The 57,377-nt window shown below is 62.9% G+C and carries 52 protein-coding genes and 1 pseudogene (1 of these 53 running past the window's edge); 21 read left to right on the top strand and 32 right to left on the bottom strand.

The genetic code is table 11. The features are described from left to right. A partial coding sequence (locus AWB83_RS18515; protein WP_244197790.1) for a transposase occupies window positions 1-246 on the top strand: 246 nt, incomplete at its 5' end. Window positions 247-455: 209 nt separating this feature from the next. On the opposite strand, the gene AWB83_RS18520 is transcribed toward AWB83_RS18515, so the two are convergent. After that, window positions 456-1,568, bottom strand: a complete 1,113-nt coding sequence (locus tag AWB83_RS18520) for a glycoside hydrolase family 108 protein (protein ID WP_208636772.1) — start codon at window positions 1,566-1,568, stop codon at window positions 456-458. 149 nt (window positions 1,569-1,717) lie between these two features. Further along, window positions 1,718-2,512: a hypothetical protein gene (locus AWB83_RS36140; protein ID WP_143750076.1), complete on the bottom strand. Its 795-nt coding sequence runs from the start codon at window positions 2,510-2,512 to the stop codon at window positions 1,718-1,720. Window positions 2,513-2,556: 44 nt separating this feature from the next. On the opposite strand from AWB83_RS36140, the pseudogene AWB83_RS18530 reads away from it, so the two are divergent. Together AWB83_RS18530 and tssE are read left to right on the top strand one after the other, a co-directional pair. Beyond that, window positions 2,557-2,886, top strand: a pseudogene (locus AWB83_RS18530) (ClpB D2-like domain containing protein); the annotation flags it as partial. Window positions 2,887-2,898: 12 nt separating this feature from the next. Then, a complete protein-coding gene (gene tssE, locus AWB83_RS18535) occupies window positions 2,899-3,327 on the top strand; it encodes a type VI secretion system baseplate subunit TssE (protein WP_087047081.1) in 429 nt (142 codons plus the stop codon). Window positions 3,328-3,602: 275 nt separating this feature from the next. Here the strand turns inward: tssE and AWB83_RS18540 are convergent, their stop codons facing one another. Then, a complete protein-coding gene (locus AWB83_RS18540) occupies window positions 3,603-4,070 on the bottom strand; it encodes a nuclear transport factor 2 family protein (RefSeq protein WP_087047082.1) in 468 nt (155 codons plus the stop codon). Between the two features lie 101 nt (window positions 4,071-4,171). On the opposite strand from AWB83_RS18540, the gene AWB83_RS18545 reads away from it, so the two are divergent. Then, window positions 4,172-4,759 (top strand): TetR/AcrR family transcriptional regulator, encoded by a 588-nt coding sequence (locus tag AWB83_RS18545; protein WP_087047083.1) that lies wholly within the window; start codon window positions 4,172-4,174, stop codon window positions 4,757-4,759. A 6-nt stretch (window positions 4,760-4,765) separates the two neighbouring features. Here AWB83_RS18545 and AWB83_RS18550 read toward each other — a convergent pair whose 3' ends face one another. The 10 genes from AWB83_RS18550 to pdxR all read right to left on the bottom strand — a co-directional run bounded on the left by AWB83_RS18550 (window position 4,766) and on the right by pdxR (window position 20,182). Further along, on the bottom strand, window positions 4,766-6,088 hold the full coding sequence (locus tag AWB83_RS18550) for a TolC family protein (RefSeq protein ID WP_087047216.1): 1,323 nt from the start codon (window positions 6,086-6,088) through the stop codon (window positions 4,766-4,768). Further along, window positions 6,081-8,198: a peptidase domain-containing ABC transporter gene (locus AWB83_RS18555; protein WP_087047215.1), complete on the bottom strand. Its 2,118-nt coding sequence runs from the start codon at window positions 8,196-8,198 to the stop codon at window positions 6,081-6,083. The genes AWB83_RS18550 and AWB83_RS18555 overlap by 8 nt, the downstream gene beginning before the upstream one ends. 2 nt (window positions 8,199-8,200) lie before the next feature. After that, window positions 8,201-9,430 (bottom strand): HlyD family secretion protein, encoded by a 1,230-nt coding sequence (locus AWB83_RS18560; protein WP_087047084.1) that lies wholly within the window; start codon window positions 9,428-9,430, stop codon window positions 8,201-8,203. Between the two features lie 91 nt (window positions 9,431-9,521). Continuing rightward, entirely contained in the window at window positions 9,522-10,439 is a 918-nt protein-coding gene (locus tag AWB83_RS18565) for a hypothetical protein (protein WP_244197791.1), read from the bottom strand. Between the two features lie 1,866 nt (window positions 10,440-12,305). Further along, window positions 12,306-12,818, bottom strand: a complete 513-nt coding sequence (locus AWB83_RS18570; protein ID WP_087047086.1) for a fimbrial protein — start codon at window positions 12,816-12,818, stop codon at window positions 12,306-12,308. A gap of 79 nt (window positions 12,819-12,897) precedes the next feature. Next, the gene (locus tag AWB83_RS18575) at window positions 12,898-14,049 is read right to left on the bottom strand and encodes a fimbrial protein (RefSeq protein ID WP_087047087.1); all 1,152 of its coding nucleotides are present in this window, start codon (window positions 14,047-14,049) and stop codon (window positions 12,898-12,900) included. After that, the gene (locus tag AWB83_RS18580; protein WP_244197792.1) at window positions 14,046-16,610 is read right to left on the bottom strand and encodes a fimbria/pilus outer membrane usher protein; all 2,565 of its coding nucleotides are present in this window, start codon (window positions 16,608-16,610) and stop codon (window positions 14,046-14,048) included. The genes AWB83_RS18575 and AWB83_RS18580 overlap by 4 nt, the downstream gene beginning before the upstream one ends. 173 nt (window positions 16,611-16,783) lie before the next feature. Next, complete coding sequence (locus AWB83_RS18585) at window positions 16,784-17,527, bottom strand: fimbrial biogenesis chaperone (protein ID WP_087047089.1); 744 nt, start codon at window positions 17,525-17,527, stop codon at window positions 16,784-16,786. A 105-nt stretch (window positions 17,528-17,632) separates the two neighbouring features. Beyond that, window positions 17,633-18,184, bottom strand: coding sequence for a fimbrial protein (locus AWB83_RS18590; protein ID WP_087047090.1), 552 nt, complete (start codon window positions 18,182-18,184; stop codon window positions 17,633-17,635). Between the two features lie 510 nt (window positions 18,185-18,694). Next, a complete protein-coding gene (pdxR, locus tag AWB83_RS18595; RefSeq protein WP_087047091.1) occupies window positions 18,695-20,182 on the bottom strand; it encodes a MocR-like pyridoxine biosynthesis transcription factor PdxR in 1,488 nt (495 codons plus the stop codon). Window positions 20,183-20,375: 193 nt separating this feature from the next. Here pdxR and AWB83_RS18600 point away from each other — a divergent pair, with 193 nt between their 5' ends. The 5 genes from AWB83_RS18600 (at window position 20,376) to AWB83_RS18620 (ending at window position 25,492) form a co-directional block, all read left to right on the top strand. Continuing rightward, window positions 20,376-21,476: an ABC transporter ATP-binding protein gene (locus AWB83_RS18600; protein ID WP_087047092.1), complete on the top strand. Its 1,101-nt coding sequence runs from the start codon at window positions 20,376-20,378 to the stop codon at window positions 21,474-21,476. A 104-nt stretch (window positions 21,477-21,580) separates the two neighbouring features. Further along, window positions 21,581-22,603, top strand: a complete 1,023-nt coding sequence (locus AWB83_RS18605) for an ABC transporter substrate-binding protein (protein WP_244197800.1) — start codon at window positions 21,581-21,583, stop codon at window positions 22,601-22,603. A gap of 62 nt (window positions 22,604-22,665) precedes the next feature. Beyond that, complete coding sequence (locus AWB83_RS18610; RefSeq protein WP_087047094.1) at window positions 22,666-23,937, top strand: ABC transporter permease; 1,272 nt, start codon at window positions 22,666-22,668, stop codon at window positions 23,935-23,937. A gap of 5 nt (window positions 23,938-23,942) precedes the next feature. Continuing rightward, complete coding sequence (locus AWB83_RS18615) at window positions 23,943-24,779, top strand: ABC transporter permease (RefSeq protein WP_087047095.1); 837 nt, start codon at window positions 23,943-23,945, stop codon at window positions 24,777-24,779. A 368-nt stretch (window positions 24,780-25,147) separates the two neighbouring features. Further along, window positions 25,148-25,492, top strand: a complete 345-nt coding sequence (locus tag AWB83_RS18620; RefSeq protein ID WP_244197793.1) for a DUF3331 domain-containing protein — start codon at window positions 25,148-25,150, stop codon at window positions 25,490-25,492. Window positions 25,493-25,559: 67 nt separating this feature from the next. Here the strand turns inward: AWB83_RS18620 and AWB83_RS18625 are convergent, their stop codons facing one another. Beyond that, window positions 25,560-26,174 carry an NAD(P)-dependent oxidoreductase gene (locus AWB83_RS18625; RefSeq protein WP_087047097.1) on the bottom strand — a complete coding sequence of 205 codons (615 nt, stop codon included), beginning with the start codon at window positions 26,172-26,174 and terminating at the stop codon, window positions 25,560-25,562. 442 nt (window positions 26,175-26,616) lie between these two features. Here AWB83_RS18625 and AWB83_RS18630 point away from each other — a divergent pair, with 442 nt between their 5' ends. From AWB83_RS18630 to AWB83_RS18645, 4 genes are all read left to right on the top strand, one after another. Beyond that, window positions 26,617-26,814 (top strand): hypothetical protein, encoded by a 198-nt coding sequence (locus AWB83_RS18630; RefSeq protein ID WP_087047098.1) that lies wholly within the window; start codon window positions 26,617-26,619, stop codon window positions 26,812-26,814. Between the two features lie 179 nt (window positions 26,815-26,993). Beyond that, entirely contained in the window at window positions 26,994-27,947 is a 954-nt protein-coding gene (locus AWB83_RS18635) for a LysR family transcriptional regulator (protein WP_087047099.1), read from the top strand. Window positions 27,948-28,436: 489 nt separating this feature from the next. Further along, the gene (locus tag AWB83_RS18640; RefSeq protein ID WP_087047100.1) at window positions 28,437-30,704 is read left to right on the top strand and encodes a TonB-dependent receptor; all 2,268 of its coding nucleotides are present in this window, start codon (window positions 28,437-28,439) and stop codon (window positions 30,702-30,704) included. 60 nt (window positions 30,705-30,764) lie between these two features. Then, entirely contained in the window at window positions 30,765-31,448 is a 684-nt protein-coding gene (locus AWB83_RS18645; RefSeq protein WP_087047101.1) for a Fe2+-dependent dioxygenase, read from the top strand. Window positions 31,449-31,452: 4 nt separating this feature from the next. Here the strand turns inward: AWB83_RS18645 and AWB83_RS18650 are convergent, their stop codons facing one another. Then, window positions 31,453-32,454 (bottom strand): LysR family transcriptional regulator, encoded by a 1,002-nt coding sequence (locus AWB83_RS18650; protein WP_087047102.1) that lies wholly within the window; start codon window positions 32,452-32,454, stop codon window positions 31,453-31,455. A gap of 160 nt (window positions 32,455-32,614) precedes the next feature. Here AWB83_RS18650 and AWB83_RS18655 point away from each other — a divergent pair, with 160 nt between their 5' ends. From AWB83_RS18655 to AWB83_RS18670, 3 genes are all read left to right on the top strand, one after another. Beyond that, a complete protein-coding gene (locus AWB83_RS18655) occupies window positions 32,615-34,726 on the top strand; it encodes an FUSC family protein (RefSeq protein ID WP_087047103.1) in 2,112 nt (703 codons plus the stop codon). Between the two features lie 335 nt (window positions 34,727-35,061). Further along, window positions 35,062-36,558 carry a succinyl-CoA:acetate CoA-transferase ScpC gene (scpC, locus tag AWB83_RS18665; RefSeq protein WP_087047104.1) on the top strand — a complete coding sequence of 499 codons (1,497 nt, stop codon included), beginning with the start codon at window positions 35,062-35,064 and terminating at the stop codon, window positions 36,556-36,558. A gap of 123 nt (window positions 36,559-36,681) precedes the next feature. Then, entirely contained in the window at window positions 36,682-37,038 is a 357-nt protein-coding gene (locus AWB83_RS18670) for a host attachment protein (protein ID WP_087047105.1), read from the top strand. Window positions 37,039-37,089: 51 nt separating this feature from the next. Here the strand turns inward: AWB83_RS18670 and AWB83_RS18675 are convergent, their stop codons facing one another. Further along, entirely contained in the window at window positions 37,090-38,481 is a 1,392-nt protein-coding gene (locus AWB83_RS18675) for an FAD-binding oxidoreductase (protein WP_087047106.1), read from the bottom strand. Window positions 38,482-38,869: 388 nt separating this feature from the next. After that, window positions 38,870-43,735, bottom strand: coding sequence for an NAD-glutamate dehydrogenase (locus AWB83_RS18680; protein ID WP_087047107.1), 4,866 nt, complete (start codon window positions 43,733-43,735; stop codon window positions 38,870-38,872). A 226-nt stretch (window positions 43,736-43,961) separates the two neighbouring features. Between AWB83_RS18680 and AWB83_RS18685 the strand changes: the two genes are divergently transcribed. Next, window positions 43,962-44,390: a cupin domain-containing protein gene (locus tag AWB83_RS18685; protein WP_087047218.1), complete on the top strand. Its 429-nt coding sequence runs from the start codon at window positions 43,962-43,964 to the stop codon at window positions 44,388-44,390. Here the strand turns inward: AWB83_RS18685 and AWB83_RS18690 are convergent. Then, window positions 44,384-44,878: an LEA/WHy family protein gene (locus AWB83_RS18690; RefSeq protein WP_087047108.1), complete on the bottom strand. Its 495-nt coding sequence runs from the start codon at window positions 44,876-44,878 to the stop codon at window positions 44,384-44,386. The genes AWB83_RS18685 and AWB83_RS18690 overlap by 7 nt on opposite strands. 28 nt (window positions 44,879-44,906) lie before the next feature. Beyond that, window positions 44,907-45,428 (bottom strand): metal-dependent hydrolase, encoded by a 522-nt coding sequence (locus tag AWB83_RS18695; RefSeq protein ID WP_087047219.1) that lies wholly within the window; start codon window positions 45,426-45,428, stop codon window positions 44,907-44,909. Window positions 45,429-45,696: 268 nt separating this feature from the next. Between AWB83_RS18695 and AWB83_RS18700 the strand changes: the two genes are divergently transcribed. Continuing rightward, a complete protein-coding gene (locus AWB83_RS18700; protein WP_087047109.1) occupies window positions 45,697-46,203 on the top strand; it encodes a M48 metallopeptidase family protein in 507 nt (168 codons plus the stop codon). 16 nt (window positions 46,204-46,219) lie between these two features. Here AWB83_RS18700 and AWB83_RS18705 read toward each other — a convergent pair whose 3' ends face one another. From AWB83_RS18705 to nthA, 5 genes are read right to left on the bottom strand one after another with little or no spacing between them, the layout of a single operon-like run. After that, window positions 46,220-46,939, bottom strand: coding sequence for a 4'-phosphopantetheinyl transferase family protein (locus AWB83_RS18705; RefSeq protein ID WP_087047110.1), 720 nt, complete (start codon window positions 46,937-46,939; stop codon window positions 46,220-46,222). Further along, window positions 46,936-47,322, bottom strand: coding sequence for a tautomerase family protein (locus AWB83_RS18710; RefSeq protein ID WP_087047111.1), 387 nt, complete (start codon window positions 47,320-47,322; stop codon window positions 46,936-46,938). The genes AWB83_RS18705 and AWB83_RS18710 overlap by 4 nt, the downstream gene beginning before the upstream one ends. 22 nt (window positions 47,323-47,344) lie before the next feature. Further along, complete coding sequence (locus tag AWB83_RS18715) at window positions 47,345-48,148, bottom strand: nitrile hydratase accessory protein (RefSeq protein WP_087047220.1); 804 nt, start codon at window positions 48,146-48,148, stop codon at window positions 47,345-47,347. Window position 48,149: 1 nt separating this feature from the next. After that, window positions 48,150-48,824: a nitrile hydratase subunit beta gene (gene nthB / locus AWB83_RS18720; RefSeq protein WP_087047112.1), complete on the bottom strand. Its 675-nt coding sequence runs from the start codon at window positions 48,822-48,824 to the stop codon at window positions 48,150-48,152. Next, window positions 48,821-49,471, bottom strand: a complete 651-nt coding sequence (gene nthA / locus AWB83_RS18725; protein WP_087047113.1) for a nitrile hydratase subunit alpha — start codon at window positions 49,469-49,471, stop codon at window positions 48,821-48,823. The genes nthB and nthA overlap by 4 nt, the downstream gene beginning before the upstream one ends. Window positions 49,472-49,595: 124 nt before the next feature. Here nthA and AWB83_RS18730 point away from each other — a divergent pair, with 124 nt between their 5' ends. Next, entirely contained in the window at window positions 49,596-49,790 is a 195-nt protein-coding gene (locus AWB83_RS18730; protein WP_087047114.1) for a DUF1059 domain-containing protein, read from the top strand. A 7-nt stretch (window positions 49,791-49,797) separates the two neighbouring features. On the opposite strand, the gene AWB83_RS18735 is transcribed toward AWB83_RS18730, so the two are convergent. From AWB83_RS18735 to AWB83_RS18755, 5 genes are all read right to left on the bottom strand, one after another. Next, window positions 49,798-50,691 carry a GNAT family N-acetyltransferase gene (locus AWB83_RS18735; RefSeq protein WP_087047115.1) on the bottom strand — a complete coding sequence of 298 codons (894 nt, stop codon included), beginning with the start codon at window positions 50,689-50,691 and terminating at the stop codon, window positions 49,798-49,800. Between the two features lie 129 nt (window positions 50,692-50,820). Next, a complete protein-coding gene (locus AWB83_RS18740; RefSeq protein ID WP_087047116.1) occupies window positions 50,821-51,060 on the bottom strand; it encodes a hypothetical protein in 240 nt (79 codons plus the stop codon). A 287-nt stretch (window positions 51,061-51,347) separates the two neighbouring features. Then, window positions 51,348-51,854: a cupin domain-containing protein gene (locus AWB83_RS18745; protein WP_087047117.1), complete on the bottom strand. Its 507-nt coding sequence runs from the start codon at window positions 51,852-51,854 to the stop codon at window positions 51,348-51,350. 33 nt (window positions 51,855-51,887) lie between these two features. Continuing rightward, window positions 51,888-52,685, bottom strand: coding sequence for an alpha/beta fold hydrolase (locus AWB83_RS18750; RefSeq protein ID WP_374729124.1), 798 nt, complete (start codon window positions 52,683-52,685; stop codon window positions 51,888-51,890). Continuing rightward, window positions 52,682-53,674 (bottom strand): M14 family zinc carboxypeptidase, encoded by a 993-nt coding sequence (locus tag AWB83_RS18755; protein WP_208636773.1) that lies wholly within the window; start codon window positions 53,672-53,674, stop codon window positions 52,682-52,684. Before AWB83_RS18755 ends, AWB83_RS18750 begins: the two co-directional genes overlap by 4 nt. Window positions 53,675-53,985: 311 nt before the next feature. Between AWB83_RS18755 and AWB83_RS18760 the strand changes: the two genes are divergently transcribed. Continuing rightward, window positions 53,986-54,237, top strand: coding sequence for a DUF4148 domain-containing protein (locus AWB83_RS18760; protein WP_087047119.1), 252 nt, complete (start codon window positions 53,986-53,988; stop codon window positions 54,235-54,237). 23 nt (window positions 54,238-54,260) lie between these two features. Here the strand turns inward: AWB83_RS18760 and AWB83_RS18765 are convergent, their stop codons facing one another. Together AWB83_RS18765 and AWB83_RS18770 are read right to left on the bottom strand one after the other, a co-directional pair. Then, window positions 54,261-55,442 (bottom strand): acyl-CoA dehydrogenase family protein, encoded by a 1,182-nt coding sequence (locus tag AWB83_RS18765; protein ID WP_087047120.1) that lies wholly within the window; start codon window positions 55,440-55,442, stop codon window positions 54,261-54,263. An 88-nt stretch (window positions 55,443-55,530) separates the two neighbouring features. Further along, window positions 55,531-55,911: a nucleotide pyrophosphohydrolase gene (locus tag AWB83_RS18770; RefSeq protein ID WP_087047121.1), complete on the bottom strand. Its 381-nt coding sequence runs from the start codon at window positions 55,909-55,911 to the stop codon at window positions 55,531-55,533. Between the two features lie 94 nt (window positions 55,912-56,005). On the opposite strand from AWB83_RS18770, the gene AWB83_RS18775 reads away from it, so the two are divergent. Beyond that, on the top strand, window positions 56,006-56,293 hold the full coding sequence (locus AWB83_RS18775; RefSeq protein ID WP_244197794.1) for an NAD(P)/FAD-dependent oxidoreductase: 288 nt from the start codon (window positions 56,006-56,008) through the stop codon (window positions 56,291-56,293). Between the two features lie 133 nt (window positions 56,294-56,426). Here AWB83_RS18775 and AWB83_RS18780 read toward each other — a convergent pair whose 3' ends face one another. Then, window positions 56,427-57,377, bottom strand: partial view of a 2-dehydropantoate 2-reductase gene (locus AWB83_RS18780; RefSeq protein WP_087047122.1) — the 3' portion only. The gene runs 33 nt beyond the window's last position; 951 of the gene's 984 nt are visible here — the last part of the coding sequence; its start codon lies off the right edge, out of view — the gene reads right to left on this strand; its stop codon occupies window positions 56,427-56,429.

Below are 57,377 nucleotides of genomic sequence, written 5' to 3' on the forward strand. Positions count from 1 at the left end.
GCGATGCGGCCCAGTAAGCGAAGGAAATTGAACTTGAAGGATCCTCTCGATGCGATATACGACAAGATCGAACGACTGAAGGCCGGCATTCGTGCAAAGGTCGAACATCCGTTTCGAATCCTCAAGCGACAGTTTGGTTATTTGAAGACGCGATACCGGGGGCTGGCGAAGAACACGGCTCAGATCACGACATTATTTGCGTTGGGCAATTTATGGATGATGCGCAAGGCGCTACGCAAAGCGTAAAAGACACCGGAGGTTGAACCCGCTCCCGCACTCTCGATGAGGGCACAAAGTGCGAGCCAATCGTCTCTGCCGTTGACGGACCGAGCCGGATAAAAAACTGCTCCAACGCCTACATGGTGCGCAGGCCTCTGAAACCGTGTTCTGCAGAGCGTCCTTAAAATCTACGATTGCCATTTTTGGATTATCCGCCGCGACATGGCCGCTTATATTCATATCTCCTTCTGAGCCGCAGTCAATCCGATTTCCGTATTGAGCAACAAAACAATACGCCCCTTTAATTCACCAGAACTGTCTTCGGTCAAGAATAGATCGGAAACTGAATACGGTTTATCCAATCCTGCGGAACTTTCAATTTTCTCCCATTTACCATTAAAGGGGGACAGCGCAGCAGAACATACCAACGGAATGCAGCAAGCCACAACGATGAACAATCTGCAAACACATGCGTTAGTCACCATCTCGACCCTCACATTGAGACAATCATCAACACGATTAAGCCATCCCTTTAAGAACACTATCTGATACTGATTTTTTACAGTAATGTTTGTATAGTACTGTCGCCGAAGATCTGCGATTTCGTTAAGTAACGTATCTTGGTCATCGATCTTATTTAATGCGTCTACAGTAGACTCACCCATGCCACCATCGACTTTGATGCCAGCGCCATGGTTATCATTGAGAAAATTCTGTATCTGCTTGGCGGCTCCGCCAGACGTAATCGTCCAATCGTAGATCATCAAAGCCACGCGCATATCAGTGAATTTGCAAAATCCTTTGGGCTCCCAATATCGCTTCAGATATATTTTCTCTGCTTGATCGCTTGTCAAGTTCTTTAAGTTCTCTAGCGTTGGCTCGATACCCAGATCCTCTTGCGCGTAGGCTTGCCAGGCATTCCATGCGATGCCATGGTTGGTAGGTCCACCCTTGTCATTCGCGTTATTCACGTACCCACCTTCGTGCTTGAGAATAACGGCTGATATCGACTTAAACTTTTCCGCACAATCACAGCTTCTTGCGAAATTCGCTCGAAGTGCAATCGGATGAATGTGGAAGACATCCGATGCAGGGAAGCCCGGCGCCGCTGCCTTCACCTCATCCCACCACGTGAGCGCCTCGATTCGCTTTTGCTCTTCCTCGTGCTGCTGCTTGGGGCCTGTTTGCTTCTCCAGCTCGACGATCAACTGCTTCCACTTCGACGGGTTCGCCCACTCGCTTTCGTGCTTGACGATCAACCGCGATGCCGCCTGCATCAGCCACGGATACGCGCCGCGCTCGGTCTGCGATAGCGTGCACAACTCGTCCGCCGCCTGTTTTGCCGTCACCCTTCTTGAACAGACGGTCGTATACCTTGAACATCAACGGGCTGATGTTCGCGTTTTATTTGCTATTGAGCATTTTTTCATCTGCTTTGCTGCAGCGCCGGATTGATTGTCCAGTCATATATCATCATTGCAGCGCGCATATGTAAATCCTAATTTGCGTTCTTTGTCTGCGACTCAACATCAAGCGCACTACACATTAGCCACATGTCTATTCGCTTGGCGCCTCCCGAATAATTTACTTCGCACCATCCAGCTGTAACTTTCTCAACTACCGCTCGATCTCCTGCGATCAAGTATTTTTTCGTCTTACTTTTAACGTTGGGCTCTTCGAACAGGTAGGATTTAAATTTCACCCGAACAGGAGTTTTGCTATCGTCAATCATAAGCGAAGCAAAAGGCGAATCTATTGCCTGCTGAACATCGTTCTTGGACATGTAAGGGAATCGGTATATTACCCTCTTTCCATCGGATAGCCAACTGTAATCAGCTCCAAACCAATCAGAGGCACGCTCATCTCGATGCAAGATATTCCCGGATGGGTAAAAAACAGAAACAGAGTAGAACTTGCCAGAAGAGTTTGGCTCCACAAGAGAGTTTCGCACCTCCATTGAATGGATTACGAATACCTGATCACGGTGATCGCGACCAACCTTCCTGGAAAAGGCGTCAACAATTACACCAGGGGTCTCGTCATAAAGCAGCCCTCGCCCTTCTGCCTTTGCCGGCACATTTCCATTGGCAATATAATACAAAGAAATCGAATCCGTACCGAGCGGCGCTCCAGTCTTGGGGTCGAGTGTCGGCTCTTGGACAAAGCAAATAGTTCCGTTCTTCATGATCAGTGGTTTATAACTCTGTTGGCCATGAAGGTCTGCACACGTACTTTTGGCGCATACTGAACTGCTTATAAGAATGATCGCCAGGAAAATTTTATTCTTAATCATCAGTGCACCCGGATGAATAATCTTGATTGAATATGGTGGAAATTTCTCTCTTGAACATCGTGCGCCTGAAGCTCGCGAAGGTCGCGGACCGTCTGCGCCGTCAGCACGACGTCGAGCTGACGTGCGACGAGTCGCTGATCGGTACGATGGCCGAGCTGTGTCTTGCTCGCGAATCCGGCGCGCGCAACGTCGATGCGTTCCTCAACCAGCACATCCTGCCGACGGTGTCGCGCGAGTTGCTGGTGCGCATGGCCAGCGGCGCCGCGCCCGCCAAGATCGCACTGTCGAGTTCGGCGGAGGGCAACCTGACGATCGATTTCGTCGACCGCGGCGAGCCGGTGGACGCCGCGGCGCCCGCGCCGGCCATCGCGTAGCGGAGCGACACCATGCCGGCCGGACCCTCTCTCTACGACATGCTGCTTGGCCAGATCGGTGGTGAGCCGCTTAGCGCGTATGACGACCGGACGCTCGAGTGTATGAGCGTGCAGCTGAACGTGCAGCGCATCCTGAACACGCGCGCGGGTGCGCTGAAGCACCTGCCTGACTACGGCCTGCCGGATCTGACCAACATCTACAAGGCATTGCCGGCGTCTGCCCACCTGCTCAAGGAGCAGATGGAGGCGACGCTGATCAAGTACGAGCCACGCATCCGGTCGATCGACGTCGAGATCCTCCAGAACGACGATCCCGGCGTGCTGGTGAGCTTCGAGATGACGTGCCATCTGAAGAAGGCCGGGTTGGTTCGGTTTGGCACGTACGTCGAACCACCCGGGCGCATGCACGTAAAACGACAACAGGCGAAATCCGGCGGGTAACAAGCGGTTGGGGCGCGTGCAGCCGGCATGGCGGTTTGCCTCGATTGAACAGCCGATCTGTATTGATGTTCAAAGATTCAAAGCGTCCCATCCTCCATCTGCCCCACCGCGCGCCCGTTTCCCGCATCGACCGTCAGGCTGTCCATGCGGTGCGCAAGGCGAACGGCCGCGCGGCACGCAGATGCGCGGCACGGCCGAGAAGATCACGGGCAGGATGCAGGCAAAGCTCGGCGCCGCAGTGGACGCGATGCGCCGTGTCAAGAAGTAGCCGCGCCTCAGAACCCCAGGTCGCTCAGGCCCGGATGGTCGTCGGGCCGGCGGCCGAGCGGCCAGTGATACTTGCGGTCCGATTCCTTGATCGGCAAATCGTTGATGGACGCGTGGCGGTGCGTCATCAGCCCCGCCTCGTTGAATTCCCAGTTCTCGTTGCCGTAGCTGCGATACCAGTTGCTGGCGTCGTCGTGCCATTCGTACGCGAAGCGCACCGCGATACGGTTGCCCTTGTACGCCCATAGCTCCTTGATGAGCCGATAGTCGAGCTCGCGCGCCCACTTGCGGCGCAGGAACGCGACCACTTCCGCGCGGCCGTTCGCAAACTCCGCGCGATTGCGCCAGCGCGTGTCTTCGCTATAGGCAAGCGACACACGCTCGGGCTCGCGCGTGTTCCACGCGTCCTCCGCGAGACGAACCTTCAGCCTGGCCGATTCTTCATCGAACGGCGGGAATGGCGGCTTGCTTTCCATGGCGAATCCTCTTTGACGTGGGTAATGACGGACGAAGTAGACAGACTTGTCTACTCGACGCACTCTAGCGCAGGTAGACGAACCTGTCTACAATCGGCTGCATGAAACCTGCAGCTTCCCCAGTCGAAATCGCGGACCTCTTGCCGGAGGCGCGCATCCTGCACACCGCTCACGATCTCTTCTATCGCGACGGCATTCGCGCGACGGGCATCGATCGCGTGATCGCCGAGTCGGGCGTCGCGAAGAAGACCTTCTATCGCTATTTTCCGAGCAAGGACGATCTGATCGTCGCGTTTCTGGATCATCGCCACCAAGTCTGGATGGCGTGGTTTTGCGACGCCCTGCAGCGCCATGGCGGCACGCTCTCGGCGCTCGTGCCGGCGCTGGCGGAATGGTTCGGCAGCGACGCCTATCGCGGATGCGCGTTCATCAACTCGGTCGTGGAAGTCGGCGGCACGCTGCCGCAGGCGGTGGACATTTCACGACGTCACAAGCGCGACATGACCGCGGCGATCCGCGCGCTCATGCCGGCTTCGCGCACATCGAAGGCCGACGCGCAGGCGCTCGCGCTCGCGGTCGATGGCGCCATCGTCGCGGCGCAATTCGCGCCCTCGCCCGCGGAGGCGCTGAAGGCGCTCGCGCGCGTGGTGCGCGCGTTCCGGAACGGCGCGAGCGCGAGCGCGAAGTGAGCGCCGCTACCTGGGCGCGGTTCCTGGCGCGCAGCAAAGCATCGAGGTCATCGATTCGATGTCGGCCGTGCTCAGGGTGGCGACGTCGGCCTTGAGTTGCAGGAGCGCGACGATTGCGCTGTAGCGCGATCGCAAGAGGTCGCGCTTCGCCGTGTAGAGCGTATCGATGGCGCGCAGGACATCGGCGCTCGCGCGGCTGCCGACCTTGTAGCCGACTTCCGTCGCGTGAAGCGCGTCGCCCGCCGTCGCGACGAGACGCGATAGCGAATCGGTTTTCATGCGCTCGCGCACGTATTGCGCATAGTTGTCGCGTGCCGACGCTTCGGCTTGCACCGACGCCGCCACGAAGCCCTGCTCCGCCTTGTCCTCCAGTGCGAGCGACTGCCTGACTCGCGCCTGAATCTCGCCGCCCGAGAAGAGCGGGATCTGCACCTGCAACATGCCGACGGTCGTCGTCGTGGGACGCGAGTAGCCTCCCGCTGCGCCCGCCGGCGAATAGCTGCCCGTCACGCTGACGACGGGATAACCCGCCGAACGCGCCTTGGCCGAATCGAGTCTGGCAATCTCCCAGCCGAGTTGCTTCGACTGCACGCCGTAACCGCTGGTCCTTGCCTGCTCCGCCCAGACCTCTTCGCCCTCCGCCAGACCTGGCAGCGTCATGCCGGGCGGCAGTGCGGCAAGCGTCGAAAACGCGCGCCCGGTGACTTGCTGCACGGCGCGACGCTTGATGCCCAGATTCTGCTGCGCGTCCATCAACTGCAATTGAGCCTGTTCGCGCGCGGTCGCCATCTCCTGCTCGTCGATCAGCGTCGCCTCGCCCGCCGCCCGCTTGCGGCGGACCTGATCGCGCTGGACATCGATGGCTTTCGAATATTCCTGCGAGCGCTTCACTTCGTCTTCCGCGGCAAGTTCGTCGAAGTACGCGCGCACCGCCCGGAGGATCGACGTCTGCCGGGCGCCCGCAAAATCGACGGCGCCCTGCGCCACGACGAAATCCGCCTGGCGATAGGCCGTCCACTTGCTCCAGTCGAAGAGCGGTTGAGACACGTTGACCATCCAGCCGCTCTGCCAGTAGTCCTGCCTCGGAAAACCATCCATGTCGATGCGGTTGTACGCGCGTCCCCAGCCGCCCGTGATCTGCGGCAGCAATGCCGCGCGCGCTATCGGCACGGACAGCTTCGCCGCCTCGTAGCTGGCGCGCGCCTGCGCGAGTTCCGCGTCGTAGTCGAGCGCTTGCTGGACAATGGCGACGAGATCGTCGGCGCGCGCGACGTGCGCGTATCCCATGGTGCACGCCAGCACCCATGCGGCCAGCGTTCGCTTAAGCATGGAGCGCATCCTGCGTCGACACCGCTTGCGAACTGCCTTCGCGCACGAGCGCTCCGTCTTCGAAGCGATAGTGAATGTCGAACCACGATGCAAGCGACATATCGTGCGTGATGACCACCACGGTTCGATCCAGACCGCGCAACAGCGCTGCGATACGCTGGACGGAAGCCGGGTCGAGGTTCGAGGTCGGCTCGTCGAGCAGCAGCACTTCCCGCTGCTGGTAGAGCGCGCGCGCGAGCAGGAGCCGCTGCCGCTGACCGGCGGAAATGTTCGCGATGGTGTCGCTGATCACGGTGCGCGTGCGCATCGGCAGGCGCATGATGTCCTGGAGCAGGCCGACGTCGTTCAATATCTCGTGGATGCGGTCTTCGTCCGCCTGTCCCGCGAACAGCGTGACGTTATCGGCAATCGAGCCGTGCAGAATGATGTCGCCCTGGCGCATGTGCGCCTGGTGGCGGCGGATTTCATCGACGGCGAGGTTCGGCCATGCGATCCCGTTCAGCGCGATATGTCCTTCCTGCAGCGGTTCGGCCGCGGACAGCAGTTTGAACAGCGTGGATTTGCCGCTTCCCGACGGCCCGGTGATGACGATCTTGTCGCCTTTGCGGATATCGACGCTTGCATGCCTCAGAACGGGCTGATCGGAGATGCCGTAGCTGAACGTGACGTCGCTCACTTCGATGCGTTCGAAATGACGCACTTCCGTGGCGCGCTGCGAGTCGGTCAGCGGCGTATAGCGCTCGTTTTCGCTTTCGACGATGTCGTCGACGCGCGCGGTGGGCACGCTCAACATGAAATACTGGAACATCGCGTTGATGGCGCTGGCCAGCCGCTCGGACATCAGCGACTTGTAGATCAGGAATGAATAGAACACGCCGACGGACACCTTGCCGCCCAGCATGAGGCGCGCGGCCATCCACGTAATGATGATAGTGTCCGCATAATTGACGAGCTTGAGTATCGCGTCGCGCGCGCAGGTCAGACGGCTGCTTTGAAGCAGCGCCGCCGCATAGGCCTTGAACAGCGTCATGTAGATCGCCGTGCGCCGCGTTTCGCCTTGCGCGAGCTTGAGCAGTGACGCGGCGCGAATCGTCTCGATCATCGAGTCGTCGCAGCGTGCGGAAGTTTCCAGCACGAGCGCATGGGTATCGCGCATCGCCGGGAACATGCTCAGCGCGACGATCACATAGAGCGCGAACACCGCCAGCGCGACGGCCGTGAGCTGCCGGCTCTGAATCAGCATCAGCACGAGCGCGAGCGCACCTACGGTCAGATCGATATACAGCGAGATCGAGGTGCGCGTGGAATAGGCGCTGATTTCATCCTGTGCCTTCACGCGTGCGAACACGTCGCCGACATGACGCTTCTCGAACCACGACATCGGATTGCGCAGCAGGTGTGCCACGAGGCCTTCGGTGGAGTTGATCTGCGCCACGCCGTAAAGCAGTTCGGTCAGATACTTCTGGACGTATTCGCTCAACGCGCCCAACAGAAAAATGCTGGCAAACGTAATGACGAGCACGTTCAGGAGGTTGCGATTGTCCGCGGCGACGACGTAATCGAGCACGAGATTGCCGAAGTACGGCATCGCCAGGATTGCGAACTGACTGCCCAGCGCAACGAAAAGTACTTTGCCGATCTGCCCTTTCAGCAGCGGATTGAGCGTCCGAACGCGCCTGAGCGCTGCCGGCACCCGCGACTTCGCGCGTATGCGAGGCATCTGCGGCGTTGGCGCGAATTCCAGCAGAAACCCCGATACGGCGGCGCGGAACGTGTCCATCGACACGCGCCGCCGGCCCGTCGCAGGGTCGATGATGCTGATATAGCCGCGGCTGACCTTCTCGAACACGACGAAGTGCGCTCCGCCGAAATGCAGGATCGAGCCCTTCTTGACCTCAGACAGATGAGACGGGTCAAAACGATAAGCTTGTACCGCCAGGCCGAAATCGACGGCCACGTCGTACAAGTCCATCAATGTCAGGCCATTGGCTGAAATCGGCTTATAGGCCGACAGCTCCCGCACCTCGGTGGCCCGGCCCACGTGCGACAGCACCATCGCCAGACAGGCGTATCCGCACTCGGCGACTTCATTCTGATAGATAACTCGCAACTTCAACCCCTCAGCATTCGGAACAGCGGCGCCAGCACCCACTCGGCGATCGTTCTGCGCTCGACGACGATGCTCGCCGTCGCGCGCATGCCCGGCAGGATCGCGAAGCGTTGCCCCTCGAAATCGAACGTATTGCCGCGCAATGTCGCCCAGGCCAGATAGTCGCCGTCGGCCTCCTTCGGGCCGGCCGTTTCTTCGGACGGGTCGGGCGCGCCGGGCGTGCCGGGCGGACTCGGCGGGCTCGCGGGAAGGACGGTCGTGCCCGAGATCGAGTCGATGCGCGCCTCATAGGTGCCGAATTTGGCATAGGGAAACGCGTCGAATTTGAGCCTGACGATCTGGCCTTCCCGCACAAAACCTCGGCGGCGGGATGGAATGCTCAATGCCGCCCGCAGCGGCCCCTCATTTTTTGTCGCGATGACCAATGCAACGTCGTTCGCAGTCAGCATGCGGCCCGCGACGAGCCCCGAGAACGTGACCACACCGCCCTTTGGCGCGGATACGGTCGTGTCCTGCCGCTCCTGTTCGAACCGTGCGCGAACATCCTGAACATCGCGTGCGTGGCGCGCGTCCAGTTCGCGCAGCTGCGCGTCGAGTTCCGCTTGCGCGCTCTTCGATGTGCCGATTTCTCCGGCCAGTTGCTGACGCCGCGCGACACTCTGCGCCACCGTCACCTTGCTCTGGTGCACGTCGGCGCGCGCCTGCTCGATCTTGTCGGCCGTGACGTATTCCGATACCGAGCTCAGGCGCGACAACCGTTGCTGGAATTCGTCGACCAGCTGACTGCCCTGCGCGATCTGACCATCCAGTGCGGCAAGCTCCGCGCGACGGCTGGCCTCCGTCAAGCGCGCGGATTCGACCCGCGCATTCAACTGAACCCGGCGCTCACTGTATTGCTCGTCGATAGCCCGGATCTGGTCGTCGCGCATCTGCTCGTCGAAGACCTGGCGGCGTAATCCGCTGGTCGTCAGCGAAAAGTCCCGTTGCAGCCGGAACAGCGGCGTGCCCGGCTCGACATGCTCGGATGGTCGAACGTAGATGGACGATACCAGCCCTGATAACCCCTGAATCTTCACTTCCGCCGGCGACACGATCTCGCCCGAGACGTCCTGCTTGAGTTCGATCTGGTGGCCAAGGGCAAAACCCAGCGCGGCGATAGTGATGACCGAGGTCGCATAGGCAATCCAGCGCCAGGGCACATCCTTGAATTGAGGAAGATCGGTCGGTTGCATAAACAGAATGAACTACGCCGGCCGATGGCGAATCGTGCGTTCCACGATTGCCGATGGCCTGGGCGCGTGAATGCTTGATCGGTTGATCGGCTTACCTGGCGGGAGCGAACGCGTACATCGCGGGATGTCCCGCGGGGAGCCACTGTTGATAGTTGTCCGTCAGCGCGATCTGAATGTAGTCGGCAAGCCGTTGAGGCGCGTCGCACGCCGACAAGCGAACGGGCTCGAAAATGCGTGCATTGAAGCGCCCTTGCTCGAAGCGGAGATAGAACGGCAGCATGAGCGCATCGAAGCGCTCGCCCATCCTGAATATGCCGTTATGAACACGCGCGTTCCTCCCGAACATGGAGACACTGACCGTTTCCATCGGATAGCGATGCATCGTGAATGGCGGAACATCCGCGAACAGGACCGCGACACCATCCCGTTTCAGCGAGCGGGCAACGCGCACACCCAGACCGCCACGGTTTTCGTCGCCATAGGTGTAGAGCACCTTGATGCCCGGAATGAGCGCGTGATCGTCGCCGTACTGGTTCTGCGGCACACCCGACACCACTGACATCGACTCGAGACCCAGCAACTGCGAGATCCTCTCGACGATGTAAATGTTCGCGTATTGCGAAACATAGTGGAACGGCGAGATGAAGACGGGTTGGCGAGGCGCCGCGCGCTTCAACGCTGCGACTCTCGACGTCAGCTCTTCGGCGATGGCATCCATGTCAGGCCATGCTTCCTGCTTTCGAATGTCACGGCCGAAGTAGATACGCTGATCGATCAGCTTCTCCAGTTGCCCGCCAATTCGCGATCGATCTGATCTCGACGGTGGAAGCTCGAGTACGTCTCGTCCAATCTCCGCCCTGATATTTCCGCTTGCCCGGAAACCGGCGTCGAATACACTCCGAACATGCCAGGTGATTGCCGCAGCCCGTTCAAGCATCGATCGAGGAATTCGACCCAGCACAGCCCGGCGCACATGGAAATTCGTCCGCGCAACCCACATTCGAACCATTGAATGCACCGCAACCATTTCAAATGACAACCGCCTAACGAATGAGGGCGGATCTTTCGACCCACCCTCCTGTCGGCTATGGCCGACGATCAACCACCGCGCCTCTATTACTTGTTGACATAGATGATGATGGTGGTCGTGCTACTCGACCGGCTCGACTTATTGCAGCCACCAGCGACTTCTGACTTGATCAGCTCATTGCGTGCGATTTTCTGCATGATTCCAGACGTCTGCCAAATGAAGTAAGACTTTCTAAACGCCGAGCAGCGCCCCATATTCCTTGAAACATATGGGGCGCTGCAGGACCGGTTACTGCGACAGCTTGATGGTGATGGTCGTCGTCGAGCTGGACGAACTTCCCTTGGCGCAGCCGCCCGCTACTTGAGCCTGAACCAAAGCGTTACGATCGATCTTTTGCATAATAACCCCTTATTGAAAAGTAAAACTAACGATATTGCATCTGGTCGAGATAAGCGGCCCGATCACTCACACTACATCGTTAGCGAGACGCATTATAATTCTATTTTTTATTTTTAAATAAACAGCACTTCTGAATTTACAAAAGTTGAAGATTTTTCTTCTTTCTATGAGTCGGTTCGATATCCGAACATACATTCTATAAATGCAAATTCCATTACGCCTTGCTTGCACTTCGGATGACGCCCTCGCCGCGGAAACATTTCAGTAATGCAAGGCGATGACGGACACTTCGATAACTCACCACTCGAAGTTAGGCACTGCATTTCGAGCCGTCAAGAGCTGCGATCTACTTCGTAAAACCCTCGACAGAAACTGAAACACAAAACGTTATCGCCGCCGGTTCGCTGCGCCCAGGCTCAACTCTGCTACCAATTGCGTCAGTTCGCGGATCTTATCCGATTTCAGGAAGTCCCCGCCTGCATTTGAATGGCCAGAAAGTGACTGATCGTGGATCACTATGGGGTAGTATGCAGCGGAGCGCGTCGGCTGGTACGCAAGCAGGCAATAGCAGCTATATTGCAACGTCAGGGATCCGTGGATCGCTCAGCGCCATTCATGCGGGAGACGACGCCAGACGCTTGCGTTATGGCTAGTGGTGTATTCATGCGTCGTTCAGACGCGAGTACTCGCAGTAAGCAACAACCGGGTCTACCGGCTGTATGCCGAGTGAACAACTGCAATTGCACTTACGGAAGCCGAACGGCACAAAATACTCACCACGCCGTCAGTGTTACCCGACTGCGCGACCCGATGAGGCTTGGGGCTCGGATTGTGTTGCGAATCAGTTGACTATCGGGACATGCCGGTGCGCCGTCACCGCTGCGGCTGTCTTCCGTTGCGAACCGATCCCGTTAAAGTTGACCAGCACCTTCGTGCGGAGAATGCAGTGTCGGTGCTCAACCGGCACGTGGTCAATACCGCCGTCGTGCACTGAGACCGCCAAGGAAACCGAAGCAGTTCTAAAAATACCTCAAAGGCTGGAAACAGATCCAACCTTTGAGGCAAACTCAATTCGAGTAGCCGCCTTATAACTATAAGGACTTAAGCATACGAAATAGAAAAGACCGCTTTCGGATTACTACTCGAGCTGCTGGCCGTGATCTTTACCGTCGTGGTTGTGGTGCTAGTCGAACTCTTACCGCTACCACCCGACACTTGAGACTGAAAGAGAGCCTGACGATCGATCTTTTGCAACATATCACCTTTTATTCAAGTTTCGAGTAAGTGATCGCGGCGCCCTACCCGCCTCCCCATGTACTCGATACACGATCAACCTGCCCTCGTGTATCGACTTCATAAAGCGATGGATAAGCGCGATCACGACGATATGTTACCCAGCCTCATCAAATATTCAATGCTTAATTTTCCTAAATATCCTGTTATCTGTCAGTTATAGGTGAAGTTGACTGTAGCTGTTGCCGCCACAGCCCCGGCGGTCATCGTACCCAGCTTATAGAACTGCGCAACCATCGGAATGGTCATTTTGTTCGTAGCGTCGACAACACCCAACGCCAGTGCGCTACCAAGGGTAATCGGCGTTCCCGTGGTGTCGCCGACGGAGGCTGCCTTGAGCAACTGAACGCCAACCTTGGCCGCGTCTCCGGTGTTCTTCAACACACTGGCAACGGTATCAGTCGTACCGTTGACGGTCATCGAGACGTTGGTACCAGCGACACAGTTTTCCAGATCGATTTTAAAACTCGTTGGATTCGCGGTGGTTGCTGTAAAGTCAGTAATCTTGATTGATTTAAGATCGATATCCTGCTTGACCGAATCCGAATTCACCGTGCATGTGGGAAGAATGATCGTCCCACTGAAGTTCAACGTAGCGTCTGCGGCAAATGCCGACGCTGGCCCAACCAGCGCAATAGCCGTCAGCAAAAATCTGATCTTCTTCATTTGATTATCCTTGGGTTCTAGAGCATGACGCGTGTCGCGCCATGAAGCTTCATAGGTTAGATGGACTACCCGGAAGGCGTTACTGGTACTGCACAGTCATCAACATGGTGGCGTTCGCAGTGCCTGGACTTATGGCGCCGGTACGGAAATAGCGAGCCCTCATCGGTATGCTGTAACTTCCCGACTTTGTTCCGTCAAATCCGCCGAGGGGCATATAGGTTGCCAAGGGCACAACAGCGCCATTACCGTCATAGAGTTGAATTCCTATGCCTCCGGCCTGCGACACCCCGTCATCCAGTGCGACAACGTTGGTATAGCCTGGTACAAGGCGATCCGGAGAAGTCGGGTCGATTCGATACTGGATGCTATGAATCAGGCCCGCGAGGTTTTCCTTGTCAACCGTGTCGGCGGTTCCAGCCGGACAATTGTTGAAGCTGAGATTGAACGACGTGGACTTGTTGGACGGGCTCCCAACGCCAGGAAAGTCTGCTGGACTCTGCGTACCCATGACCACATCGACGTCGGGAGTCTGGCAAGTCAACACCGTCACAATGACGGGAGTCATATCGAAGTTGATGATGCCGGCGCCCGGGTTGAGGTTGCCAACGGGAGTTGCCTTGGTCGCCGATTCCCACGAAAACGCCTGAGCAAGTTGTCCCGTCACCGTACCAGGCACGACCTTTCCGATCTTGACCAAGGATGCGATGAGCTGACCACCATTATTGACGGCACTGCCATTTTGGTTCCATTGATATCCCAGATGAGGAAAGTCCAGCGGACCGCTGGTTCTACCGTTGTTGTAGATGTACCCTCCAAGCGCCATGCCCACGCCCGGAACGTTTGTTGCGTAGACTGGGAAGGACTTGCCGTTGTATGAGCGAGTAAACGACGTAGGAGTGGACGGAATAATTCCAGCAACCTCGAAGTCCGTCCCCGTGTACCACTGTTGAGTCACGACGCACGTCCAGTAATTGTTGGTCATGGGTGTCGACACCCATCCACTGAGCGGCGAACCGTCAGGAAGGTCGCGCGCTACCGCTATCCTGTCCGGAAACTTGAGCGTAAAGAGCAACGGAGGATTGGAGTGACAAGAGGACGTCGCCCAGGCGCTACCCGGCAAAAGCATCCATGCAGTGACACAGCAGAACAGAAGGCGAATGCACGCGGATGCGATTCGTCTAAAAGTCTTCATATCCAATCCTTCAAGGTAAAACGCGTTCGCTTCGTTCATTCACAGACTCCATCGGCAATCGTCAGTGAAAGTTGCTTGTTCGCCTTTGACTGCTCCGGCAACTGATAGCGCACCGAACAAGTTTGATTCGGCGCGTCGCCCCATTTGACATTCAGCGTGCCCGCATCGATCTTCAGGCCGGTGGCGATGATGCGACTGCCCTGCGCCACCACGCCGACGTTATTGCTCTTTTCATCGAAGACTTCCGCCCCGAACGGCAGCGGCTTGCCATCGGCCTGAGCAACACGCATCACGGCAGCCCTGCCCGTGTCTTCCGTGTCGAATTTCAAACTGACAACGGCGCCTGCGGTCGGCGCGGTACGCTGCACCGTGGACTTGAGGGCGATGTTCATCGGCAGACCCTTCGGGTCGATTTCGACATCGTTGTTCGAGTACGGCTGCATACCCGACACGATCGCGTGTCCCCACGGATCGACGCGAAGACCCGCGCCATTGGCGACTCGCGCGCCTGCAGCATCCTTGGCCTCGACAATGCCGATGGTCTCGGCCATGTTCGGCGTGAATGCGACGCCGCCCTTCCAGGCGACCACGCCGCCGGAAATACCCGCGCCAACCTGGGAATAGTGGCGGCCGGTGCTGCCGTTGGCAGTCAGTTGAGCGAACGGCGCCATGTAGCCGACGTTTGCCCCGACGCTCGTGGCACTCGACCCCGTGTTTCCACCATCGTTGTAGTTGGCATTCACGCCGTACGAGAACGCGCTGTCGGAACCCAACGTTCCGGTGACCGACTCCTGCATGCTGTAGGCGCTGTCAGCCGAGTCGTACTGGAAGTTGGTCGACGAAAGCGGTGCGCGCGCGCCGAGGCCGAGCGGGATCATCAGGTTCACCATGACGCGGTTGTCCCACTTGTTGGTGTTCACCATGTACTGACGCACGAACGACGCGCCATACGTGATTCGCTTCCAGCTATTCGAGTAGCCGATCTGAAGCTGCGTATCACGACCCGGACGGTTCCAGTAGTTCACGATCGAGCCGATGGCATAGGCCGAACCGAATCTACCGTCCGAGCCCAGGGTCTGATTGACCGTGAACTGCATCCGCGATTTCTGCATCGCGGACATCAGGCCGAGCTGGCTGTCCTCATGAAGCTGGCGCATGGTCATGGCGTCCGACAGGCTGAAGAAGCCATTGGTCGAATACCGATACGCCGCAATCGCGATGTTGGTGTTGGTCGGCTCGAGGAGCTGGCTGTAGCTCACTCGAAAGCTCATGCCGTTGTGAGTGCCCAAGCCGGCGAAGCTGGCGGTCGCGTGCGTCGCATCAAAACCGAACGCACCGAACTTCGTGTTGATCGCCGCCCCCACCATGCCGGCGAAATACAAGTCGGCGCCCGTAAAGCCCCCATATAGCGTCAGCAGATTACTGATGCCGCGCTGAATCGTAAACTGGGAGACGAAGGGGTGAATGTCGAGTGAAGGATCGCGATACTGACCGATCATGGCGTTGTATCGCGTGATGCCGGGACGCAGCGCGTTCACGGTGGCGGCATAGGGCACCGTCGAAATGTGCTGCGAGCCGTCGGCTTCCGTGACGATCACATCGAGATTACCGCCGTAACCGGTGGGATACAGGTCGGTGATCTCGAACGCGCCGGGTGCGACAGTTGTCTCGTAAATGACATTGCCGTTTTGCCGAACCTGAACGCGGGCATTACTGTTGGCGATGCCGCGCACGATAGGCGCATAGCCGCGTTGCGACTCGGGATACATCCGGTCGTCGGTACCCAGCGTGACACCGCGCACGCCGTAGCTGTCGAAGAGCGCGCCGTCGGTAAACGTGTCACCGAGCGTCAACTGACTCTTGATGTCGTTGAATCCACGCTGAACGTACGTCTGCACCGTTTGATAGTGCTGACCGCCGACGCTGGAGTTCGTCAGGTTGCCCTGGTAGCGGAAGCGCCACGGACCCGCGTTCAAGCCGCCGATCAGCCCGAGGTATTGCGAATCGTTGGTGTAGCCGCTCGCCGAGCTGTGATAGGCGTTGGCGTTGTACTGAAGGGTGGCCGCGGGAACGCCGTCATCCCAGTACTTTGGATCGACATAGCCACGCGCCTTGCTGAACATTACGATCTGCGGAATGCTGATATCGAGACGCTGTTCACCGCCGTCGAACGACGCAAACGCACTCGGGATCAGGTCCGACAATGCCAGACACGCGTTGTCCGGCGACGCGAGCATCGCGGTCGTCTCGGGCGAAAGCTTCCTCAGATCGACACCGATGCGTTCCAGCAGATCGGCGTTGAAGCAAGGCCGTACTTCGCTCGAACCTGGCGCGGATTCGCGGATCTCTACATCGAACCTGCCCCGCCAGACTTCATTGACAAAGGTTTCCGCCCGATAACTGCCCGGCAGAGTTTGTTGGCCCTTGTTGAAACGTGAAATGTCTACCTTGTCGGTTCCTCCTGAATTCAGGAATTGATCGTTGAACTCGACCTGGGCATATTGTTGTGAAGCGTCCGCCCACGCATGAGCACTGACGCCCATGGCGGCCATCGCTTGCAGCGTGACGATACTGATCGGCCTGAGTGGCAACCCAGACACGTGAGCTCTACGAAAATGCATATTAACTGGGTAGGACGATCTATATGCAGTCAGCGTATCCCGCGCGTGACCTGATCACGCACGCTAATGCATCGCTACGGATTAATTGGGGCGACCACGCGGGCGCTACGCGTTCCGCCAAGAACTTAAAGTGAGGCGACTGGATGAAGCGCTCAGGGCGACAAACTTGATTCACCGTGCTGGGGTCCGCCATAGTCGTTAATGGCGGTCCAGCTAACCTTGGCGCCCGCACTCGGCAGGTCACCCTTCAAAGGAAAATCCTTCGTTTCGCCCGGGCCTACCATGCCGCCATCAATGAACGAGGCGCTTCGCGTTCCATCGGTGTACTTGACTGTGTCGAACGACACGTGGTACTCGGTCGGATTCGACGCCTCAATCATGTTTGTGCCGCCTTCCCGCTTCAGATGCCAGACGACATGTCCGGGAGCATCGACCGACTGTTCCTTGAGCCCTGTCGGACGATAGAAAAACTTGATGCGCGTGCGAAATGCCAGTTGCAACTGATTGGCCGAGGCTGCGTCGCCCGTGGATTTCGGAGGCACTTCCAGCACGTTCAGGTAGAAAATCGACTCTTTGTCGGCCGGCAACGGCTCGCCGGCAAACATGATCCGCAACGTTTGCGACTTTGTCGGATCGATGCGCATCAGCGGCGGAGTGATGGTGAACGGCACGTCGATCGTGTCCGGCTTCGCGTCCGGGTCGCCTTTGTCGATCCATACCTTGACGAGGCCAGGGAGCTTGCCATTGTTCGTCAGCTTGACCGTGACTTCCGAATCGCTCTGGTTATAGACGACGCGTGTACCTGCGATTACCACCGACGCGTTGGCGTGAGCGGATAATCCCATCAGCACGACACACCAGGTCGCGATGTTTGCCAATGTTTTTACCAGTTTCATAGTGACGATGCAGTTCCCTAGCCCGACTTGATTACAAAACAGGCGGGCTTGCGCCCGCCTTTACGCAGACCCTCGCTAAGCGAAGGCTGCTAAGACGACCTCGATTTACTGATAGTCGATGCTGTAGACGACCGACGAGTTCGCGACGCCGGCAGTCGTCTTCCCCGTCGCGTAGTAGCGCGCGATGTAGTACAACGTGGCATCGCCCGAGGAGATATCGACAGGCTTGGAGTTCTGGATATCGCTTGCGTAACCCACCTTGATCTGCGTACCGTCCTGATTCAACAGTTCGATCTTGACGTTTTCCGCACCACCGGGCTGAACAATCAGTCGACCATCGACCGGGTCAACCGTCGCGCCCGCCTGATAGAACACCGACGCCTTACTGTAGCCGGAAACCGGCGTACAGTTCTTCAGTTCGACCTTGTAGCTGGTATCGCCTGCCGTGATCTTGCCGGTGGCTCCCGTCAGGTCCTTGGTCTGGACTTTGGGCAGCGCGACCGTGCCATCGGCGGAGCCCCCGCCGTTGACATTGATGTCGCAGGTTCCAGCGACCAGTTCGCCGTTGAATTGAATCGTGCCTGCATCCGCATATGCACCTCCCGCGGCCAGTCCGAGTACGCCAGCAACAAGCGCCGAGATAGCAAAGCTCTTCATCTTCGAAAACTCCGATTAATTATTGAAGTGCGGTGTTTCCAGTGTGGCCGTTGTTGCTGCAAACCGGGTGGCGAAGCTCCATCACCCACACCTTGACGCCGAAACAGCGGATCCCACTTCCCACCATCACATGCCCGACAAACGGAACTTATTCTCGAATGCGAACGATTGATTTACGGGCATGAAACTCGCGACGAGATGGTGCGCTATTCTCGGAAAAGTTGTTACAAGAGATTTCTTAGTTATCTTTATTTAAGTAAAGAAATTTACATGAGCGGCCAAGTAAAGTAGAAATCAGGCAATTAATTTTCAATTTTTTACACATATTATGTAATGCTTAGTATATGGCGTGGACAATTAAATCTGCCTAAAGTCATCTTTAATTTTTTACTGCTGCTTTAATGCCAACCTTGCCTGCCTAATGATTACCCGAACATGGTCTGGCCCACTGCGGGTCCGGCGATGGGCGCTTCGATCGCCGATTGACGTTACGGCCGATCGGCAGCGTGGTCAGGCAATTTCCAGCGACGTCAGCGCCCGCTCGATGATTGCCGCCAGCCGGGCGAAGTTCGGCGCGATCTCGCCGTTCGGCACGCACGCGTATCCGAGCATCAAGCCTCGCAGCGCTTCGTCCCGGTTCATGTAGTAGTTGACAAGCGGCCGAGTGACCACGCCGGCCGCCAGCGCATCGGCGGCAATCGCGCTGTCGTCGGCGTATTGCGGCAGCTCGAGCACGAAGTGCAGACCGGCCTCGTCGCCGCGCACGGCCAGGGAATCGCCGAAACGTGCCCTGATCGCATTGATCAGCAGTTCGCGGCGCTCGCCATACAGTCCCCGCATGCGTCGTACGTGCGACGTCAGATGCCCGTCCAGAATGAACTCCGTGAGCACGGCCTGCTGCATCAACTGCCCTTCGCGATAAAGCTCCGCCACGCCGGTGCGGAACGAGTCGACGAGATTTTCGGGCACCACCATATAGCCCATCCGCAAGCCGGGATACAGCATCTTGCCCAGACTGCCCACATAGATGACCTGCCCGGCGTCGTCGAGCCCCTGCAGCGACGACAGCGGACGGCTGCCGTAGCGGAACTCGCTGTCGTAGTCGTCCTCGATGATCCACACCTTGTGCTGGCGCGCGAACTCCAGCAGCGCGCGCCGCCGCGCGAGCGTCATCACCATGCCGAGCGGATACTGATGCGAAGGCGTGACCAGCGCCAGGCGCGGCGGCGTCGCCATGTCGCGCTCGGTCGGATTGAGCCCTTCCTCGTCGACGGGAACCGGCACGAGCGTGAGGCCCGAGGACTGCAGCACGCTGCGCGCGCCCCAGTAGCACGGCTCCTCGACCCACGCGCGGTCGCCGAAATCCGTGAGCAGGCGCACGGCGAGGTCGATCGACTGATGAATCCCGGTCGTGATGATGATCTGGTCCGGCTGGCACTTCACCGAGCGCGCGACGCGCAGATAGTCCGACAGCGCCCGGCGCAGCGGCCGGTAGCCGCCGCCGGGCGCGTAAGTGAGCAAATCAGGGCTGGCGCGCTTCCAGAGCCGGGCCTGCAGCCGGCTCCAGGTGCGCGACGGAAACTCCGCGACATCGGGCACGCCGGGCATGAACGCGCCCCACTGCTTCGGCGAGACGCCCGCCTGAGCGATCAGCCGCTCGCCCCTGCGCGAGATCGTGCACGGCTTCTTCGCCTCTTCGGGCCTCGCCTTCGCGACGGCGCCCTCGCGCGGCGCAGTGTCGGCGACATAGGTGCCGCTGCCGGTCGTGGAGGTCACGTAACCTTCGGCGGTCAACTGATCGTAGACGTGCAGCACGGTATTGCGCGCGATTCCGAGATCGATCGCCAGCGTGCGCGAACTGGGCAGCTTGGTGCCGGGCGCGAGCTGGCCCGTCAGGATGGCCTGCTGCATCAGTTCCAGCACCTGGCGATACATCGGCTCGGCGGCCGAGCGGTCGAGCCGCGCGCTCAGCCAGTCGGCGAGGATGATGGTATCCATGATGTGTCTTCCCGCCCCTGGAGCCACCCGGCCGGACGCGGAAAGTGGTTCCATTTTGAATATTGAAATGGCTCCACATTGTAGAACCGTACCGGGCTATAGTTATCCCGGGCAGTAGAAAAATTTTCCGGGTGTCGGGACGACGCGCGGCGGTATCAGGAAGCAAAAAGGCATTCCGAAGGAGACACGGAAGATGAAATCCGATCAGGTGATCGTCAGCTTTCGCGGCGTTCGAAAGACGTATGACGGCGAGACGCTCGTCGTCAAATCGCTCGACCTCGATATCTATCAGGGCGAATTCCTCACGCTGCTCGGGCCGTCCGGTTCCGGCAAAACCACCTGCCTCATGATGCTCGCGGGCTTCGAGTTCCCGACCGGCGGCGAGATCTGGCTCGACGGCAAGCTGCTCAACAAGGTGCCCCCGCACAAGCGCGACATCGGCATGGTGTTTCAGAACTACGCGCTCTTTCCGCATCTGTCGGTGCAGCAGAACGTCGAATATCCCCTGACGGTGCGCAGGATGTCCGCCGAAGAGCGCGCGCAGCGCGTCGACAACGCGCTCAAGATGGTGCGCATGGAGAGCTTCGCGAAGCGCTATCCGGCGCAGCTTTCCGGCGGCCAGCAGCAGCGCATCGCGCTCGCCCGCGCGCTCGTGTTCGAGCCCAAGCTGGTGCTGATGGACGAGCCGCTCGGCGCGCTGGACAAGCAGTTGCGCGAGCACATGCAATACGAGCTCAAGTCGCTGCACGAGAAGCTCGGCGTCACCTTCGTCTACGTCACGCACGATCAGGGCGAGGCGCTCACGATGTCCGACCGCGTCGCGGTGTTCGACAAGGGCATCGTGCAGCAGCTCGACACCGTCGATCACCTGTATGAAGCGCCCTGCAACGAGTTCGTCGCGAACTTCATCGGCGACAGCAACCGGCTGCGCGGCACCATCGAGCAGACGCAAGGCGACTACTGCGAGATCCGTCTCGCCGACGGCACGCGCCTCTCGGGTCTCAACGTCGCGAACGCGAAGCCGGGTGCGCCGGCCATCGCCTGCATCCGGCCCGAGCGCATGAAGCTCGCGCACGGCATCGGACGCGCGAACGGCAACGGCATCAACGCGCTGTCCGGCGAGGCCAGAAGCCTCATCTATTTCGGCGATCACGTGCGCATGCGCTGCGGCGTGCGCGAGCAGGACGAATGTTTCGTCAAGGTGCCGCTCGGCACCGCGGCGCTCGACGGCTTCACGCCCGGCGCGCCCGTCGCGCTCGAATTCGCGCCCGAGCATCTGCGCGTGTTCGCCTGAGTCTGGCCGCTTCGCCGAGAAGCGCTTTGTCTTCCACCCGCAAGTCCATCGATAAAACCAAGCAGACAGAGGAAACCATCATGAAGAAGTTCGCACTGTGCTCCATGGCGGCGGCGGCCGCGCTCGTGTATGCATCGACCGCGTCCGTCGTGAGCGCGGCGGAGATCACCGTCGTCAACTTCGGCGGCGCGAACGGCGACGCGCAGAAGGTCGCGTTCAATCAGCCGTTCGAGCAGTCGACCAAGAACAAGGTCACCGCCGTCGAGTACAACGGCGAACAAGCCAAGGTCAAGGCGATGGTCGAAGCCAAGCACGTCAACTGGGACGTGGTCGAAGTCGAATCGGGCGATCTCGGCCGCGGCTGCGACGAAGGTCTCTACGAAAAGCTCGACTGGTCGAAGATCGCGAAGAAAGCGGATCTCGTGCCCGAGTCGCCGGCGACGTGCGGCGTGGGCTTCTTCGTGTGGTCGACCGCGCTCGCCTACAACGCGGACAAGCTCAAGACCGCGCCGGCCAGCTGGGCGGACTTCTGGGACACCAAGAAATTCCCGGGCAAGCGCGGCATGCGCAAGGGCGCGCGCTACAACCTCGAATTCGCGCTGATGGCCGACGGCGTCGCGCCGAAGGACGTCTACAAGGTGCTCGGCACCAAGGCCGGCGCGGACCGCGCCTTCAAGAAGCTCGACGAGCTGAAGCCGAACATCCAGTGGTGGGAAGCGGGCGCGCAGCCGCCGCAGTTCCTCGTCGCGGGCGATGTCGTGATGTCCACCGCGTACAACGGCCGCATCGACGCGGCGCGCAAGGAAGGCAAGAACCTGAAGGTCGTGTGGAACGGCAGCATCTACGACCTCGACTACTGGGCGATTCCGAAGGGCTCGCCGAACAAGGATGTGGCGACGCAGTTCATCTCCTACTCGGTGTCGCAGAAGCCGCAGGAAGTCTATGCGAAGAACATCGCCTACGGTCCGGTGAACAAGGCCGCGATCTCCGCGCTGGACGCGAAGACGAAGGCCGATATGCCGAACTCGCCGGAGAACGCGAAGAACGCGGTGCTGCAGGACATGGCGTTCTGGACCGACCATGGCGACGAACTCGAGCAGCGCTTCACCGCGTGGGCGTCGAAGTAAGCGCATTTCAGGCGGTATGAGGTCGCGCTTCGGTGAAGCGCGGCCGAACAGGAGACTCAAGCGTGAACACCATGACGATCCCGGCTGACGAGTCGCGCGAATCGAGCGCGCGCCTGAAGCGCGAACTGAAGATCGCCGACGCGAAGAAGCGCGCGATGGCGCTGTTGCTCATCGCGCCGCTCGCCATCTTTCTGTTCCTGATTTTCGTGGTGCCGATCGGCGCGCTGCTCACGCGCGCCATCGAAAATCCCGAAGTGGCGAATGCGCTGCCGCACACCGGCGCCGCGCTCGCGAAATGGGACCGCAAGACGCCGCCATCGGATGAAGCCTACGCCGCGCTCGCGCAAGACCTGACGGCAATCTCGGACGGCGAATCGATGGGCGCGCTCGCGCGCCGCCTCAACACCGAAATCCCCGGCTATCGCTCGCTGGTCGCGAAGACCGCGCGCGCGATGCCGCTCACCGGCGACGACGGCAAGCCGCTCGCCGCGCCGCAGATCCGCGCGAAGATCGTGGAGATCGACGAACGCTGGAACGATCCCGCCTATTGGCAGGCGATCGCGAAGAACGCCGGCCGCTATTCGCCTTTCTACCTGCTCGCATCGCTGGATCACAAGCAGGACGGCTTCGGCAATATCGTGCATGCCGATCCCGATCAGTCCATCTATCTCAACGTCTTCGGACGCACCTTCGTCATCGGCGTGGGCGTGACGCTGTTCGCGCTGCTGCTCGGCTATCCCCTCGCCTACTGGATCTCGACGCTGCCCGCGCGCCGCGCGAACCTCGTGATGGTGCTCGTGCTGATTCCGTTCTGGACGTCGGTGCTGGTGCGCGTCGCCGCGTGGATCGTGCTGCTGCAAAGCGAGGGCCTCGTGAACACGGCGCTGATCGGCAGCGGCCTGATCGGCTCGCCGCTCGCGCTGCTCTTCAACCGCGTGGGCGTCTATATCTCGATGACGCACATCCTGCTGCCCTTCATGATCCTGCCGCTCTACAGCGTGATGAAATCCGTGCCGCCCACCTATCAGCGCGCGGCGGTGTCGCTCGGCAGCCATCCGTTCGCCGCGTTCTGGCGCGTGTATGTGCCGCAGACCTATCCGGGCATCGGCGCGGGCGTGCTGCTCGTGTTCATACTCGCAATCGGCTACTACATCACGCCGGCGCTGCTCGGCGGGCCGAACGACCAGATGGTCAGCTACTACATCGCCTACTTCACCAACGTCACGATCAACTGGGGCATGGCGTGCGCGCTCGGCGCGCTCCTGCTCGCCGCCACGCTGCTGCTCTATGTGGTCTACGGGCGCTTCACGCGCTCGAACGTGAGTCTGGGGTAACAGACATGAAACTCGCCAAACCGATGTTCGCGCCGCATACGTCCGCCATCGAGCGCATCTGGTACTTCGCCTTGCGGATCATCTGCGTGCTGACCCTGCTGTATCTGATCCTGCCCGTGCTGGCGATCGTGCCGCTGTCGTTCTCCTCGAGCACGTTCCTGGTCTATCCGATTCCGGGCTGGTCGATGCGCTGGTATCACAACCTCGTCATGTCCGACGAATGGCGCATGGCGGCGAAAAACAGCTTCATCGTCGCGCCATCGGCGACGCTCGTCGCGACGATTCTCGGCACGCTCGCCGCGGTCGGGCTGACCAAGGCGAATTTCCTCGGCAAGAGCATGCTGATGGCTGTCCTGATCTCGCCCATGATCGTGCCGGTGATCGTCGTCGGCGTGGGCATGTATCTGTTCTTCGCGCCGCTCGGCATCGCCAATACGTATTTCGGGCTGATCCTCGCGCACGCGGCCCTCGGCGTTCCCTTCGTCGTGACGACCGTCGGCGCGACGCTGCAGAACTTCAACACCAATCTCGTGCGCGCAAGCCAGTCGCTCGGCGCGAACCCGCTCACGACGTTCTTCCGCGTGACGCTGCCCGTCATCGCGCCGGGCGTGATCTCGGGCGCGCTGTTCGCGTTCGCGACCTCCTTCGATGAAGTCGTGGTCACGCTCTTTCTCGCCGGCGCTGACCAGACGACCCTGCCGCGCCAGATGTTTACCGGCATCCGCGAAAACATCAGTCCGACGATCGCCGCGCTCGCGACGATCCTGATCGTGTTCTCGACCAGTCTGTTGCTTGCGCTGGAATGGCTGCGCGGCCGGGCGGCGGCGCGCGCGATCGCTTAGTATCGATGCAATCAGGGTTTTCCGGTTCCCGCAGACGCCATTTGGCTTACGAGCGGCTTCAAGCGTGCGTGCCTCGAGCGGTCCCGCAGCGGCCTGCTTCGCCCGCAAGGTCCACCGGATAAGGGTTTCACCGGAGCTCGTTCGATTATTCGTAACAACGGGATAGTGTATTCACTGATGCAGTATTTATCGGAATATGCTGAATGACGTACGTTCTAGGTCGAGTCAAAGCCTGGAACAATGCCATGACAGCTTTTTCGAAAAGAGCGGACCCGTGGTCACAGACGGTTCACCAGCTCGAGGCGATGCCCAAGGACATCGCTCGCACCGCCCCCTCCCAGAAATCCGCACGTGCTGAAAACGCATTTGTGGAGCGTCTGACGCGCGACTGGAATCGCGCGCATCCGCAACACGCCGACGACGGCCTGCCGTTTCCCCAGGCCATCGTGCGGGTGATCGAGCGTCCGAGCACTGCGACGGCGCTCGTCTACTGGTCCGATCCCGGCACGTGCCATTACGGCTATCAGGGCTGGCGCGCGACCACGGCGACGAACGAGGGCGTGTGCTCGCTTTCGGGGATGCCGATCCATCGCGGCGATCAGGTCTATCGCCCGTCGCAGCGCGATCCGAAGCCGCAGAACGCTTCCGCGATGATTCTCGCCGCAGCCATGCCCAGGAACAGCGAAGAGATGGAAGTGGACCTGCACGAATGACGGTCATGGGCCGCAGCGCGGGTAGAAGGACGGACGGCGCGAGCAGGCGGCTCGCGCTGCCGCGTTTTCAGTATCCGACGGTGATGCGCTGCCTGATATGGGCGCCGCTCTCGAACTCGTCGAGAAAGGCGATGGCGTAGTCATCGAACGAGATCCAGCTGCGGCCGTTGCTGTCGACGAGCAGTTCATCCACGCCGAGGCGGAATTTCTTCGTGCGCGGACCGGGCACGAATTCGGCAGACGGCGAGATGAAAGTCCAGTCCACGTCACGCTCGCGGCGCAGCGCGTCGAGAAACGCCGCGCCCGCCGTGGCTTCCGGCTTGTAGGCGGCGGGGAAATCCGGCAAGTCGAGCACGCGCTGGCCCGGCGCCGCATACAGGCTGCCCGCGCCGCCCACCACTAGCAGGCGCCGCACGCCAGCGCGCTTCATCGGCTCGACGACCGCGCTTTCAGGAACCGAGACGAAGCGCATCGCGCTGAACACCGCGTCGTGCTCCGCGATGGCGGCCGCGAGCGCCGCGGCGTCGAGCGCATCGACGCTTTGCACGCTCAGCCCCTGCCGCGGCTGCAGATCCGACGTGTCGCGCGCTATCGCCGTAACCGTGTGTCCGCGCCGCAACGCTTCCTCGACTAGACGGCTGCCCACATTGCCTGTCGCCCCGATGATCGCGATCTTGCTCATTCCACATTCTCCTTTGTATTTGCGGCATTCGCACCGGAACCGTGCGAGCGGTCACTTCATGATAAAAGGAAATAAAATACGAACTAATTCCCCGAATCGGTAGAGTTTGTTTCCCGCCAAGACGGAATCGGAGCATCGATTCACCCCTGATCATTATTAAGGACATACCAAACAATAATATAGTCACGCAATTTCCGGGCCGATTTCAACACTCCGGCGCAATATCGACACACCCTTGACATAATCGGTGAGCACGTTCACAGACGCGCGACGCCATTAAACTGGAGGGCCCTGCGCTCTTTCCGAGACGCGGCGCAGCGGCGATACCGGCGCGCCGCACGCAGCAGTTTCGGGGCGCGTTTTCATATCGAAGTCGCCAATTTGTCATCGCTTTGGTTTATATTGCAGTTCCTCGCCGCTCCATTACCGGAAGGAGTTAATCGTGAAGAATCCGCAATTGCAGGGTGCCATCGAAGGACGCGAAAATCCGGCAGGCGAAACCGCCTACGAGCCGATTCCGGTTCGCGCCGTCCCAAAGGAGTCCGCCGAAGAACCCGGCTACTCCGATTCGCTGGACATCCCGCTCAATTACGGCATCGTGATGGACGCCGTCAGGGACGCGGTTCGCGCGAACCCGTAAGCGTTCAAGACTTCATGCGAAGCGCCCCACTCGGGGCGCTTTTTTTATCTGGCCGCTTCACGCGCCGTATCCGTCGCTGTCGAATCGATGTCCTTGCGCGCGCGCTTCGCTTGCGGCTAGGCTAGCGTCCACTGCCGCAGCCAGGCACACAGGCAGCACAAGCAAGCACGATCAGGCGAATGAAAACGCAAAGCGCGCTCGTCGCGAACAATGACCAATTCCTGCGCGATCTGCAGTTGTTCTGCATCGTCGCGCGCCGCTCGAGCTTCATCGCCGCCGCCACCGAGACGGGCATCTCGCCCGCGCACGTCAGCAAGCGCATCGCCATGCTGGAGACGAGCCTCGGCGTGAAGCTGTTCATGCGCACGACGCGCCGCGTGTCGATCACGAGCGACGGCGAAGCGGCGTTCCAGTGGGCGCAAAAGATCCTCGACGATGTACAAGGCATGGCCGATGCCTTCGCCGGTCTCGACGACCCGCGCGGTCTCCTGCGCATCGGCACGAGCCTGCGCCTCGGGCGCGAGCATGTCTCGCCCGCGCTCGTACTGCTCAAGCGCCGCCATCCGGGCCTGGAGGTGTGGCTCGAGCTGCTCGACCGCCGCGTGGATCTGGTCGGCGAGAACTTCGATATCGACATACGCGTCGGCGAGGTGCAGGAGCCGCATCTGATCGCGCACAAGATCGTCGAGAGCTACCGCGTACTGGCTGCCGCTCCGGCCTATCTCGAACGGCGAGGCGCGCCGAAGACGCTCGCCGATCTCGCGCAGCACGACTGCCTGCTCTTTCGCGGACGCGATCAGCGCTTCGGCGTCTGGCGGCTCGCCGGTCCCAACGGCGAGGAGAGCGTAAAGGTGACCGGGCCGATCGCGTCGAATCACAGCGACATCGTGCGGCAATGGGCCGAGCAAGGCTTCGGCATCGTGATGGGCTCGGTGTGGGACGTCGCGTCCAGCCTGCAGAACGGCACGCTGGTTCCGGTGCTGCCCGCGTATCGTCAGCGCGCCGACGTATGGGCCGTAACGTCGGCGCGTTCGTCGCATTCGGCGAAGATCCGCGTGTGCATCGAGTTTCTCAAGGAACAGCTGACGAGCGGCCCCTACGCGCTCGTGACCTCGGGCGTCGCCGGGCTCTGACGCCGCCACGCTTCTTACAACTCATTACGGCGTCACAGGGTGGTAAAAAAGTCATCCGCCACTTTTTGTCCGTAATCCCCGGCGACTGGATCCGCTCCAGTGCCGCGTCACGCGGCGGTTTCGGTCCGAATCCCTCATCCGCCGGGCCTCACTGCCCAACGGGCAGTTGCGCAAACCCGCACCTTTTACACTTTTTTTCGTTGCGTGGACGTCACGGAAACCGGAAAAAAGACCTGCTTTTGACAATGACCATTTCCAAATGTTTCTGAGACATGTAATGATACTGATTCGCATTTAGGCTATTTGCGGCGATAGGCTGTCTCAATGACCCCCGTGGCCGCAAGCGCCGGGCGCTTTCAGGGCGCCGCCGCCGGTCCTTTCTCGACGACGCCGCCCGCTCCGCTTTGATCTCGGTTCGATCAACTTCTGGCAGATGAAAACCCGTTTCGCTGCCATTCGGATTTCACTAACAAGCATCGGGGAAACGACATGTTGAGGAAAACGCCGCTCGCAGCGGCACTGGTAACTATTGCCGCGGTTCCCATGGCTGCGCCGCTGTACGCCCAAACCGCTCCGCAAGCCGCACAAGCCGCATCGCAGAACTCGCCCGCCGCATCATCGCAAGTCGCGCAGCAAAGCGCCGCTCCCGCCCAAGGCGCCTCCGCCGTCACCCCACCCGAAACCGCCTCCCTGCCCGCCGTCAAGGTGACGGGCCAGGCCGACGCGCAGGATTTCCAGCCGGACATGTCGAGCGTCGGCGCCAAGGTGCCGACCGCGCTGCGCGATATCCCGCAGGCGGTCGTCGTGGTGCCGAAGGCGGTGATTCAGTCGCAAGGCGTGAGCTCGTTCGCCGACGCATTGCGCAACGTGCCCGGCGTCACGCTCGGTGCGGCCGAAGGCGGCCAGATCGGCAACAACATCAACCTGCGCGGCTTCACGGCGCGCACGGACATCTATCTCGATGGCTTCCGCGACCGCGGCCAGTATTATCGCGACACCTTCAACCTCGAGTCGATCGACGTGCTGTACGGTCCGTCGTCGCTGTACTTCGGGCGCGGCTCGACGGGTGGCGTCATCAATCAGGTCAGCAAGCAGCCGGACCTCAAGCCGCGCGCCGACGTCTCGCTGCAGGCGGGCACGCATGACCGCTTCCGCTCGACGGTCGATATCAACCAGCCGCTGACGGACACCTCCGCATTCCGCATCAACGCGTTCGGCCAGTCGCTCGGCTCGACGCGCGACGAGATGATCAACAAGGACTACGGCATCGCGCCCGAAGTGAAGTTCGGCATCGGCACGCCGACGCAGGTGACCTTGTCCGCGCTGATCCAGCACAACCGCGATCAGCCCGACTACGGCATCCCGCCGCTGAACGGTCATCCCGCGCCGGTCGACACGAAGACTTTCTACGGATTCACCGACGACCGTACGATCCAGGACGTGCAGACACTGAACGCGCGAGTCGAGCATCGCTTCAACGACATGTTCACGCTGCGCAACCAGACGCAGTTCAGCCATTACAGCACCGAGGCGCGCGCGACCAACGCGGCGGCCGTGCTGACCGGCCCGCTCGGCACGTCGACGGCGCTCTCGAACGGCAACTACACGACGCTGCCGCTCAGCTCGCTGTACGTGCGCCTGCAAGGCAAGGACCGCAACATCAACGATCACTCGGTCTACAACACGACCGATTTCGAAGGCAAGTTCGCGACCGGCTTCCTCAAGCACGACATGCTCGTCGGCGTCGACCTGAGCCACGAAACCTACAGCAACCAGAGCTTCACGGCGACAACGCCGGGCCTGCCGTCGAACACGCTCGCGATCGTGCCGCTGGTCGACCCGGCCTACACGCCGCGTCCGTCGAACTATAAGGAAGTCGCGACCAATCTGGCGGAATCGAGCGCGAACGGCGTCGGCCTGTACCTGAACGACACCATCTCGATCGGCGAGCACTGGAAGTGGATCGGCGGCGTGCGCTGGGACCGCTACGAGGCGTCGATCAACAACTCGATCAACGCGCCGGGCTACGCCACGCAGACCAACTACTTCACGAGCGTGCGCACGGGCCTCGTGTGGCAGCCGACGGAAGCGCAGTCGTACTACGTCTCGTATGGCACGTCGTTCGATCCGTCGCTGGAAGCGCTCACGCTCACGAACGGCCAGCAGAACCTGCCGCCCGAGCACAACAAGTCCTATGAAATCGGCTCGAAGTGGGATCTGCTGAACGGCGGCCTGTCGATCACGCAATCGCTCTTCAACATCGAGAAAACCAACGCGCGGACGCAGGCCTCGGACGGCACCTACTCCCTCGACGGGAACGTGCGCGTGCGCGGCTACCAACTGGGCGTGGCGGGTCACATCACGAAGCAATGGCAGATGTTCGGCGGCTACACGTACATGGACGGCACCGTCCTGCAGGCCTTCGACGGCACGCAGGGCAACACGCCCGCCAACACGCCGAAGCACATGCTCACGCTGTGGACGACCTACGACTTCACGCCCGCGTGGCAGATCGGCGGCGGGCCTTCGTATGTGTCGTCGCGCTATGCGGCGAACAACAATCTCGTCGAAGTAGGCGGCTACGTGCGCTGGGACGTGATGGCCGCGTATCATCAGAAGCGCTACGATATCCAGCTAAACGTGCTGAACCTGACGGACAAGAAGTACTACGACGCCCTGATTCCGTCCGACGGCGGACGCGCGGTGCCGGGCCTTGGCCGCACGTTCCTCGCGACGTTGAACTACCGCTTCCGTTGATGTGAATGCGCGCGCGCCGTATCATGCGGCGCGCGCGATATGAGTTGGAAAGTCAGAACCATGATCCTCTCGATACCGAACGTGCTGAGTCCCGAAGACGCCGCCGCGATGCGCGCGCAGCTGGAGGCCAGCGATTCATGGGTCGATGGCCGCGCGACCGCGGGCTATCAGGGCGCGCCGGTCAAGCGCAACATGCAGATCGCGGAAGGCTCGCCGATCGCGCTCGAAATGGGCGATGCGATCGTAGGCGCGCTGGAGCGGCATCCGCTCTTCATCAGCGCGGTGCTGCCCAATCGGTTATATCCGCCGCTCTTCAACCGCTACGAAGGCGGCATGCATTTCGGCAGTCATGTCGACGGCGCGATCCGCATCGTGCCCGGACACGGCGCGCGGGTGCGCACCGACGTATCGGTCACGCTCTTTCTCACGCCGCCCGAGGAATACGACGGCGGCGAGCTCATCATCGAGGACACCTACGGCGTGCAGGAAGTGAAGCTGCCCGCGGGACACGCGATCGTCTATCCTGCGACCAGTCTTCATCAGGTGCGTCCGGTCACGCGCGGCGCGCGCGTGTCGAGCTTCTTCTGGGCGCAGAGCCTCGTGCGCGACGATGCCCAGCGCGCGCTGCTCTTCGATCTCGACAACTCGATCCAGCGCCTGAACGCGACCAACGGCGACGAAGCCGCCAAGCGCTCGCTGGTCGGCTGCTATCACAACCTGCTGCGCATGTGGAGCGATACCTGATCGCTCAATGACTCATGCGTGCGCCGGCGCGCCGGGACTTTGAAGCGGGCATCGCGATTTCGCTCGCCGTATATTCCAGTCCCACTTCGGCGAGCAGCGCTTCGTCGCGCGCGATGACCTCGGGCAAATGCGCGCGCAGGAACTCCACCCACGTGCGCGTCTTCGCATCGACGAACTTGCGCGACGGATAGAGCGCGTAGAGATTCGTGCGCTGCAAGGTGTGACGCGGCAGCACGCGCACGAGCGAGCCGTTGCGCAGGCCTTCGATCGCCGCATAGAGCGGCAGCATGCCGATGCCCATGCCCTCGCGGATCGCTACCGCGAGCGATTCCGCGATATTCACCTGCACGGGCCCGCTGATCTCGAGCGTCTCTCGGCCTTCGGGCCCTTCGAGCGTCCATTCGCGCGCGGGGAACGCGGGCGTCTGCAAGGTGAGGCAATCATGCGCGGCGAGATCGGCGGGCTCTCCGGGCGCGCCGCGCAAGCGGATATATTCCGGCGATGCGCACAGAATGCTGAAGGTCGCGCCCAGCTTGTGCGAGATGACTTCCGAATCCGACAAGGCGCTTGCCGATACCACGGCGACGTCGCTCGTGCCTTCGAAAAGATCGGGCATGCGCTGCGACAGCGTCAGCTCGACCTTCACATCCGGATGGAGCGCACGATATTTGGCGATGGCCGGCAGGATGTAATGCTGGCCGACGCTCGCGTAGCTGAACATGCGCAACGTGCCCGCCGGATGCTCGTGCGCGCAGCTCGCTTCTTCTTCCGCGCCGTCGATATCGGCGAGGATCTGCCGCACGCGCTTCAGATAGCGCTCGCCTGCCGATGTGAGAGACAGACGCCGCGTCGAGCGGTTCATCAGACGCGCGCGCAGATGCGCTTCCAGTTCCGACACGGCCCGCGACATGGCGCCGGTCGTCGAGTTCATCGATTGAGCCGCTGCTGTGAAGCTGCCGGCTTCGATCACGCGAGTAAAGACCCGCATGTTCTGTAGGGTATCCATCAAACCGTCATAAATGCTTCGGAAACGTTATTGTCCGCTTTTTGGCGAGATCGATTGTTGTTGAATCAGGAAAGAATGTTCCCGCATTCCCTCATTAATCCGTCAAGACGCTTTACCTACAATCGGCGCCTTCACGAGCAGGGACATATCGGCGAACAGCATGTCGTTTCCGGCAGGGCAGCGCATATCGATGCGCCACACAATGCACGACTGGCTCGCCTCCGATGGTCTCGTCTGGCTGCATCTCGCGAAGACGCTGCTGGCCGCCTTCCTCGCGATGGGCACAGCGATGCGTCTCGAACTGCCGCAGCCGCGAGTCGCGATGACGACCACCTTCGTGCTGATGCAGCCCTTCTCCGGCATGGTGCTCGCCAAGAGCGTCTATCGTTTCGGCGGCACGGCGCTCGGCATGCTCGCCGCGCTCGTGCTCGGCGCCGTGTTCGTGCAGCAGGCCGAGCTGTATGCCCTCGCCCTGACGCTATGGGTCGCTGCGTGCACCGGGCTTGCCGTGCGCCATCGCCAGTTCCGCTGGTACGGTTTCGTGCTTGCGGGTTATACGGCCGCGCTGATCGGCATTCCCGCCGTCACCGATCCCGACACCTTGCTGATCGCGACGCTCACGCGCGGCGCGGAGGTCATGCTCGGCATCGTGTGCTCGAGCGTCGTGAGCGCGCTCGTCTTTCCGCGTCATGCCAGCGCGACGCTCATGCATTCGCTCGATGAGCGGCAGACGCGTTTCGCCGTGTTCGCGGCCGACGTGCTCCGCGCTCGCCTCTCGCGCATCGCACGCGAGCGCCGCTTCGCCGATTTCGTCGACGGCATCGTCGGCTTCGAGGCGACGCGCGGCTTCGCCGCATATGAATCGCCCGCGATGCGTCAGGGCGGCGCGAAGCTCGCGCAACTCAATAGCGCATTCATGGATGCGTGCGCGCGCCTGCATGCGCTCGATCAGTCGATGAAGCGCCTGCGCACAGACGGCACGCGATGCGCGCACGACGCACTTGGGCCTTTTCTCGAAGAGCTCGCGAGCGTGTTCGAAAGCAAGTCGCTGTGCGTGCAACTGGAACGCTACAAGGCCGCGCTTCCAAGGCGCCTGCGCGATGCGCGGCGTGGCCTGGCGAACGCCGACCGCGCGACACTGCTCGACTTCACCACGTCCGCCGAGCTGCTCTACCGCTTCATCGCCGATACGATCCGCTACGCCCACGCGCATGCGTCGATCTCGGGCGGCGAGCCAGGCAACGCTCGCGCGTCCTCGCGATACGCGGCGAGGACCAATCGCTTCGTCGTCGCGGCGACCTTCACGCGCACGGCCATCGTGATCGCTTCGGCGGCGTGGTTCTGGATCGGCACGGCGTGGCCGAGCGGCGGCTATGCGGTCATCGGCGCGACGCTGGCTTGCGCGCTGTCGTCGGCGTCGGCGCGGCCGTCGAAGTTCATCGCGCAGATGGCTGCGGGCGCGGCGTGCGCCGTCGTGACGGGATACACGTTCCTCTGTCACGTGTATCCGGGCATCGACGGCTTCGCGCTCCTGTGCGCCGCGCTCGCGCCGCCGCTCGCAGCAGGCGCGTTTCTCGCGATGCGCCCCGGCACCGCCGGATACGGCACGGGCTTCTGCGTGTTCTTCTGCCTGCTCGCCGCGCCGGACAACAGGATCGTCTACGACCCGGGCCTGCTGCTGAACAACGGTCTCGCGATTCTCGTGGCGATGATCGGTGCGGCCATCGCCTGCGCGGTCGTCGTGCCGCCGCGCACGCCGTGGCTCGTCGGCAGGACGCTCGCGGAGCTGCGTTCCCAGGCCGCGCTCGCATGCGAGGGCAGGCTCGCGAACCTGAGCGAACGCTTCCACTCGGGCACGCACGATCTGATGTCGCAATTGCGCGGCCTGCTCGTGCCGCGCTCGCGCGAGCATCGGCACGCGTTGTCATGGATGCTCGTCACGCTCGAAGTCGGACAGGCGATGATCGATCTGCGTCACGAGGCGCGCGCGCTGCATCCACTGCACTTTCCCGAAACCCTGCGGATCGCGTGGAGCACGGCGCTCGCACGCGTCCTGCACGACGTCGCCGCGCTGTTCCGCGCGCCCGACAGCGTCACGTTGCGCCGCGCGATCGGCTCGGTCGTTGCATCGATCATCATCGCGGACGACGTGCTCGAAAGCGTGCACGCGGACCGCGACGCGCGGCGCGACATGCAGCGCGTGCTCGCGTGCCTGCATTTCGTCCGCACCGCGCTCGTCGATCCCGACGCGCCTTTCGAAGCGCGTCGCTGACTCCATCTTTCCCCGGCATGGAAATGTGCCTTCCGGGCACGACGATTAATCCGCGGCGGCGCGCGTCCTATAGTGAGCGCGTCACACAAGGAGAAGTCGATGAAGCCGTTAAAGTTCTTTGTAGCCGCATGGATGTTGTCGGGCGCCTCGCTCGTTCTCGCACAGACGCAACCGGATGGCGCGAGCGCGCCGCAGGCAGCGTCATCCTCGAGCGCTCCGCGGCCGACGCAAGAGTGTGTCGGACCGGCGAGCTTCTGCAACATCTATTTCGGCAGCTGATCGGCATCGCGCGCGGCGCGAGCAGGAAACGCCAGAGAGAGCCTGGGGAGATATCGATGTACGAAGACCGTATTCGTTGTGCCGCATTGCGCGGAAAGATCACCTCGGCCGCGGAAGCGGCGCGACTCGTGCGCGACGGCATGCTGGTCGGCGCGAGCGGCTTCACGCGCGCGGGCGACGCAAAGGCCGTGCCGCTGGAAATCGCCCGCCGCGCCCGCGAGGAAAGCGAGCCGCTGCGCATCACGCTCCTGACGGGCGCATCGCTCGGACACGACACCGATCGCATCCTGACCGAAGCCGGCGCGCTCGCACGCCGTCTGCCGTTCCAGGTCGATGCGACCTTGCGCGGCGCGATCAATCGCGGCGAAGTCATGTTCGTCGACCAGCATCTCTCGGAAACGGTCGAATTCCTGCGCGCGAACCGGCTCGGCGCGCTCGACCTCGCCGTCATCGAGGCGGTCGCGATCGACGAGAACGGCGGCATCGTGCCCTCGACCTCGGTCGGCAATTCGGCGAGCTTCGCGACGCTCGCCGAGCGCGTCATCGTCGAAATCAATCTCTCGCAGCCGCTCGCGCTCGAAGGCCTGCACGACATCTGGATTCCGGGGCGCCGGCCGCGGCGCGAGCCGCTGCCCATCGTGCACGCGCACGACAGAATCGGCACGACGGCCATCGACATCCCGCCCGAGAGGATCGCCGCGATCGTCATCAGCGACGCACCGGACAGCGCCTCCACCGTGCTGCCCGCCGACGAGGAGACCGCGCTCATCGCGGGCCATCTGATCGAGTTCTTTCAGCACGAGGCGGCGCGTGGGCGCTTGCCCAAGCAGTTGCCGCCGCTGCAGGCCGGCATCGGCACGATCGCCAATGCGGTGCTGTCGGGGTTCGCCGCGTCGCCGTTCGAAGCATTGACGATCTACTCCGAAGTGCTCCAGGACTCGACCTTCGACCTCCTCGACTCAGGCAAGGCGACGTTCGCGTCGGGCGCGTCGATCACGCTCTCGGCGCAGCGGCAGGCACAGGTATTCGGCGAACTCGACCGCTACCGCGACCGGCTCGTGCTGCGTCCGCAGGAAGTGAGCAACCATCCCGAGGTGATCCGCCGCCTCGGTCTCATCGCGATCAACACGGCGCTCGAAGCGGACATCTACGGCAACGTGAACTCGACGCACGTCGGCGGCACGCACATGATGAACGGCATCGGCGGCTCCGGCGATTTCGCCCGCAATGCGGCCTACGCGGTGTTCGCGACGAAATCGATCGCAAAGCACGGGCGCATTTCGAGCATCGTGCCAATGGTCCCGCATTGCGATCACAACGAGCACGATGTGGACATCGTCGTGACCGAGCGCGGCCTCGCGAATCTCACCGGGCTCGCGCCTCGCGAGCGCGCGATGAACGTCATCCAGAACTGCGCGCATCCGCTTTATCGCGATCTGCTGCGTGACTATTACCGCGATGCAGCAGCGCTCGGCGGACACACGCCGCATCGGCTCGATCAGGCGTTTTCCTTCCACACGCGCCTTGCGCAAACCGGTTCGATGCTGCCCTGAATCGAAGCGCGCGCGTTTTGCTGCGTCGCGAAAGCGAAGGGCCGCGCGAACGAATCCATAGCACGAGGATTAGGAGCACAATGGCGGGAGCCCGCGCTCGGGTGGGCGAACAGGAGGAGCATCATGACCGCCATCACCTGGGTCCTTGCCGCCGACGGCAGCCGCGCCCGGATCTTCGAGACGCAAGGATTGAAGCTTGATCTGCGGCAGGTCGAGGACCTCAGGAACCCGGCGCCGCGCACGGCGGAATCGGCGGACAAGGATCGCGAGAAGTTTGCGCGAACGGTCGCCGAGTTTCTGGAGCAAAGCCGCCTGCATCAGCGTTTCGATCGTCTGCGCCTGGCCGTCGAGCCCAGGTTTCTGGGTCTTCTGCGCGAGCATCTCACGAGCGAGACACGCAAGCTCGTCTATGAGGAACTCAGCAACGACGTGACCAACATGGACACGCGCGATATCCGCCGTCATCTGGACCGGCCCTGAACCATCGCTTGCGGCGCGCCGCTGCCCGCAAGAAACGGCGCGCCGCGCGCATCAGGCCGCCGCGGGCACGATGTTCTGATTGCTGCGGAACAGGTTGTCAGGATCGTAGCGCCGCTTCACTTCCGCAAGCCGCTCGTAGTTCGGTCCATACGCCGACTTCACCCGATCGCCCTCTTCGCCCGTCATGAAGTTCACATAGACGCTGCCCAGCGCGTGCGGCGTCAACGCAGCGAACATGTCGCGCGCCCACTTCGTGCACTTCTCGTCGTCGGCGGCTTCGGTCCAGCGGCCATGAATGTTGATCGTATAGACCGAGTCTCGATTGGCATAGGCCGTCGCATCGACAGGCACGCGGTTCGTCTGCCCCGCCATCGCGCCGATGAAGATCTCGCAATGCGGCGACGGAAGCGACTTCACCGCATTCGTCAGGATCTCGAACGTTTCATCGTTCAGCGCCGAGAAGTTGTGCGACTTCCAGTAGTTGCGCGCGCCCGGCGTGAGCAGCGGATCGAACGCCTTCTGCCATGCCGCGAACGGCATCGCCCCGAGATGCTCGCCGCACGGCGTGCCGAAGGTGCGCAGCGGCGCGAGCGCCTGTTCGCCGTTTTCCACCGGACCGATGTAGCAGCTCGCCAGCACGATCACCGGCTTGCCGTGCACGTCTTCGGGCAGGAACGGCAGCGGCGGCGCGAGGCGCATCACGGCCCATACGGTGAGTTCGTCGGGGCTATGCGCGACGAACTCGCGGTACTTCGGCAGCACGTCGTCCGCCTGTTCCAGCGGATACACGACGAGCCCGCCATAGACTTCGGGGCCGACCTCATGCAGTTGGTATTCGAACAGCGTCACCACGCCGAAATTGCCTCCGCCGCCACGCAGCGCCCAGAAGAGATCGGGATCGGCCTCCTTGCTGACACGGCGCCACTTGCCGTCGGCCGTGACGATTTCCGCCGCGACGAGATTGTCGACCGTCACGCCGAACTTGCGGCTGATCCAGCCGAAGCCGCCGCCAAGCGTGAGGCCCGCGACGCCCGTCGTCGAGTTGATGCCGAGCGGCGTCGCGAGGCCGAATGCCTGCGCTTCGTGATCGAAGTCGGAGAGCAGCGCGCCCGGCTCGACATAGGCGCGCTTCGCCTGCGGATCGATGCGCACGGACTTCAGCGCGGAGAGATCGATCATCACGGCGTCGTCGCTGACCGCGCTGCCCGCGATGTTGTGCGAGCCGCCGCGAATCGACACCAGCAGCCCGCTGTCGCGCGCGAAGGACAGCGCGGCGATCACGTCGGCGGTGCCGGCGCAACGCACGATGAGCGCGGGCCGCCTGTCGATGGTGGCGTTCCAGACCTTGCGTGCTTCGTCGTAGTCGGAGTCGGACGGTGAGATGACCTTGCCTCTCACCGACGCCTTGAGGGTGTCGATCACTTCGCCTGAGATGTTGATCATATGAGACCTCGCTGCAAAATAACGCGCTGCGACGTGCCCGACCCTGCCATCTGGTACGGCGAAAGCGCAAGGAACCCGCCATCGGATCGGATGTGGCGTATCGATCGAATGCACACTGAGGAGACCGCGAGAACGGGGAAGGTTGCGATGGCGGACGGTTCGGCCCGCTCATTGATTAAATGCCGTGACTTACGGGATGTAAAGCGTGAGGCCAGTTCATTCGCGCACGCGATATAGCATGGATCGGACAAAGTGAATTCCAGGCCGCATAGCGAATTTAGCGCTTCATGCGTAGTATCGCCCAGGCATCGAGAACGCACTGCCTACTTAGGCATGGAAACGGGCGCCTCGCGGCGCCCGTCGACCTGCGGCAACGTCGAAGCTCCTCCTACGCCCGCTCCAGCACCGCCATCTCCCGCACCACGACGAGCAGCATCGACAGACTCGCCCCGCCGCTCGCACGCAGCTCCGCAAGCAGACGGGTGTACCTGTCGAGCGCGTCCCGCCGCTTCGCGCGCCAGCTCTCGACGATCACATCGGGCGTATCGATGCCACGCGATTGCTCGAGCGCACTGACCGTCAACGCGCGCTTCAGACGCGCGAGCTCTTCGAGCGCCGCGGCCCGCGCGAGCAGGTCCCAGTGCGTCGCGATCGGCAGCGCCATCGCCCGTTCGGCGATGCCGCGATAGTCGAGCAACGTGCCGATGCCGAAGTACACGCTCGCGACGAGCTCGAGACTGCGCTCCGAGCACGCCGCCACTTCCGCGCTGTCGAGCACGGCCGTGGCGATCTCGCCGCTCGCGACGCGCGCCGCGAGACTGCTCTCGACGCCCGCGTCCTCCAGTTCGCGCCGGCGCGCATACCACGCGTCCAGCTGCGCCGCGGGAAGCAGCGCGGGAAGTTGCGGCGCGAGCCGTTGCGCCGCCTCGCGGCAGCGCGCGAGCACGCCCCTCGCTTCGTGCACGCCCGATCCGCTGTGCTTCAGATGACGCAGGAACCACAGCGAAGTGTCGTCGAGCAGGCGCACGACATCGACGAACATGCGCGCCTGCACTTCGTCCGCGACGATATTGTCGAGGCCGTCGATGCTGCGCCACAGATCGTCGAGATCGAAGACATCGCGCACCATCATCGCCGCGCGCACGATATCGCTCGGGCGCGCATCGGTTTCCTCCATCAGGCGATGCACGAAGGTGCAGCCCACGCGATTGACGAGCGCATTGGTCAGATGCGTCGCGAGAATCTCGCGCTTCAGCGGATGGCGCTGCATCGCCTCGCTATAGCGTAGCCGCAAGGGCTTGGGGAAATACTCGGGCAGCATGTCGGCGACGAGCGAATCTTCCGGCACGTCGGATTCGAGCAGTTCGTCATACAGCCACATCTTGCCGTACGCGAGCAGCACCGCGCGTTCCGGCGACGTGAGTCCCGCCTTCGCCGCCGCGCGCTCGGCGATCTCGTCGTCGGACGGAAGGAACTCGATCCTGCGCTTCAGGCGCCCCGCGCGCTCCAGGAAGCGCATCATGCGCGCCTCGGCGTCGAGGGTCACGGCCTCGTGGCGCTTCGCGATCGAAAGCGCCTGCGTCTGCGCGTAGTTGTCCTTGAGCACCAGCAGGCCGACTTCGTCGGTCATCTCCGCGAGCAGCGCGTTGCGTTGCTTCTCGGTCATCTCGCCATCGGCGACGACGAGCCCGAGCAGAATCTTGATGTTGACCTCGTGATCCGAGCAGTCGACGCCCGCGGAGTTGTCGATCGCATCCGTGTTGATGCGTCCGCCGTGCTGCGCGAACTCGATGCGTCCCAGCTGCGTGAGGCCGAGATTGCCGCCTTCGGCCACGACCTTCGCGCGCAACTCCGCGCCGTTCACGCGCACGGCGTCGTTGGTGCGGTCGCCGACCTGCTGATGCGTCTCCGCGCTCGACTTCACGTACGTGCCTACGCCGCCGTTATAAAGCAGATCCGCTTCGGCGAGCAGAATCGCGCGAATCAGCTCGTTCGGCGCGAGCACCGATGCGCTGATGCCGAGCGCCGCCTGCACCTGCGGCGAGACCGGAATGGACTTCGCCGTGCGCGGATACACGCCGCCGCCCGCCGAGATGAGCGCGGGATCGTAATCGGCCCAGCTGGAGCGCGGCAACGCGAAAAGACGCGCGCGCTCCTCGAAGCTCGTTTCGGTATCGGGCGACGGATCGAGGAAGATATGCCGGTGATCGAACGCCGCGATCAGCCTGATATGGCGCGACAGCAGCATGCCGTTGCCGAACACGTCGCCGGACATGTCGCCGATGCCGACGACGGTGAAGTCGGTCGTCTGCGTATCGAAGTTCATCTCGCGGAAGTGGCGCTTGACCGACTCCCACGCGCCGCGCGCCGTGATGCCCATCTTCTTGTGGTCGTAGCCGACCGAGCCGCCGGACGCGAACGCATCGTCGAGCCAGAAGCCGTATTCATGCGCGATCGCGTTCGCGTAGTCGGAGAACGTTGCGGTGCCCTTGTCGGCGGCGACGACGAGATAGGGATCGTCGGGATCGTGACGCACGACGTCCGGCGGCGGCACGATGCCGCCGGGCGTGCGGTTGTCGGTCACGTCGAGCAGGCCGCGCAGGAACATCTGATAGCACGCGACGCCTTCGGCGAGGAACGCCTCGCGGTCCGTCACCGGCGGCGGATTCTTCACGACGAAGCCACCCTTCGATCCCACCGGCACGATCACGGTGTTCTTCACCATCTGCGCCTTCATGAGGCCGAGCACTTCGGTGCGGAAGTCCTCGCGCCTGTCCGACCAGCGCAGCCCCCCGCGCGCGACGCGCCCGCCGCGCAGATGCACGCCCTCGACGCGCGGCGCATAGACCCAGATCTCGAACATCGGCTTGGGCTCGGGCAGGCCCGGCACCTTGGACGGATCGAGCTTGAAGGACACGTACGGGCGCGGCTGGCCGTTCGCATCGCGATGAAAGTGGTTCGTGCGCACCGTCGCGCGGATCACGCCGAGGAACTGCCGCAGGATGCGGTCCTCGTCGAGATTCGGCACCTGATCGAGCGCCGCCTCGATATCGGCGAGCACGCGCTCGGCTGCCTTGTCGCGATTTTCCGTCGAGCCGCCGTACGCCGGGTCGAAACGCACCATGAACAACTGGAGCAGCTTCTTCGCGATCAGCGGATTGCCCGTCAGCGCGCGCTCGATATACGCATCGCTGAAGGTCGATCCCACCTGCCGCAGATACTTCGCATAGGCACGCATGATGGTCACGTCGCGCGCGCCGAACTGGGCGCGCAGCACGAGCCGGTTGAAATCGTCGTTCTCGATCTCGCCCGACCACACGCTTGCGAACGCGTTCTCGAAGAGCGGCTTCACGCGGTCGATGTCGAACTCGACGTCGTCCTGCAACTCGAGGCCGAAATCGTGAACCCACGCGTGGGGCGCGCCGGTCGGTTCGATCAGATACGGACGCTCCTCGTCGACGCGCACGCCGAGATGCTCGAGCATCGGCAGGCTGTGCGACAGCGCGATCGGATCGCCCGCGCGATACACCTTGAAGCGGAACGCGCGCCGCCCCGCTTCGATCGGCCTGTAGAGGCTCATCGACAGGCCGCCCGGGCGCGTGTGCGTCGCCTCGATGAGTTCGATGTCGCGCACCGCCGTGCGGGCCGGATAGTCCTCGCGGTAGCCCGCGGGAAACGAATCCGCGTAACGCTGCAACAGGCGGTTGCCCGCTTCCTCGCCGTGACTGTCGATGAGCGCATCGGCGAGATCGTCCTGCCAGCGGCGCGCCACCTGCACGACGCGCGCTTCGAGTTCGCGCGTATCGACTTCGGGCATCGCGCCGCGATCCGCGCGCACGACGATATGAATGCGCGCAAGCGGCGACTCGGAGAGCAGCGGCGTGAACTCGATGCTCTTGCCGTTGAACGCCTCCATCAGCACCTTGCTGATGCGGCGGCGCAAGTCGGTGTTGAACTTGTCGCGCGGCACGAACACGAGGCACGACACGAAGCGGTCGAAGCGGTCGCGCCGCACGAACAGCCGGGTGCGCTGATGCTCCTGCAGGCGCAGCACGCCGAGCGCGGTATCGAAGAGCACGTCCTCGTCGGCCTGGAACAGCTCGTCACGCGGATACTGCTCCAGCACGGTGATGAGCGACTTCGCCAGATGCCCTTTCTCGAGGAACCCCGCGCGCCGCACGATGTTCGCGCACTTGCGCCGCACGATCGGTATTTCGGAGGTCGGCACGAGATACGCCGTCGACGTGTAGAGGCCGAGGAAGCGCCGCTCGCCGATCACCTTGCCGTCGGGGGAGACGCGCTTCACGCCGACATAGTCGAGATAGCCCGGCCGGTGCACCGTCGCGCGCGAATTGGCCTTCGTCAGAAAGATGGGCGCCGCGCCCTCGATGATCGCGGCCGCGCCGGGAGGCAGCGGCGTCAGATCGCCCGCGGCGGGCAGACGCAAGGTTTCGCGCAGGAGCCCCGCTCCCGATCCCGGCACGCCCCGCAGCGCGAAGCCGCCCTCGTGCTCGACGAGATCGTAATCGCGGCAGCCGAGAAAGGTGAAATGATCCCCCACCATCCATTCGAGAAAGGCGCGGGCTTCGATGCCATCGGGCGTCGTGTCGCGCGTCTTCAGATCGTTGATCGCGGCGCGCGCCGAATCGAGCAGCTTCGGCCAGTCCTCGACCGATGCGCGCACGTCGCCGAGCACGCGGGCGATGTTCTCGCGCACTTCGTCGAGCCGCTCCGCGTCGCTGCAGCGGTCCACTTCGAAGTGAATGAACGATTCGAGCTCCGAGCTTTGATCCCCCGCCTCCGCGTGGCCCTGGCCGATACGCTCGATCTCGCCCGCATGCGCGCCCTTGCCGGCACGCCATACGCGAAACACCGGATGAATCGCCGAGTGCAGCGCGAGGCCGAGACGATTGAGCGCCATCGTCACCGAATCGACGAGAAACGGCATGTCGTCGTTGACGATCTCCACCACCGTGTGATCCGAGTGCCAGCCGTGCTGCTCCAGATTCGGGTTGTAGACGCGCAGCACCTCGCGCCCGCGCACGAACTTCTGCGCCGTCTGCCAGTGCGCCATCGCCGCGCCGTAGAGATCGGCGACATCGCGGTTCGCGATGTCCTCGACATCCACCTGTTCGTAGTAGTAGCGGAGAAGCGGCTCGATGACCTGAAAGGTCTGCTCCGGCAATCGTCCTCGCGCGAATTCGAGAAGATCGTTGATGATGTGTTCGACCCGCGCTTCGTTCCTGACCAGCATGGTGTCCTCCCGAGGCTTTCGGTTGCGATGCCGTTACGGTCCGCTCTTCGCGTTCATGGAGATTATGCGCCGGGCGGTGGCTTTAGCCCCGCGCCGGGCATGTGCGGATGCACAACGAAAGTGCGCCGCTCGTGCCCGTACGTTAGCCGCGCCGCGTGACCTTTGCGCGACATCGGCTTTCGGCTATTGTCGATGAGGGCGCGTCACGCCGATGGAAGGAGCCGCCATGCAGGATTCGAACGAGGAAGCACCGCCGCAAACGGTCGTCGCGGTACGGCCGCAGCGGGAGATCGCCACGGTTCAGCGCCTGCCGTATTTCATCGGCTTGTCCGCGGCGACGGCGAACGCGCGTGGACTGTCGATGCATCTCGTCGTCGTGCCGCCGGGCGGACATGGCGAGCCGCACGTCCATTGCGGCTACGAGACCGGCATCTACGTGCTGGAAGGACGCGTCGAGACGCGCTATGGGCCGGGGCTCGAGGAATCGGTCGTGAGCGAGCCGGGCGACTTTCTGTTCATTCCGCCCGGCGTGCCGCATCAGCCGTTCAATCTGAGCGCGACGGAGCCGGCCCGCGCGGTGGTCGCGCGCAATGACGCCAACGAGGCGGAGCGCGTCGTGCCCTACGATCCGAAGGAGGCCGCTTCGCTTCAGTAGCCCGGCGCGCCGCCCGCCGGAAGATCGATATAGCCCGAGTCGGCGAAACGCGCGCCGCCGAACGGGCCGCCCGCGAGCTTGCCGCGCACCGCGTACGAAACCTTGCTGACGGCGTCGCCCGTCGCGAAGCCGAAGGCCTGGCGCGCGACCGAGAACGCCGACACGGTCACCGGCACGGACAGCACCGTCTCGCCGAAGCGCGGCACGGTGCCGCGCTGATCGCTCACGCCGCTCGCGAACGGGCGGCCGTTGAGGTCGAGATCGAGCGCGACGCCGTCGAAGTCGATCGGCGAGTCGTTCGGGTTCTGCACGCGCAGCTTCACGGCGAAGCGCATCTCGAGGCCCTGCCCTTCGAGCGGCTCGATGCCCGCGACGGCCACGCGCATCGCGTCGCGGTTGAAGAAGCCCGCACAGCCGTCGAGCGCGAGCATCGCGATCAAGGCGACGAAAAGGAGAATGAAGCGCCCGCGCGCGTGATTCGATTGCATGAGAATGTGACTCCTCGCGATGTCGTGCTCATATCCGCAGCACATTCAGCAGCATGCGGCCATAGGCATGATGAAACCAGACATCGTCGACGACGAAAAGCGCGGCAGCCCACGCCGCGCCCACGACGATCAGATCGCAATGCCCGCTGGTCCACAGATTGAGCGAGTGGCGCGCGCCGATCCACGGCACGCCGAGCGGGTTCGGCCAGTCCGCGAGCAGATGCATGAGGCCGCCGCACGCGAAGCCGAACGCGACCGGCGCCGCCGGATGCCGCCCAAGCAGATGATACGAAAGCGCGAGCAGCGCGACCCAGCCGACGCCCCAGTGTGTGAGCGTGCGATGCGTGATCCACAGCTTGCGGGCGCGCGTCCACCACGCGACTTCCAGCCAGTCCGGCGCGGTGGCGCCCGCCACGCCCGCGAGCAGCGCGAGCGCGCCGGAAAGCATGCCCGCGCCCGCGCCGGCCGATTTGCCCGCGGCCGTCACGATCGCCGCCGCGATGATGCCCGCCGCCCATCCGGTCGCGTGATGCGCCTTGTTCGATGCCATGAAGAGACCCGCGTTATCGCCCTTGCCGGGAAAGCGCGCATGTTCGCACGGCGCCCGCAAATGGGGCCGGGCTGAAACATAAACTTACGCAAATGCGCACGCAGAAACAGGGCTCGTGATCACGTCGACGGCGAGGCGGCGCGGCGTTGACTAAAATGGTTGCTAGATTGCTGCGCAATTCACGCTGCGGACGTCGAAAACGCGTTCCACGCCCGCCTGCGCATTCAGGCATTGAACGTATTGACCGTATCCATCCGAACCGGCCGTCATGCAACACCTGAAATACCTGAGCGCTTATCCGAATGCGCTTCAGGACAAGGTGCGCCGACTGATCGCCCAACAACAATTGGGCGCTTATCTCGACGCACGCTATCCGAACAAGCACGCGGTGCAGTCCGATCGCGCGCTCTACCAATATTGCTCAGACCTGAAGCAGGAGTTCATTCGCGTCGCGCCCGCGATCGACAAGGTCTTCTACGACAGCAAGCTGGACGTGCTGCGTCACGCGCTCGGCCTGCACACCGCGATTTCCCGCGTGCAGGGCGCGCGGCTCAAGGCGAAGAAGGAAATTCGCATCGCCTCGCTCTTCAGGGACACGGCGCCCGAGTTTCTGCGCATGATCGTCGTGCACGAGCTCGCGCATCTGAAGGAGAGCGATCACAACAAGGCGTTCTATCGACTGTGCGAGCTGATGCAGCCGGGCTACCATCAGATCGAGTTCGACTTGAGGCTTTATCTCACCCATCGGGATCTCGTGCGCTCGAAGGCGGCGTGAGTTTCGCTGCACCGCATCAAACCGACCATGCGAGCGCGGCCGCGTATCCGGCGGGCGCGCCGAGCGAAATCGCCGCGAACGCGCCCGCCTCGCGACCGACCGCATAGCGAACGCCATCGCGCGGCAGCACGGAAAAACCGTTCATCGCAACCATCCCCCCGCCGATGCCGGCGCCGTGCGCCTTCAGCACGGCCTCTTTCGCCGTCCAGCAATCGAAGAATGCGCCGCCGCGCGCGGCTTCGGACATGGCTTCGATTTCATGCCGGTCGCGCTGCGCCAGCACCGACGCTTCCAGCTCGCGCCAGTCGAAGCTCGCGCGCGCCGCTTCGATATCGACGCCCACGCGTCTTGCATGCGACACCGCAATCAGGCCATACGCTCCGGAATACGATACGTTGAAGTCCGGCGCGTCCGCAGGCGCGAGCGCGGGCCTGCCGTTCGCGCCTGCATCCAGGATGAGGGCTGCCGGATCGGCGCCCGTTTCGGCGGCAAGCACATGCCGCAGTGCCGCACGCACGATGGCGAAGCGCGCCGCATCCTCGTGCCGCAGGAAGCGCGCCGCCCGCGCGCGTTCGCTCGCATGTAGCACCGCATGAGCGGCGTCATCGAGCGGTGCCGCGAGGTCGATCCGCACGAGCCAGGCGCGCACGTCGCCCGGGGCGTCGGCGGGAAGCGGCATGGGCCGCAGGTCGAAGGGAAGCTTCGCTTCGTTCTTTCGATCGCGCGATCCGGTCATTTGGGTGCGTACTGCGCCTCGCCGTTGCCGAAGGACCAGTTCTCCTTCTTCACTTCGACGAGGCTGATGAACACGTCCTCGCGCCGCAGCTTCAATCGCTCGTGCAACCCGTCGGCGACGGCCTTGTAGAACGCGCTTTTCTTCGCGACGTCGCGGCCTTCGTTGAGCGTGACCTGGATCACGACGCAAGCGTCGGTACGGCTGATGCCGAGATACGTGCGGTCGACGATGAAATCCGATGCCCCGTGTTCCGCCACGATCTGGAAGCGATCGTTCTCGGGCACATCGAGCGTGGAACGCATCGCGTCGTACACCACGTCGCCGATGGCCGTGCGATAGGCGCTGTCCTTGCCCTTGAGCAAATCGATTCGAACGAGCGGCATGAGATTCTCCTCGTGGATTGATTCAGCGGAAGTCCGGATGCAGAAGCAGTTGCGGCAGACCCGCGCGGTCGACGTACACGACGGCGTTCTGCTCGAACTCTGTCATCAGGATATCGGCGATGTCGCGCGTCGCGTCGAGCACGAGCAGGCTCGCTTCGGCAGACCAGATGTTCATCGGATCGATGCCCGCGCCCGGTAACGCGCGCAAGCCCAGTCGCTCCACACGCTCGATCAGCGTGCGTTGCCGATTCGCGTTGTCCTCGGTCGAAAGCACGTGCCCGAAGGGATTGAACGCCGTCACGAACACCGCGCTCCCGGCGCCGTGCCGCTCGAGCAGCGACGCCACCGCGCCATTCTCGACGCCGATTTTCATGTCGATGTCCGGCTGCGCATCGATCCGGTAGATCGCCGCGTGATACGCAGCGAGCGTCGCGGCAGGCAGCGCACGGGGCGACGCGTTCTTCAGCACGATCGGCCGGCCATGCGGCGTGCGGCGCGCCGCCTCGTCCCATGCGACGCGGCGCTGCTCGAGCATCGCCGTGCTCACGCAGCCCTTCGCCGCGCTCAGGCGCTCCAGCGCACTCAGCCAATGCGCGTAATACGTATCGCCGTGATCGGGGTCTCCCGCGGCCTGCGCGTCCTTGATCGCCACGCTCAACGCATGCGCCCATTCCTGCCAGGTGAATACGCCCCGCTCGTGCAAGGCGAGCGTCATCGCGAACGCCTGCGCTTCCCATGGCGCGCGAAACACCGGGCCGTCGTCGTCGAACGGCAGTCCGGGCAGCGCGGCGCGCAGTTCCTGATGCTTCGTTTCGTCGGCGCTCATGTCAGGCGCGCGCCGCATCGAGATAAGGCTCCCAGCAATCCGCACAGACCGACGATGCCGTCGTGTCCGGGCCCCAGAGCTCGGCCGCATCGAAGCGCACCGTATAGAGCCAGTGCGGATGCTCGCCATCACCGAGCGCGTTTTCGTCGGGAAAGACATGCGTGCCGCGCACGGCGACGATGCGCCCGAGCTTGCCCCGGCAATAGCGCGGCAGCCGCGTATGCGTGGGCGGATTCATCAGCTTCGTGCGAACTTCATCGCCGACGGCGAAGCGCGCCGGCGCCGTTGCCGGACGATCGACCGGCGAGCCGCGCAGGAGCGCCGCGCTCACATCGGCGGCCTTCAGCACGCGCACGTTCGGCACGGCGGCTGAGTGCGAGCGGCCGGCGCCGATTTCCTCGGCGCTCGCGAGCCCCTTCGCGATCAGCAGCTTCTTCAAGCCCTCGAACCAGATTTCGTAGTAGCTGCTGTTGAGATATTGCGCGGGCGGCAGGCTTTCGCGCGCCGCGCGCGACGTATCGATATTCCACTGACCCGTCGCGCCCATCGCGAGCGTGACGGCGAGCACGCGCCGCTCCCACTCCGCATGAAAGGGCGAAGCGCCGGGCGCGTCGCATGGATCGGGGCGGACCGGGCCGAAGCCCTGCATGCCGCCCATGTCGTGTGCCGCGTTCATGCCGATGCTCCCGCTACCTGCGACGGGCTCAGCGCGAGCCCCGTGCCGATCATCGAATCGCGCGTGACGAGGTTCGCGAGCGCGTCTTCGTCCAGATGCTCCGTGCCCACGGGGCGCAGCGGCAGGACGAGATAGCGGACTTCGGCCGTCGAATCCCATACGCGCAGTTCGACGTGTTCCGGCAACCGCACGCCGAAGTCCCGCAGCACGCCGCGCGGATCGATCACCGCGCGCGAACGGTACGGCGCCGATTTGTACCAGACGGGCGGCAGGCCGAGCACCGACCACGGATAGCACGAGCACAGCGTGCAGACAACCATGTTATGTACGTCCTCCGTGTTTTCAAGCGCGACCATGTGCTCGCCCTGTCGTCCGCTATAGCCGAGGGATGCGATGGCGGCGGTGGCGTCGTCGAGAAGCCACGCGCGGTAGCCCGGATCGCTCCACGCCTTCGCGACGACGCGTGCGCCGTTGCGCGGCCCGACCTTGTGCTCGTAGGTTTCGATGAACACGTCGAGCGCGTGCGGATCGATATAGCCTTTCTCGACCAGCAGCGATTCGAGCGCCTTCACGCGCAGGTCCATCTCCGGCAATGCGCTGCCGGCGCGGTCGTGATCATGGTGATGATGGTCGTGATCGTGGCTCATGAGCGGGTCTCGCGAGTGACACAGACGTCACACGTTACCGGAGTGTGCGCAAGCGTGCAAACTGCGTCCCGGCGGCCCTTGCGCCGCCTATACTGGAATCGGCGGCTCATGCGAGGAGGAAGCCATGACACGCACATACATCGACTGCCGCGAGTGCCCGAGCGACGTGAAATGCACCGTCGCCCTCAGCGCCGACACCGAGGACGAACTGATGGAAGCGGCCGTGCAGCATGCGGTCAGCGTTCATCAGCACACGGACACGCCCGAGTTGCGCGCGCAACTGAAGACCTTCTTCCACGAAGGCACGCCGCCCGCCTGATCTCGCTTCAACCCAGTTCGAAAGTCGTCACGCCGAACACGCGCGCGAGCGGCACGTCGGGTTGCGCGCGCGTGTACATGCGCGCGGTTTCGAACTCGCTCCTCATGTCGTGCTCCATGGCGAGCGCCACGGCTGCGGGATTGCTTTCGGGGACATCGAGAAACACGCGCTCGCCCGGCACGCCGGAGACGAGCGCGCGATAGAGTGCGCGCGCAATCGGAAGATCGTCGGCGAACAGCGGCCCGATCTTGTGGCCACTCCTGCAAAGCCTGATCGCGGCGAGGCCGCGCACGGCGCCGTCATCGAGCGCGACGCATGCGCGCGCGTGCGCGCGCGGTTGCGACAGCCACGCGCGCAGAAATGCGGCGCGCTGGCAGGCGAACATGCGCGCGTCGTAATCGAGCAGACGTTCGAAGGGAACGTCGAGCGCATCGGCAATCGCGATGCCATCGACGGGCTCGTCATCCACGGACGCGACGCCCTCGTAACGCACGTTGCGGTAAGCGAGCACGAAACCGGACTTGCGATAGTTGGGCTGCTGCGCGAGCACGCCGTCGAGCCCGATGTTGCGCGCGCCGAGATAAACCATGCCCTCGTTCCACAAGCGCATGCCGAAGCCCTTGCCGCGCCATTCGGGACGCACGATATAAAGACCGATGAAGCCGAACGCATCGCCGTATGCCACGGCCGAGATGCAGCCGATCGGCTCGCCATTCCACGTGCCCATGAAGAAGCCCTGCGGATCGGCGGCGAAGAACGAGGCCGCATCATCGAGACCGGGATTCCATCCTTCCGACGCGGCCCATCCGAGCGCCGCTTCGACATCGGGCGGCGTCATGCGGCGGACGGCGAAACGGGAATCGTCGGGTGTCGCGCGGGACGGATCGGGGACGGATGACATGCGGCGCGCCTCGCGAAATGAAGGTGCGTTCAGTGTCGCGCGTTTCTGGTGCGGGGAAAAGATGCGGAAGGAAGAGATGAATCGAGGGGAACGAATCGAGGGGAACGGGCCGAACGTGCGTCGACCCGCTCAGGAATACCCTTGACGCCGCTCGCTGCGGCTGAAGCTCTGGCGCGAGCGCCAGTCTTCCGAGCGCAGGACGAACTCGCCGTCTTCGCGCGCTTCTTCTTCGGAATTGAAGCCCTCGTCGCTATAAGCGACGACCTTCATTCCGCCCCCCGCCGTCCGTTCGACGGTGATGCCCCAGTGCCACCCGCCTTCCTGATGAAAGACGTGCAGCGTCGGCTTCGACGATGTGGTCAGTTCCATTGATGCGGCTCCTTCAAGCTGACGTCCTAATGCGTGCTTGCCTCCTCCGAACGCCCTTGATTACCGGCGTTTGATTATCGATATCGAGTTGATGGTGATGTGGAAAGTGGCACTGGCACCCGCTCAGAACAGCATACGCAATGCGATGCTGCGTTGCAACACGCAATTACCCTAGGCGTGGCGGGAATGGAACGCGCTTGGGGAGAATAGCGAAAGGTCGCGACCGTTGAGCGCAGTAGGCAGCGAGATGACGACGACGACAGCGCGCCGCCATCTTCGCGCCGGTTTCATTCCCCGTCCCAGTATCCGAGCGAATCGCTTGCGCGAAACACGGCGCGCAGCCCTTTCACGCCCGGTTCATCGGCGACGAGCACGGCCTGCCGCCCCGTGTCGGGATACTCCACCACTTCAGGCGAAAGCATCGTGCTGATCGCGAGGTAGCGCAATGCCTGCGTGCCCGTATTGACGATCTGGTGCGCCGTTTCGACATCGCCCGGTGGACAGGCGATGACATCGCCCGCGCGGATCGCATGCTTCTCGTTGCCGAGGCGCACCTCGCCCTCGCCTTCGATGACGAAGAACATCTCCTCGTTCACGCGATGATGATGAAACGGAAACGCGCGCTTGCCCGGTTCGAGCACGATGAGGCTGTAGCCGAGTTTTTTCGCGCCGAGCAAGCCGCCGATACGCGCGATGCGCGGCGCATAGCGTTCGGCGGCGGCGCCCGTCGGCGCGAATTGGGGCGGCAGCGGCTGGGGATCGAGCGCATCGAGATTGATGATGGGCGGTTTCATGTTTTGCGTTCGTGGTGGAATTTCAAGCGTTTGTCATTCGCATGTCACGCGGGCGCCGGCGCTCGCGTCGTGTTCGCCGAGCCAGGCCGCAATCGCGCCGCAGGTCCAGTCCGGGTCGTCGTGCGGCAGGTCGTGACCGGCCCACGGATGCACCGTGTGGGCCGCGCGCCATCGCGCCGCGACGCGCGCGGAGCATACCGGATCGACGAGCCGGTCGCCCGCCGACGAAAGCAGCAGCACAGGGCAAGGAGGCGCGGCGGCGCGTGCGCGAAAGCGCGCCGCCGCAGCGAGTTGTCGCATTGCATTGGCTGCGCTCGCGCCATGCGTGCGCCGCAGGTGCGCCCATTGCGCGATGTCCGCATCCGCCGTCTCGCCGCGATTGCATGTCAGGCGATGAATCAGCGCTTCGCATCGCTCGGGGCGCGTCCAGCTCATCGCGATGCGAGCCAGCATCGGCCATGCCGCCGGACGCAGGCGTTCATGCACGCGCGCGAACGGCCGCATGCTCGTGTTGATCAATACGAGCCGCTCGATCTCGTGAGGATGCCGCTCGGCCCACGCGGTCGCGACCATCGCGCCGAGCGACATCGCGAGCACGCGGCAAGGCAGGTGCACGCCCAGCGCGGCGGCGCGCGCGCGCACGAAGTCCATCATCGCGACGACGGACCGCGGCGCCTCGTGCGCACGCTCGGCGCCATTGCCCGGCAGATCGATGCACACGACTTGCCCGCCCGCTCCGACGAGCCCATGCGCGACGAACGCCGCCTCGAACTCGCCCCAGTGGCGCGTTTCGCGCGTGAGGCCGCGCAGCAGGATCCAGTGGCTCATCATTCGCCCGTGCGATGCCAGTGCTCCTGCGCGCGCAGCAGCACCTCCTCGCGGAATGCGCCGCTCGGCAGCCAGCGGCGCGACGAGTACGCGGCACGCGTGAGGAAATCGAAAAAATTCGGATGACGCCGCAGAACGCGCCGCGTGCGGTGCGCCTTGATCGGATTGAAGATGCCGAGGCGCGAGAACATCTGCATCGGGTTCTTGCGAATCCAGCGCCAGGAGCCGAGTTCGAGCGTCATCGGCAGGAAGATGTTGGGCGCGCGCGAGCGATCGTAGGCGAAGTCCCACAGATCGCCGTGCAGCAGGTATTGATGGCTCTGCGGCTCGAATGCATAGCCGTGGTGCGGATACGACTCCTCGAACATCGTCTTGAGGAGAAACATTTCCGGCAGATGCGCCATTTGCCGCTCGGTGCGCGCGTAGGGAAACCAGATGCTGTCGTCCCAGCCGAAGCCCGAATGACAGTCGAGCGCGAAGCTCAGGGGCCGCGACATCAACTCCTCCTCGGCGACCGCAAGAAGCGCCGCGCTCTCGGCTTCCATGCGGCCGTCGACGGGACCGCGATACCACGGCAGCCATGGCCCGATGCGCTGCCCGCCCGCGAGAAACGGCACGCGCCCTTCCGCGCTCTGCGGCGCGTTGCGCATCAGGTCGACGCCGTTCGGATTCGCGCGCGTGCGGGCGAACATTCCGCCGGGATTGACGATCGGCATGAAGATGAGACGGATCGCGCGCAACTGCTGATGCAGCGTCTCGTCCCATTCGAGGCGCCTCAGGAGCGCACGCATGTATTCGAGCACGAGCTGCGTGCCGATGCATTCGAGCCCATGCACGCCGCCGAAAAAACCGATGGCCGGCGCTTGCGGGTCCTCCGAGCCGATCGACGCGGTCAGAAGCGGAAACGAATGGCCCCGCGCGCGGATTTCACAGACCGTGCGCCACTCGAAGCGCGCGCCGCCCGCGATGCGGATCGCATTCAGCTCGTCCATCTCCGGAAAGCTGCTCGTCGTGACGACGCTCGAAGTGCTCATGGCGGCCTGTTGTCGTGTGCCTGTTTTGCGTGCCTGTGTGCTTGTAATCCCAGACTATGGGTCCGTCCTTCCGCTGCGTCCCGCTGGAAACGCGCCGGAACTCGCCGCCCGAAACAATCGAGTATACGGCTGATCGTCAGTACACGGCATGTCGATGTGAACTGATGCGCAACGGCGCGAGAGCGAAACGGCTTCTGCGCGTTTTCGTTCTGTCACCTAGAATGAGATGTCCGCCTTATGACCACTTTAGGCGGTGTGAGGTATTCGTCATGACATCCATTTCCCGCATCATTCTCGGCGCGCTGGCTCTGTGCTGCGCAGCCTCCGCGCTTGCGCAGCCGCAGGCGCCCGCCAACGATCCGAACGCGCCGAAGACGCGCGCGCAGGTCCGGCAGGAGTTCCTGCTGTGGCGCGCGGCCGGCTACGATCCCAACGACTGGCTGAACTACCCGGACAACGCGTTGCGCGCGAGCCGGATCGTCGCGCAACGGCAGGCTCAGGGCAATACCGCGGTGCACTGAGCCGCGCGCGCTCCCGGCCTTCGTCAGGCGTTTTCCGCGCGCGGCTTCTCGCCGCGCAGGATGCGCCGTGCGATGCTCCAGCGATGCACTTCCGATGGACCGTCGTAGATCCGGAACGCGCGCATGTCCGCGAAAATCCGCGCGACGACGGTTTCGTGCGTGACGCCCTGGCCGCCCAGCACCTGCACCGAGCGGTCGACGACCCGCCAGAGCGCCTCCGATGACACCACCTTCGCGATGCTCGACTCGTGCTTGCCGAGCACGCCCTGATCGAGCACCCACGCGCAGTGCCAGATGGCAAGCCGCGTGACGTGCAGATCCATTTCGTTGTCGGCGAGCATGAAGCCGACGCCCTCGTGCTCGCCCAGCGCCTTGCCGAATGCATGACGCCGCCGCGCGTGCGCCGTCGCGACATCGTGCGCGCGGCGCGCGGCGCCGAGCCAGCGCATGCAGTGCGTGAGGCGCGCGGGCGACAGACGCACCTGCGCGTAGCGGAAGCCCTCGCCCGGTTCGCCCAGCACGTTCTCGGCGGGCACGCGCAAGCCCTCGAATCGCACGACGCCGTGGCCGCCTGGAAAGCACGTGTCGAGCGCATCCATCGAGCGCTCGATCACGATGCCCGGGCTCGTCATGTCGGCGAGGAACATGGTGGCGGGACCATCGGCGAACTTCGCCATGATGATGCCGAACGCCGCGCCCTCCGCGCCCGTGATGAACCATTTGCGGCCGTCGATCACGTACTCGTCGCCGTCCTGCGCCGCGATGGTCTGCAGCATTGCGGGATCGGCGCCGGCGCCCGGCGGCGGCTCGGTCATGCAGAAGCACGAGCGGATTTCCCCCGCCGCGAGCGGGCGCAGCCAGCGCTCCTTCTGCTGCGGCGTGGCGATGGCTTCGAGCAGATGCATGTTGCCCTCGTCCGGCGCGGCGATGTTCAGCGCCACCGGACCGAGCGGCGAATAGCCGGCTTCCTCGAACAGAACCGCCTTGGCGACGTGATTGAGACCGAGGCCGCCGAACTCCGGCGACACATGGCTCGAGAGCAGCCCCGCCTTGCGGCCTTTCCCGATCAGTTCGGCGCGCAACGACTCGTTCGGGCCATGCGGCGTACAACGCGGATCGCGCTCGAGCGGCACGACTTCTTCGGCGATGAAAGCGCGCACGCGCGCCTGCAGTTCGGTCAACTCCGGGGACAGCGAAAAGTCCATCGGCAACTCTCCAGGGGAACGGGCGGTCGAGCCGCAAGCTTAACCGCGCGAACGCATTGCGCGCCAGTCGCGATTTCCCCGTGAGGGCTCATTCATCGTATTCGGTGTATTTGCGCGCGTCGCCCTTCACCTTGTGCGCCGGATACTTCGAGCGGTTCAGCGCCATCTTTTCGATCAGCGCGCGATGAAGATCGACGTCGAGCGCGTCCGCGAGCATCACGAGATACGCGAGCACGTCCGCCATCTCGTGACGGATCGCTCTCAGCTTCGCATCGTCGAGTTCGGTCTTGTCGCCCGTCGCAAGCCAAGTAAACGGCTCGAGCAACTCGCTCGCCTCGACCGAAAGCGCTGAGGCCAGATTCTTCGGCGAGTGGAACCGGCTCCAGTCCCGCTCGCGGACGAATTCGCGCAGCATGTCGCGCATCTGCGCGAGTTCGCCGCCGCTCTCCTGTTGATTCTGTTGCTCCATTCGCATCCTCTGACGTTTGGTCGCGTGTGCCTCGTAGCTTAACGCGGCGACTGCGCCTGCCTCGAATCGATCGCACCCGAGCCGCATCTGGCATGTGCGTCCGCGTCTCCATGAGGAAAACGCCGCGGGCATGGAGGCGCCGCTGCTGGACATCTTCGCGTCCGCGGGCGTCAGGTTCATTCAGGGAACGATGGAGCGCATCCAGGCCGAACGCAATCAGGTCGAAGTGCGCGGCGCCGACGGCTCGTATTCGGCCGTTCTGGCGACGGGCAGCCGCCTGTTCTGCCCGCAGATGCCGGGGCTCGCGCAGCACGCGTTCAGCGTGGATCAGGTGGACGAAGCCGCGGCGCTCGAGGCGCACATCAAGAATCTCGCGAGGTGAAGATGTCGGGCGCGCAGGCGAAGGAGCTGAAGACGCGCATCAACACCGAGTGGATCTATCCGCGCCGAACGCGGAGCGGGCCGAAGCGTTCGCGGCGGCGGACCCGCTGCGTATCGTCGTGGCGTAATGGCGCTCACGCCGCCGGATAAAGTCCCAGCGTGCGCGCGTGCAGGCGCGCGAGCCCGAGAAGCGCATCGGTGAACGGCGTCGGCACGCCGGTCATCGTGCCGAGCTCGCGCACCGAAGCGACGAGCGCGTCGAGCTCGACCGCCTTGCCCGCCTGCACGTCCTGCAGCATCGACGTCTTCATCGCGCCGAGCTTGAGCGTGACGGCGTGACGGTCTTCCGGCTCCTGCCCGATCGGAATGCCGAAGCGCGCGCCGATTTCCTTCGCTTCCCGCATCACGTTGGTCACGAAGCCGCGCACGAGATCGTCGCTCAGGATGCGGTCGGTGGTCGCGCCGGTGATCGCGCTGATGGGGTTCATCGTCATGTTGCCCCACAGCTTGAACCAGACGTCGCGTTGAATCTGCTGAGATAGCGTCGCGTCGAAGCCCGCTTTCGAAAACAGCGACACGAGCGATTCGGTGCGGGCGGTGGGCGCGCCCTTCGCCTCGCCGAGAATCAGACCCTTGCCCTGGTGATGGCGAATGACGCCCGGCGCTTCCACGAAGCAGCTCGCATGCACGACGCAGCCGACCGTCTGCGCAGCCGGTATCGCCGCGGCGATGCTGCCATGCGGATCGACCGACGAGAGGCGCTTGCCGGCGAACGGTTCGCCGAGACCGTCGCAGAACCACCACGGCACGCCGTTCATCGCGGTCAGCACCGTGGTCCCGGTGGAGAGCAGCGGCGCGATATGCGCGGCGACCGATTCCATTGCGGGCGCCTTGACCGCCACGACGACGAGATCCTGCACCCCGAGATCCGCCGGCGCGGCGCTGGCCGCGACCTTCACCGCATGAGCCGCATCCTTCTCGACGAGCCGCAGCCCCTGTTCCCTCAACACGTCGAGCGTGGCGCCGCGCGCGACGACGCTCACGTCGCAGCCCGCCTGCGCGAGCTTCACGCCGATCCAGCCGCC

The sequence above is a fragment of the Caballeronia ptereochthonis genome (assembly GCF_001545075.1).
Taxonomy (GTDB): domain Bacteria; phylum Pseudomonadota; class Gammaproteobacteria; order Burkholderiales; family Burkholderiaceae; genus Caballeronia; species Caballeronia ptereochthonis.

Coding starts and splice junctions, on each gene's coding strand:
- AWB83_RS36140 (WP_143750076.1), bottom strand. CDS start 2,512: ATGATTAAGAATAAAATTTTCCTGGCGATCATTCTTATAAGCAGTTCA.
- tssE (WP_087047081.1), top strand. CDS start 2,899: ATGCCGGCCGGACCCTCTCTCTACGACATGCTGCTTGGCCAGATCGGT.
- AWB83_RS18540 (WP_087047082.1), bottom strand. CDS start 4,070: ATGGAAAGCAAGCCGCCATTCCCGCCGTTCGATGAAGAATCGGCCAGG.
- AWB83_RS18545 (WP_087047083.1), top strand. CDS start 4,172: ATGAAACCTGCAGCTTCCCCAGTCGAAATCGCGGACCTCTTGCCGGAG.
- AWB83_RS18550 (WP_087047216.1), bottom strand. CDS start 6,088: ATGCTTAAGCGAACGCTGGCCGCATGGGTGCTGGCGTGCACCATGGGA.
- AWB83_RS18560 (WP_087047084.1), bottom strand. CDS start 9,430: ATGCAACCGACCGATCTTCCTCAATTCAAGGATGTGCCCTGGCGCTGG.
- AWB83_RS18565 (WP_244197791.1), bottom strand. CDS start 10,439: ATGGTTCGAATGTGGGTTGCGCGGACGAATTTCCATGTGCGCCGGGCT.
- AWB83_RS18570 (WP_087047086.1), bottom strand. CDS start 12,818: ATGAAGAAGATCAGATTTTTGCTGACGGCTATTGCGCTGGTTGGGCCA.
- AWB83_RS18575 (WP_087047087.1), bottom strand. CDS start 14,049: ATGAACGAAGCGAACGCGTTTTACCTTGAAGGATTGGATATGAAGACT.
- AWB83_RS18585 (WP_087047089.1), bottom strand. CDS start 17,527: ATGAAACTGGTAAAAACATTGGCAAACATCGCGACCTGGTGTGTCGTG.
- AWB83_RS18590 (WP_087047090.1), bottom strand. CDS start 18,184: ATGAAGAGCTTTGCTATCTCGGCGCTTGTTGCTGGCGTACTCGGACTG.
- pdxR (WP_087047091.1), bottom strand. CDS start 20,182: ATGGATACCATCATCCTCGCCGACTGGCTGAGCGCGCGGCTCGACCGC.
- AWB83_RS18600 (WP_087047092.1), top strand. CDS start 20,376: ATGAAATCCGATCAGGTGATCGTCAGCTTTCGCGGCGTTCGAAAGACG.
- AWB83_RS18605 (WP_244197800.1), top strand. CDS start 21,581: ATGGCGGCGGCGGCCGCGCTCGTGTATGCATCGACCGCGTCCGTCGTG.
- AWB83_RS18615 (WP_087047095.1), top strand. CDS start 23,943: ATGAAACTCGCCAAACCGATGTTCGCGCCGCATACGTCCGCCATCGAG.
- AWB83_RS18625 (WP_087047097.1), bottom strand. CDS start 26,174: ATGAGCAAGATCGCGATCATCGGGGCGACAGGCAATGTGGGCAGCCGT.
- AWB83_RS18635 (WP_087047099.1), top strand. CDS start 26,994: ATGAAAACGCAAAGCGCGCTCGTCGCGAACAATGACCAATTCCTGCGC.
- AWB83_RS18640 (WP_087047100.1), top strand. CDS start 28,437: ATGTTGAGGAAAACGCCGCTCGCAGCGGCACTGGTAACTATTGCCGCG.
- AWB83_RS18645 (WP_087047101.1), top strand. CDS start 30,765: ATGATCCTCTCGATACCGAACGTGCTGAGTCCCGAAGACGCCGCCGCG.
- AWB83_RS18650 (WP_087047102.1), bottom strand. CDS start 32,454: ATGGATACCCTACAGAACATGCGGGTCTTTACTCGCGTGATCGAAGCC.
- AWB83_RS18655 (WP_087047103.1), top strand. CDS start 32,615: ATGTCGTTTCCGGCAGGGCAGCGCATATCGATGCGCCACACAATGCAC.
- scpC (WP_087047104.1), top strand. CDS start 35,062: ATGTACGAAGACCGTATTCGTTGTGCCGCATTGCGCGGAAAGATCACC.
- AWB83_RS18670 (WP_087047105.1), top strand. CDS start 36,682: ATGACCGCCATCACCTGGGTCCTTGCCGCCGACGGCAGCCGCGCCCGG.
- AWB83_RS18675 (WP_087047106.1), bottom strand. CDS start 38,481: ATGATCAACATCTCAGGCGAAGTGATCGACACCCTCAAGGCGTCGGTG.
- AWB83_RS18680 (WP_087047107.1), bottom strand. CDS start 43,735: ATGCTGGTCAGGAACGAAGCGCGGGTCGAACACATCATCAACGATCTT.
- AWB83_RS18685 (WP_087047218.1), top strand. CDS start 43,962: ATGCAGGATTCGAACGAGGAAGCACCGCCGCAAACGGTCGTCGCGGTA.
- AWB83_RS18690 (WP_087047108.1), bottom strand. CDS start 44,878: ATGCAATCGAATCACGCGCGCGGGCGCTTCATTCTCCTTTTCGTCGCC.
- AWB83_RS18695 (WP_087047219.1), bottom strand. CDS start 45,428: ATGGCATCGAACAAGGCGCATCACGCGACCGGATGGGCGGCGGGCATC.
- AWB83_RS18700 (WP_087047109.1), top strand. CDS start 45,697: ATGCAACACCTGAAATACCTGAGCGCTTATCCGAATGCGCTTCAGGAC.
- AWB83_RS18705 (WP_087047110.1), bottom strand. CDS start 46,939: ATGACCGGATCGCGCGATCGAAAGAACGAAGCGAAGCTTCCCTTCGAC.
- AWB83_RS18710 (WP_087047111.1), bottom strand. CDS start 47,322: ATGCCGCTCGTTCGAATCGATTTGCTCAAGGGCAAGGACAGCGCCTAT.
- AWB83_RS18715 (WP_087047220.1), bottom strand. CDS start 48,148: ATGAGCGCCGACGAAACGAAGCATCAGGAACTGCGCGCCGCGCTGCCC.
- nthB (WP_087047112.1), bottom strand. CDS start 48,824: ATGAACGCGGCACACGACATGGGCGGCATGCAGGGCTTCGGCCCGGTC.
- nthA (WP_087047113.1), bottom strand. CDS start 49,471: ATGAGCCACGATCACGACCATCATCACCATGATCACGACCGCGCCGGC.
- AWB83_RS18730 (WP_087047114.1), top strand. CDS start 49,596: ATGACACGCACATACATCGACTGCCGCGAGTGCCCGAGCGACGTGAAA.
- AWB83_RS18735 (WP_087047115.1), bottom strand. CDS start 50,691: ATGTCATCCGTCCCCGATCCGTCCCGCGCGACACCCGACGATTCCCGT.
- AWB83_RS18740 (WP_087047116.1), bottom strand. CDS start 51,060: ATGGAACTGACCACATCGTCGAAGCCGACGCTGCACGTCTTTCATCAG.
- AWB83_RS18745 (WP_087047117.1), bottom strand. CDS start 51,854: ATGAAACCGCCCATCATCAATCTCGATGCGCTCGATCCCCAGCCGCTG.
- AWB83_RS18750 (WP_374729124.1), bottom strand. CDS start 52,685: ATGATGAGCCACTGGATCCTGCTGCGCGGCCTCACGCGCGAAACGCGC.
- AWB83_RS18755 (WP_208636773.1), bottom strand. CDS start 53,674: ATGGACGAGCTGAATGCGATCCGCATCGCGGGCGGCGCGCGCTTCGAG.
- AWB83_RS18760 (WP_087047119.1), top strand. CDS start 53,986: ATGACATCCATTTCCCGCATCATTCTCGGCGCGCTGGCTCTGTGCTGC.
- AWB83_RS18765 (WP_087047120.1), bottom strand. CDS start 55,442: ATGGACTTTTCGCTGTCCCCGGAGTTGACCGAACTGCAGGCGCGCGTG.
- AWB83_RS18770 (WP_087047121.1), bottom strand. CDS start 55,911: ATGGAGCAACAGAATCAACAGGAGAGCGGCGGCGAACTCGCGCAGATG.